The sequence below is a fragment of the Citrobacter sp. 506 genome (genome assembly GCF_050434985.1).
Lineage (GTDB): Bacteria > Pseudomonadota > Gammaproteobacteria > Enterobacterales > Enterobacteriaceae > Citrobacter > Citrobacter braakii.
Map to the genome: position 1 here is coordinate 1 of NZ_JBNDJN010000002.1, position 57,671 is coordinate 57,671.

Consider the following 57,671-nt stretch of genomic DNA (forward strand, 5'->3'; position numbering starts at 1 on the left):
CAGCGGTCAAAATCACCGTCGAAGGCAATCCCCATATCCGCACCGTGTTCAATCACCGCATTGCGCGTGTCGGCCCGGCATTCCGGCAGCAGAGGATTGGGGATACCGTTGGGGAAGTTGCCATCCGGCGTATTGTGAATTTTGATGAACTCGACCGGCACCCCCAGCGCCTTAAAACGGGCTTCAATGACGTCAACCACTGGACCTGCCGCACCGTTGCCGGAGTTGAGCACCAGCTTCATCGGTTTCAGGCTGCCGGGATTGATGTAACCCAGCAGGTGGTCGATGTAGGCATCGCGGGTAGTAATACGCTGATAGTGGCCACGTTTTGTCGCATCAACCGCCGGGAAGTCGTTGGCTTCCGCCAGGCGCTGCACGTCGCGCAGACCGGTATCACCGCTGATGGGCCGCGCCCCTTCCCGCACCAGCTTCATGCCGTTGTAATCCATCGGATTATGGCTGGCGGTCACTTCAATACCGCCGTCAATGCCAAGGTGGAAGGTGGCGAAGTAAATCTCTTCGGTGCCCGACATGCCAATATCCAGCACATTCACCCCCGCATCCTGCAGCCCTTTCGCCAGCGCCAGCTTTAGCGTCTCGCTGGTCAGACGCACATCGCCGCCCAGAACAATAGATTTAGGCTTCAGGAACTCGCCGTAAGCGCGGCCAATTCGCCACGCAATCTCTTCATTCAGCTCTTCGCCCAGCCTGCCGCGAATATCGTAGGCTTTGAAACAGGTTAATTTCGTCATGATTTACCCTTCTTCAGGCAACAGTTAGCCCTCTCCTGACTGGAGATATTTTTCACAAAATGACTAGCCGTTAGTTTTTAGGCCGGATAAGATGTTCACGCCGCCATCCGGCAACGATGATGTTGTGTTACGCGCGCCCGTAGCGATCCGCAAACCGCACCACATCATCCTCATCGAGGTAAGATCCGGAGCGTACTTCAATCAGATCGAGCGGAATTTTCCCAGGGTTCTCCAGACAATGGGTCGCCCCCAGCGGAATATAGACAGACTCGTTTTCAGCAAGCAGCTTGATATCATCATTGATTGTCACCTTCGCGGTACCGGCAACCACAACCCAATGTTCAGCCCGGTGATGATGCATCTGCACAGACAATCCCTCACCAGGCTTGACGGTAATTCGCTTCACCTGGTAACGTTCTCCGGCATCAATTGAGTCGTACTTGCCCCACGGACGATAAACTTCGCGGTGAATATGATGCTCATGACGCCCGTCAGCCTTAATTTGCTCTACCACTTTTTTGACGTCCTGCACCGCGTTGCGATCGGCTATCAGCACCGCGTCTTTGGTCTGCACCACCACCAGATCTTTCACCCCGACGGTCGTCACCAGGCCGGATTCGGCATACACGTAACTGTTTTCCGTTTTATGGCTAATAACGTCACCGTGATGCACATTGCCTTCAGCGGTATGGGCACTGATTTCCCACAGCGATGACCAGGAGCCAACATCGCTCCAGCCTGCATTCATTGGCATCACCACCGCATCGGCGGTACGTTCCATTACCGCATAGTCCACAGACTCTTCCGGGCAGGCGAGAAACGCCTGTTCATCAACGCGGATAAAATCGAGATCGGGGTCGACCGTACTCATGGCGTTCTCACAGGCTTCAAGAATGTCGGGACGATACTTTTTCAGTTCTTCCAGGTAACGTCCGGCCCGGAACAAGAACATGCCGCTGTTCCAGTAGTAGTCGCCGCTCGTCACGTAAGCCTGCGCGGTTTCCAGATTGGGCTTTTCAACAAACTGTGCCACTTCAAAAGCCACAGCGTCGGTATTCGTCGGCGAGACTTCCCCCCGGCGGATATAGCCATAGCCGGTTTCCGGCTGGTCCGGCACGATACCGAACGTCACCAGCTTACCCGCTCCGGCATAGGGCATCGCATTGCGAACCGCCTCGCGGAATGCCTCTTCGTCGGCAATCATGTGATCGGCCGCCAAGACCAGCAGCAGCGGATCCTCACCCGGACTTTGACGTTTTGCCGCCAGCGCGGCCAGCGCTATCGCCGGTGCCGTGTTACGCCCGGCAGGTTCGAGAATGATGTTCTCAGTCAGCTTGTGCAGCTGTCGTAACTGTTCCGCTACGATAAAACGGTGTTGTTCATTACAGATAACCACCGGGCTTTCGCACTCCACGCCGTTCAGACGGCAAATCGTCGTCTGCAGCATGGTGAGATCGCCTTTCAGGCACAGGAACTGCTTTGGGTACAGCACGCGGGACAGTGGCCATAAACGGCTCCCTGAGCCACCGGCCATCACCACCGGAAAGAGTTTGCTTTGACTCATCATGTACCCCGTATATCTGCAAGAAATTGACTCAGCACGTTTTCTTTATCCAGCGTGCGTTCGGCATAATCACGTGCCACCGTGTTTACTTTTGGCATCATCAATGCCCGTTTAATACCGCAAACCAGCGCGTTTACCGACTCCGGCTCCACGCACACCGCAATGCCAGGGTGAGCGTCACAAAGCTGACCCAGCTCGGTTTCAGGTTCGGCAGTAATAACTGCGTTACCACCAACAGCGAGGATATTGGTCAATTTGGAGGGCAGTACGGCATCAGCCGCACCACGCTTTTGCACAACCAGATGACAATCCGCAATCTTGAGCAACGCCGGCAGCGCGTCATATGATTGCAGCGGAAAGAACATCACGTTGTTCAGGCCGCGTTCGCAGGCCATACTCTCCAGCCGCGCTTTACCACCGCCCTGCCCGACAAGCACAAACAGCCAGGGGTGCTCGCTCAACTCGACCGCTGCGTCTATCACGCTCTCCAGCCCCTGCTTTTCACCGATATTGCCTGAGTAAAGAACGATCTTTTGATCGGCAGGCAATCCCAGTTGCTGGGACAACGCCTGGGCATCGGCGTCGCTCACATCACGAAAGCGCGTCACTTCTGACCAGTTCGGAAAGAAAATAACCTTGTGCGGCGCAACGCCTTTTTCCATGGCGCTGTGCATCATGGAACGGGAAATCGTCGAAATATGGTCCATATTCAACAGCCCACTGCGCTCAAAGGCGCTGGCCAGTTTTGCCACCATACCGCGCGTGCCTTTGCCCGCCATTCCTAGCCCCAACATGGCATCGACTTCGTAATCCTGAACGTGCAATAGCGTACGTGCGCCACAAAGCTTTGCCAGCAGGCGCATGCCTGGCGTGCAAAACAGCGTCGGCACCACGCCGATAATGCGATCTGGCTTCCAGCGACGTTGCGCCAGTAGCGGGAAAAAACTGCTCAGGGCGAAACTGCCTAAATGCAGCAGGCGCTTGAGCGTTGAGGGTTGCTCAGGCACATACAGCGGACAACGCCAGACGAGGGCGTCGCCCTCTTCGCGACGGTAGCGCCAGGATGAATAACTGCCGTTTACCTTCCACTGGGGATAATAAGGCGGCGCGGTGATCACCCGAACGTCATGCCCCTGCTGCGCCATCCACTCCACCATTTCACCGGTGTATTTGCCGATACCGGTCAACTCCGGCGAATAGTTGATGCCATACACGAGGATCTTCATAGCCCGGGTACTCCGGCCTGACTTGTTTTACAGAAGTAAGCCCGACTGTTGTCGTGCACGTGGTCACTGACCAGAATCTGTGTAGCCGCCATCCATCGGTACGCATCATGTTGGACATTGGGCAGTTGCAAGTCGTTTTCCGACACCCGCAGACGAAATCCCAGCACGATGTAATGCGTTGAGAAATCATCCCCAGAAAAGTTGTCGTCATAGAAGTGCTGCCAGACACCGTAAAACTCCGCAGCGGACAGCGGTAAACGTAATCCCAGCTCCGCTTCAGTAAGCCGCTCAAAGGCCACGTGCAGCGGTTCATCTTTTTGCACCCGACCGCCGGGCACGAACCAGTAACCCTGCGCCGGACGATTGAGACGCTTACCGAGCAGAAATTCACCGTGGGTGTTTTCCACGATCAAATCGATGGAAATCAGCGGAGTTGAACGTACTACGGTGGCAAAATCCTCATGACGTAAAAACATGCTTACCCCCGGTAGCGCTGCTGGTTTTCAAGGAACCACTGCCAGGTACTGGCAAGCCCCGCTTCCAGTGATATCTCGTGATACCAGCCCAACTGATGTAGACGCGTAACATCGAGCAATTTGCGCGGCGTTCCATCCGGTTTGCTGGCGTCGAACACCACGCGCCCCTTGTAACCCACGACCTGCGCGATGGTTTGCGCCAGTTCGCGGATAGTGCAGTCCACGCCGGTGCCCACGTTGATATGCGACAGCATCGGCTGGGTATATTCCTGCAAGACTTCCTGAGCCAGTTCCATCACGTGGATACTGGCCGCTGCCATATCGTCAACATGCAGAAATTCACGCATTGGCGTCCCGCTTCCCCACACCACCACATCCGGCGTATTGTGCTCGCGAGCGTCATGAAAGCGGCGCAGCAGCGCCGGGATCACATGCGAATTACTCGGGTGGAAGTTGTCATGCGGCCCATACAGATTGGTCGGCATCACCGAGCGATAATCGCGGCCATACTGGCGGTTATACGATTCGCACAGCTTGATCCCGGCAATTTTGGCAATCGCATACGGCTCATTGGTCGGTTCCAGCTGCCCCTGCAACAGCTCGCTTTCAGCTATTGGCTGGGTGGCTTGCTTTGGATAAATACAGGATGATCCGAGGAACAGCAGTTTATTCACGTTATGCAAATGCGCAGCATGAATAATGTTGCTCTCAATCATCATGTTTTCATAAATAAAATCAGCAGGATAAGTAGTATTCGCCACGATCCCGCCGACTTTTGCCGCCGCCAGATAAACCTGGTCAATACGTTCAGTGGCAAAGAACGCCTGCACCGCACTGGCGTCCAGCAGGTTAAGTTGGTCGCGGCTACGCAGCACCAGCTCGACATTATCTCGCTGCGACAATTGTCTGACGATGGCGGACCCCACCATCCCGCGATGGCCCGCCACAAAAATACGTTGTGTCTTCATCCTCAGTACTCCAGCGCGATGGCTACCTCGTAACCGTGCGACTTCAGCAGGGAATGCTTCTTCGCTGCTTCAAGATCGTTGGCAACCATTTCCGAGATCATCTGGCGCAACGTGATTTCCGGCTTCCAGCCCAGTTTTTCATGTGCTTTGGCCGGATCGCCCAGCAGCGTTTCCACCTCTGCCGGACGGAAATAGCGCGGATCGACGGCAATCATGACATCCCCAGGTTTCACACCCGGCGCGTCGTGTCCGGTTACGGAAACCACAATGCCTTTCTCATTCACGCCCTCGCCTTCAAAGCGCAATTTAATCCCCAACTGAGCGGCGGCCATTTCCACAAACTGGCGCACGGAATACTGCACGCCGGTGGCAATCACGAAATCTTCCGGCTTGTCCTGCTGCAGCATCATCCACTGCATCCTGACGTAATCTTTGGCATGCCCCCAGTCACGCAGCGAATCCATATTGCCCAGGTACAGGCAAGACTCCAGCCCCTGCGCGATGTTGGCGATCGCACGCGTAATTTTGCGCGTGACAAAGGTTTCGCCGCGGCGCGGAGATTCGTGGTTAAACAGAATGCCGTTACAGGCATACATACCGTAAGATTCGCGGTAGTTGACGGTTATCCAGTAGGCGTACAGCTTAGCAACGGCATACGGCGAGCGCGGGTAGAACGGCGTGCTCTCTTTCTGCGGGATTTCCTGTACCAGACCGTACAGTTCAGAGGTGGAAGCCTGATAAAAACGGGTCTTCTTTTCCAGGCCGAGGAAGCGGATAGCTTCCAGCAAACGCAAGGTGCCGATAGCATCGACATCCGCGGTGTATTCCGGTGAATCAAACGACACCGCGACATGACTCATGGCGCCGAGGTTATAGACCTCATCCGGTTGCACTTCCTGTAAAATACGGGTCAGGTTGGAGGAGTCCGTCAAATCGCCATAGTGCAGATGGAATTTGGGATTGCCCGAATGCGGATCCTGATAGATGTGGTCCACTCGTTCGGTGTTGAATGATGAAGCGCGGCGCTTAATACCGTGTACTTCATACCCTTTTTCCAGCAGGAACTCTGCCAGGTAAGAACCATCCTGCCCGGTTACGCCAGTGATGAGAGCGACTTTTGACATGTTATTACCTCTTAAATGATCCCCTCAGGGAGTAACTTTCTCGACGCGTTCGCGTGTGACTATTGCGGGATTTCCCCGACAAACGACATTGGCTGGCAGCGATTTAAATACACTGCTGCGTGCTCCGACGACGGTGCCATCGCCAATCGTCACGCCAGGCGCGACAAAGACATCTGTCGCCAGCCAGCATTTATCACCAACTACAATTGGTGTGGCGTTAATATCAAAATGTTGACTGGCATAATCATGACTCCCGGTGCATAAATAACTTTTTTGCGAAATAACCGCGTGCGCACCAATCGTAATATCACCCAGCGTATATAAAACCGCGTCATCACCCACCCAGGAATAATCTCCCAGGGTTAATTTCCACGGATAAGTAATTTTTACTGAAGGTCGAATAACTACGTTTTTTCCTATTTTTGCGCCAAACATTCGCAATAAAAACGCACGCCAGCGATACATTACCTGCGGGGACCAGCGAAATAATGTGGCTTGCACTGCCCACCATAATTGCACTTTAATGGCACCGCCGCCGCGAAAACCTCCCGGCACGTTGAAGCCGCTTAAATCCTGCATAATGTACCCTTACGCTTTTCCATATAAGGTTTTTGTTTTACCAGTTGTGCGCAGACGTAAATATTCTGACAACCCGGTCCAAAAACCTGGCATGTGTAATATCTGGCGCTGTACCTTTTTTGCATCCCGGCACAATTCCAGATTATTCGTCGTTGACACCCCACCCATGGAAAACTCTGACACCAGCCCGCTCAGCTTTTTAAACGCGTAACCTGACTTGTATAATTTGGCTGCCAGTGCGTAATCAGACGATATCTTATATTGCAAATCATAGCGCCAGACATTCAGTCCAGAGAGAGGAAAGAAGATTGCCTGATGGCTGGCGGGAAGGCTGTGATAAATATACCAACCCGGCTTGGCCCGCCGCTTAATTTTGTTACCATTACCGAAATCCAGCAACGCATCGCCAATGACCATCGCTTTATCGCTCTGCGTTTTTAGCTGGCGGATAAAATGAGCAGCATCTGCATGCAGAATATCCCCGGAGTTGAGGAACAGCGCAAACCGCCCGCGCGCCATAGCGATACCTTTGTTCATTGCATCATAGATGCCCTTATCCGGCTCGCTGACAAACCGTAACCGGTGCTCTCCACTGAGCCCTTCAAGAAAGGCCGAGGTACCGTCAGAGGAGCCGCCATCAACAACAATCCACTCAAAACTGATATCACCCGCCTGCGCCAGATGAGCTAACGACGCGTGAGTTTTGACGATCCCTTCCAGATTACGAAAGGCGACGGTAATAATACTGAGCAGCATGCGTTCTACCTCGCTATATTCAGCGCCTTGCGCAAAATAAACGGACACACAATTAAAAATGCGTATTCCGGACTAAATACTGAACCTGTAAAAAACAGCGACAGCGGCGTAAAAAGATAAAGCTGCACCCGATAATTCTGATTATCACCAAACGCATTGATCATCATCTTCATGACTTTCCCCATGTACCACAGGGCTAATATCACCGCGAACCATGAAAAATAAATAATCAGCAGATACAAGCCATTGTCTATCGTTTTACCAACATCTGCACCGTTAAAAATTCCGAATGACGCAACATATTCATAAAGTGAGCCGAATCTCACTACCCCATCAACGTTAAGTAACGAATAACCGACCATTACTAATGGTCCCACGATACGATAATACGATGATGAGCCTTCAGTTCCTAAATCTCCAAGCCGTGTCGCGATGTACGGAAACGCAAATATCACACCAACAACAAACACGCTTAATGAGATTATCGCCAGCGGCAACTTCTTTTTTATCGCATCTTTATTCAGATACTGGAACGCCCACTCCAGGAGGTAAAACAAAATAAATGTCATTACCCCTGAAAACGATCCTGATAATATTATCCCTGCCAGAATCATAGCATCGGACTTAGGCGTTTTGATACCAAACTGTTTGATACTGAGCCAAATTGAGATTAACGCCAGAGCGAAGAATGCCGGTTCGAAATAGAGTGCAGTGGTACGCTTCCCGCCAAACTTAATAAAGTTCAGAACATAGCTATTACTGTAAATAAGATATTTCGAAATAACTTCCATTAAACTGCTGCCACCACTAAGAATTATCTGCGCCATTTCCACCGCAGCTAACCCCACCACCAGGCCCACAACCAGCCAGAAAAAACGCAAGATCTTAATGTAGTTATGCGGCGAAATGGTTTTGAAGCGAATACTCCACACCATACCGATAATCACCACGGTATAGACAAACAGCATTGCGGACGTCACGTACTTGCTGGCATCCAGTGATTGTCCGAACAGATAGTTAAACGCCGTCAGTCCGCCCCCCACACCCAGCGCAATCATTAATTTTTTAATATTGATGCGCTCGACAAACAGCAACAGCAGAACGGGCAAAAACGTGACGATAGTTATCGGGAAGCTCTCGCCAAGCTGGGCGAGTTTGACGTTAACCAGCAGATAAAGCAGCGGTAGCACCAGATAGCTACAGATTCTGATAGAACGAGACATACTCCTCCAGCATCTGTTGCCCACTGTATGCCACCCGGCTGCGCTGGCTGAACGCGGCAAGCGACGTGTCAAATACCGCCTGCGCAATGTCTGATCTTTTCAGTTGCACCAGGTGCAAAACATCCGCTTCGCTGAACGTTTTGCCGCCCGATTTCGCCAGCACTTCCTGCGCGGCATCGCTGTGCGTAGCAATCACCGGTACGCCGATGGAAAGCGCTTCGCACAGAATCAGCGGGTAGTTATCAACGCGCGAGCTGAACACCAGCCCATCCATCTCGTTAAGCGCGCTCATCAACGTGCGCTTATCGCTCTCAAACCCGTGATTGATGACGTTATCCCCGACAAACGGAGAAAATTTGCCGAAGGTATGCAGCTCAATTTTGTCTCCGAGCGCAATCATCGCTCGCACCAGTTGCTGACTGGTTTTACCGTCATAGCGCAGGTCATGGGCCACTACGGCGATTTTCGGTCTGCCGCTTTCCTCATGCTTAGCGGGAAGTTCGGCAAGAATGGCTTCCGTTGCCACATCGATGCCATTGTTAATAATGCGGCAACGACCGGTGCCATACAGACTGTTGAATGCATCGGCCACATGCTGACTGGGCGAGATGAACTGGCAGCCCAGCGCCAGCATGGCGCGAAACATCTGCCGTTTACCAGGCAACTGTTGATGGGCTTTATCGATTTTTACCGGCGGATAGTTACTGAGCGTTGGACATTTCTGACAGCCCGTTTTCCAGCTTTCGCAACCATCGGTAAAGGCACAGCGCCCGGTCACGCTCCAGTGATCGTGCAGCGTCCAGACGAAGGTGATATCCGGTTTATGCGCCTTCACTTTTTGGCAAAAGGCGACCACCTCTTCCAGATTCAACCAGTAGCTGTGCAACACATGAAAATGCAGTACCAGCGGGCCGGAAGTGCGGGTAACCGGACGGTACAACTTGTCGAGATTGCCAAACATGTCGCGGTTCGCGAAACGAAACAGCGCAATATTCGCCGCCGACGTCAGACGTGGCGTATGTTTGATAACCTGTGGGTAATTCGCATGGCTGACGCTTTTCTTACCGCCTTTGCCATAGCCGTAGACAAAATGCGATGACAACCCTTTTTCCAGCGCCCTCAGATGCAAATCTAACGCCACGCCTGCCGCCCCGCCTTCTGCGAGCCGCACATTAAACTGTAATATCTTCATTTTATTACCTTCACCCGTGCCTTCTCGCCCACGACCAGCGTATTGTCCGGGATGCTATCCACTACGACGCTCCCGGCGCCAATCGTCACGTTATCGCCAATGGCAACGCCGCCAAGCAGAGTGACATTGGCCCCCAGCTCAACGCCGTTACCGATGACCGGACAGGACAGATCGTTGCCGCCAAGATTGCCGATGGTGACGCCGTGGCGCAGGGTGAAATCATCCCCCGCCACCACGTGTTTATTGATCACCACCCCATAGCCATGATGGATGGTGAAACGACGACCAATAGATGCAGCGGCCTGGATTTCATAGCCAAACACGCATTCAGTGATAAGGCGATACATCACCAGTACCGGCGCCGCCCACAGGTTGTTCAAGACATTTTTTTTACGCCAGACGGAGCAAAAATGGGCAATCCGATAGGCCACCACCATGCAGCAGGGTCGCAGACTCCAGCCGTTCGCGCGTAAATCTTCCAGCATACTTAGCGTCCTCGCAGTCCGTCGGCCAGGCGCTTACTATTGCGAACAGAAAGCAGCGTCAGCAACGTGCGCCAGTTCATCCGTTTATTGCGGATTTGGTAGAGGGTAAACAGCTGATATTTCTTGCTGGCCCGGTCAAATTTGCCTTTGTGCTTACGGTAGAACTGAAAGTAGCCGGAGAATTTATGCGGGGATGAGGTAATACGCATTTCACCGTGATTCACATGCAGGATCTGCGTTGCCTCTTTTACCTTCCACGGTTTGCCATACGCCACCACCATGCGCAGGAAAATGTCATAATCCTGCGCCGCTTTCAGCGTGGTATCGAACAGGCATGCTTTAAACCGCCAGGCCCAGGTAAACACCTGATTACCAATAATATTGCGCTTATAAAATTTACGGCGTGAATAAACGGCCTTCGGATAGAGCGGCAAACTGGTCGGCTGCGAATATACTTCGCCTTCACAGACATAGTCATTGGCATACAGAAACGCCCGCGTCACCAGATGATGGCGATAATTGAGAAATACGCTCAGGCGGTTCGGCGTCCATTCATCATCATCATCAATACCCGTAATATATTGCCCACTGGCCTGCATGATGGCCTGATTACGCACCGCACAGGCTCCGGAGTTAGTGGGATTACGCGTATACGACACACGCGGATCGTTGAGCTCTTCAACAAATTGCTGCAGTTGCTCATACGAGGAAGAGCAATCATCCACAATGATCATCTCCCAGTGAGGATAGTCCTGGCGCAGTACCGATTTAATCGCCCGGATGGCCAGTTGCTGACGGTTCCAGGTGGGCATATAAATTGAAATTAGCGGGTTGTCTGTCGTCATTTTCGTTTCCCAGATATCCCCGTCATACTTCGAGTTGCATCTGCGTTGGCTTTCCTGCAACTCGAAGTATGACGGGTATAAATATGTTTTTGTGGGCCGCTATCCGGCAATGTTCATAATCTATTTCGAATCCGAGGTGTACTCGTATTCGTAATAACCGTAATCCTGATACCCGCTGGCACGGCGGAAGATCGAGTTCAGGATCACCCCTTTCACCTGAATGCCGTTTTGCTCGAAGCGACTCAGGCTAGTTTCCACCTCTTTCAGCGTGTTGACCGCGTAACGCGCCACCATCAGCGTGGTTCCAACGTGACGCCCCACGATAGCCGCGTCGGTCACCGCCAGTATTGGCGGGGTATCGATCAGCACCAGGTCATAGTGCGAGCTGGCCCATGCAATCAGTTCGCCAAAGCGTTCACTCATCAGCAGTTCGGAGGGGTTGGGGGGAATTTGTCCGCGAGGGATCAGATCGAAATGTGGAATCGATGTCGGTTTCGCGCTGGATGAGATATCCCCCTTGCCGATGAGGATCTCAGACAGACCGTTAACGTTATTGGTCCCCAGCAGCTCGTGGGTATAACCTTTGCGCATGTCGCAGTCGATCAACAGCACGCGTTTGTTGGTCTGACTAACGACCGCCGCCAGGTTGGCGCAGACAAACGTTTTACCAATTGACGGGCTGACGCCGGTCAGCATCAAGACGTTGTTGCGCGCCTGCATCATGGCAAAGTGCAGGCTGGTACGCAGGCTGCGGACCGCTTCTATCGCAAGATCCGTCGGATTCCCCACTGCCAGCAACTGGCTTTGCTTGTAGCGTTTCACGCCTTTAATGGTTTGCACGTTATCGCGAGCTTTTTGCCATTCTGATAGTGGAATGCTGGCATACACGCTGATGCCATGCTCTTCCAGCGCCTGTGGGCTTTCAATGCCGCGATTAAACAGGGAACGCAGCAGTACGCCCACCACTGAAAGCATCAAACCAAGAATGATGCTGCCGAGAATAATCAGCGTCGTTTTCGGCTTCAGCACGCCTGGCTGGGCAATCGCGGGATCGACGATGCGTACATCTCCGACCGTACTGGCCTCGGTAATCTTCAGCTCCTGCTGCTTGTTCAGCAGTTGCATATAGACCTGCTGGCCGGACTCCACGTCACGCGTCAGGCGGACAATTTCCTGCTGCGTTTTCGGCATCGCCGTTACGCGCCCGTTCAGCTTGCTTTTCTCATCTTCCAGCGCCTGGCGTTTTTCCAGCAAGGTGCGGTACGCAGGGTGCGCTTTGGTGAACAGCTTGGAAATCTCCGCTTCTTTGAAGGTCAGCTCATTAAGCTGCGCATCAATATTCACCATGGAATCCAGCACCGCTTTGGCTTCCAGCGGCAAATCCACGGAGTCTTTGTCCTGACGAAAGGCATTCAGCTTGTTTTCGGCAACGTCCAGCCGGTTACGTACCTCGGGCAACTGCTTTGCCAGAAACGCCAGACTTTTGGCGGCCTCTTCAGATTTACGCTCCACGTTTTGTTGCAGGTAGTTGCGGGTAATACTGTCAAGGATCTGGCGGATTTGCTCGCGGTCTTCGCCGGTAAAGGTCAGGCTCAGTACGCCAGTGTCTTTGCCGGTTTCCGTCACCATCAGATTATTTTGCAGGGTGTTGATCATGCCCAGCGTGGAGAATTTGCTGACGGTAAATTGGCTCTCAGGGCTGGCATGGATCGCCTCGACCAGCATCGTCACGCCGTCATGTTTCAGCACCTGCCCAACCTGCCCCTGGGCGCTAAAACCTCCGTCACTCACCAGCTGATAACTTTTGTCATTCAGCACGCTTAGCGTGAAGGTCTGTTCATTCATTGCCTTTGGCAGCGTGAAAGTCGTCACGTTAACCGTTTCGTTCTGGCGCCCCATCAACCGATCCCAACCCGCGCCAAAAATGGGGAACGTATCTTTGGTAACCGCGATATCCAGGTTGAGATCGTCTACCGTTTTCCCCAATACCAGCCGTGACTGGATGAGCTGAATTTCCGCTTCAGAGGCCGGAGGTTTGTTCGACAACGCCGAGCCAATATCCTGCACCAGTGAATTTCCGGTATTTTGCTCAATTTGCACCAGCGCGTCCGCACTGTAGATGGGAGTGGCAAATAGCGTGTAGACCGCTGCGCATAATGCAAATGCCGCAGTAATACCAAGCACCCACCAGCGGGCTTCCACCACCGTTGCCACCAGACGACCAATATCGATTTCATCATTGCCCGTTACCGGCGCAGCAGACTGTTTTACTTTTTCTGTCATTGTTTTCCCTGCTCTGCGTTCAATGCCTGAGCCCATTGGCGTGCAGACCGTTCAAGTAATGCGTACACCGCGTCAAACGCATCGCGGCTTTTACGATACGGATCGGGAATTTCGCGCTCGCTGTCCCAGTGACCAAACAGCATCACTTTGCCGCGCATCTCCGGCACCATTTCACACAGGGCAGAGATATGGCGTTTTTCCATGGTCAGGATCAGGTCATACTCCCGGCACATTCGTCCCGAGATCTGCCGGGCACAATGATTCTCCAGTGACAGGTTGTGCGCCTGCGCCACGCTGATGGCGCACGGGTCCGCGCCTTTGCCTACCAACGCCCCAAGGCCGGCAGAAGAGACCGTCAACGCCGGGTGAAATTGCCTTAACAAGCGCTCTGCCGTCGGAGAGCGGCAAATGTTCCCCACACAGACAACTAAGATTTTGTTAAACATGACGATTACCAGTTGTGAAGGTCGCTGGCCGTGTCCGTCATATAGCGAACACCGCTAATAGTCGGCAGCAACTGATTGATCAAACGGTTCCAGCGAGCAACCGGCGCGGTAGTGACGTACACCACATCGTATGGCTGGAGTCGGAATGACGTCGCCATCACCAGCGATGTCGCATCGGACATATCAAGCTGATAGATATTGGCGATCTTGCCGTTGTTCCCGCCCTCGCCTTTCAATGGACGAATAACGAAAATGCCGCTGGCGTTGGAGGTGGTCAGGTCGATACCTTCCGCGTTGCCGAGTGCTTCGGTGAGCGTCATGCCGCTGAAGTCCATTTTGAGGGTGCTCTGTTTTTTCACTTCCCCCATTACGAAGACTTTCAAATCGTCATTACGCGGAACAAACAGGATGTCGCCAGGATAGAGCAGACGGTTCTGGCTCAGGTCGCCATTTTGCATTAGCGCTTGCAGTGAAATGCGTTGCTCCTGCCCTTTATGAGTCAGTACAACGTTGCGCCAGTCTGCCGCCTCGGTGAGACCGCCTGCGGCGTTAATGGCATCGAGAACGGTAAGCGGCACGTTGGTGATGGCCTGCTGGCCGGATTTGTTCACCTGCCCGGAGACATAGGCCTTCTGCGAACGGAAAGCGGCGATATTAACGTCCACCTGCGGGTCAGCAATGTACTTCGCTAAGCGCCCGGTAATATCACTACGAATTTCGGCCAACGTTTTCCCTGACACGCTAACTTTGCCGATGTAGGGGTAAAACATGGTGCCATCAGGCTGCACCCAGTTGCCGGCATCACTTGAGCTACGATACTGCCCGGCCGGCGTGGTGAGTTCAGGATGATCCCAGACGGTAACATTCAGGACATCGCCCGGGCCGACCCGGTACTGATACCCGGCAATCTCCTGGTCGAGAGACATATTAGGCTGCGCAACATTTGGTCGGGGACGTAATTGTTCGACCAGTCGTGGGGTGAGTGGATAAACATTCACCATGCGATCGATATCAAAATCAGCGTCCTGCTGTTTAATCACATCTTTGCCCATCGTAGACATATTGCTGCCCGGAAGCACGGTACAACCGTTTATCAAGATTACCGATACCAATACAGGCATCAATTTAAGTTTGGATTTCATCATTGATTATTTATCACTTTGGCAGAGTAATTATCACGTGCGATCTAAATAGCGACTTCGCCTGTACGCATTTACCTTGCCGTTAATTGAAAAGGAATTTAACTGGCATCTGTCCTAAAAAAAATGAATTCATCTGCGGTCTCTTGACAGAATAATTTAGGCTCGTCTCAGGCGACCAGACACGCTACCGCCCCTGGCTTATTAGCTACCAATGCACTGATTAATATAAATTTTATCTTCCCCTTTATTTTCATCACATTCACAGCGGGAACGCATCAGGAATAGCGCCGCTGGTTGATAAGGAAATATTTATCTTTTGATTATTACCGGAGGAATTGTTGCAGCTAAGCGAATATCAGGCAAGGTAACAAGTTACCGACAACTTGCTTTTAAGATTAATATTAAGCGTTGAATTTGTATATTTTTAGGATTTTATTGATATTGACAACATTAATATAAAAATATCCCACCTGCGATATTTCTTAAAGAGCTTTGGATAAATAATATTATTTCCTGTAGTTACATTAAGGCTAATATCCCGTACCTGGTTGTAATAGGCTACAGAGAAATCCCTCCTCGCCATTGCATTTTTCGCCAGTTTTACCCATGATCGAATTGTGACAATTGTCATACAACTATGGGTATAGCATTTACTATGGAATGGATTGCCGATCCGTCAATCTGGGCCGGACTCGTCACGCTAATCGTGATCGAACTTGTTCTTGGCATTGATAATCTTGTTTTTATTGCCATCCTCGCGGAGAAACTGCCTCCTGCCCAGCGGGATAAGGCGCGTATTACCGGGCTACTGCTGGCGATGGTCATGCGCTTGCTGCTGTTGGCATCAATATCATGGCTGGTAACGCTGACCACGCCGCTGTTCAGCATTCGCGGCCTGAGCTTCAGCGCGCGCGATCTGATCATGCTGTTCGGCGGTTTCTTCCTGCTGTTTAAAGCCACCATGGAGCTAAACGAACGGCTGGAAGGCAAAGACAGCGAGAACCCGACCCAGCGTAAAGGCGCTAAGTTCTGGGGCGTCGTCGCGCAAATAGTCGTGCTGGACGCTATCTTCTCCCTGGATTCCGTCATTACCGCCGTAGGGATGGTCGATCACCTGGCAGTAATGATGGCTGCGGTGATTATTGCCATCAGCCTGATGGTGCTTGCCAGCAAGTCGCTGACGCGCTTTGTCAACAGCCATCCCACTATCGTCATTCTGTGCCTGAGCTTCTTGCTGATGATTGGTTTCAGTCTGGTCGCCGATGGGTTTGGTTTCCATATTCCGAAAGGTTACCTGTACGCCGCCATCGGCTTCTCGGTCATGATAGAAGCATTGAACCAGTTAGCTATCTTTAACCGCCGTCGCTTCCTGTCAGCCAACCATACCCTGCGCCAGCGCACCGCCGAGGCGGTAATGCGACTGCTGAGCGGGCAAAAAGAAGACGCCGAACTGGATGCCGAAACCGCGGCAATGCTGGCAGACCATCATGAAGGACAAATTTTTGCCCCTCAGGAACGGCGGATGATTGAACGTGTGCTGAACCTTAATCAGCGTACGGTCAGCAGTATCATGACCTCGCGCCATGATATTGAACACATCGACCTCAATGCGCCGGAAACAGAAATCCGCGCTTTGCTGGAAAAAAACCAGCATACGCGTCTGGTGGTCACCGGCGAAGATGAGCAGGAAGACTTGCTGGGCGTGGTGCATGTCATCGACCTGCTGCAGCAATCTCTTCGCGGCGAGCCGCTCGACTTACGCGTCTTGATTCGCCAGCCGTTGGTGTTCCCGGAAACTCTGCCGCTGCTTCCGGCGCTTGAGCAGTTCCGTAACGCCCGGACGCACTTCGCTTTTGTGGCCGATGAATTTGGGTCAGTTGAAGGGATTGTAACGCTCAGTGACGTGATGGAAACCATCGCCGGTAACCTGCCAAATGAGGTAGAGGAGATTGACGCCCGCCATGACATTCAGAAAAACGCGGATGGTTCATGGACCGCAAACGGACACATGCCGCTGGAAGATCTGGTGCAGTACGTGCCTATCCCGTTAGATGATAAGCGTGAATATCACACCATTGCCGGACTGTTAATGGAGTATTTGCAGCGCATCCCGAAAACCGGGGAGGAAGTTCAGGTTGGCGACTATCGACTAAAAACCCTGCAGGTGGAAAATCATCGCGTGCAAAAAGTCCAACTGATACCGCTGCACAGTGAAGAAGAGATGGATTACGAGGTGTAAATCACGAGCCGGAGGCGGCATCGACCGCCATCCGGCAATATGAATCAGAGTTTATCCAGCAACTTTTTAACATCTTTACCGTTGCGGGAGTCTTTATTGCGATCGGCCCAGTCGTTAAGGCGACGTTTCGCTTCATCCTGCAAATGCTTACGCAAAATCTGGTCGACCTGCAGACTGTAGTTTAGCGCCTGCCACTGACCGTAGACTCTAAGAGGAACCGGAGTAGCCTTCAGGAAGTTAATCAGCTTACTTTCGCCATCCCAGCCGCCCAGCACGCGAATGTTAAACAGCGTGTCGCAATTCAGCTTCACCAGATCCAGCGTTCCCTTGCCGGTCAGCGCCAGCATCGCCGACTCACCCGCCATGTTATCCAGCGTAACCTCGCCGTTATCCAGCGTCATATCGGTTACAAAATGATCCAACCGGGTCACGTTATCCAGGTTTTGCTGAGCTTTAACATCCCCACCGTTACGCTCGACGGCCTGTTGTATCATCTGCTGGAAGTTCATTCCTTCCATTCGCGTATCGCTCATTTCGACATGGGCCTGCCCTTGCCAGCTATGACGAAACGCCTGGGCATCAATATCTGAGCCAGAGAAATCCCCTGCCAGTGATAGCTTACCGGTGAGGGCGATGGGGTAGTCGAAGGCTTTCAGGATAGTACCAATTTCCACGCCTTCCAGGCGCGGATGGAAGACCGCTCGCGGCTGTCCTTTTCTGGCATCCAGCATACCAGGAAGCGACACCAGCCCGCCGTCACTTTTCCCCTGCAACTGCGTAACGTTCAATAAGCCGAACTGGTTGTCAATTTTTGCCGAGACATTGTCAAACACCATTTTCCGCCACAGCACTTTGTCAGCTTGCAACGCGATGTCTGCCGAAAATCCCTTCAGTCCCTGATACGAAACGGCATCAACCTGGGAAGCAATGACGGGGCGCGCCAGCGTTGACTGACTCTGACCTTGCTGAACCTCACCGTTCGTCGTCACAGCCTCACGCTGTACGAGCAGATTGTCCAGATTGAGCTGACCAAACTTCAGGTCGACGGCCCATTCTGGTTTATCCAACAATGTCACATGAGCTTGCCCGGCGAGAGAGCTGTCGTTAGCGGTCAAATGAATCTGGCTAAACGCGAGCTGTTTTTTCTCTTCCAGCCACTGCGCCTGAAACTGTCCCTGACCTTTGATCCCCTGCGTCGGTAGATCGGCCCCCTGCAGTTGCCAGCTTAGCTGCTCAATATTCGCGGATAAGTTATGCGGATAGTCGGAGGCATCAACGCTGCCGTTGAAGGATAATGCGAGGTCACGCTGATCGCGGTTAACGCGCCCGGAGAAATCAAACGTGCCGCGGTGCTGATTATCCTGTTCCATGTCCAGACGAATATCGCGAACCGTGATCTGTTCATCGTCTTCATGCTGGAATACCAGAACGCTATCGGCAACACGCAGGCGGGCAATATCAAACGACCATCCTCTGTCTTCAGCCAGGTCGGGCAAGGTATTGTCTTTTGGGGCAACGGGCGCATCTTCGCCGCGCACCGCTTCAGTTTGCGGGGTCAGTTGAATCACTGCGCCTTTGAGCATCACCTGCTTCACGCTGAGCTGGTGACTCAACAGCGGCCACAACGCGACGTCAAGACGCATATTGTCGGCACGAATCAGGGGTTCGCTGGCGCCTTCAGCCGTTAACACCATGCGCCCCGAGAGGATACTCAGCTGTGGCCATACGTGCCAACGCAGAGGACCATCCAACTGCAGCTGATATCCGCTACGCGCCGCAACCTGCTTGACCATATATGCGCGGAAATCATTCGGATTAACCAACAGTACTAACGCAGAAAAACCAGCCACCAGCACGACCAGTAGAATCATCAGCGTCGTCAGAAATCGTCTCATGCTATCCCCAATGGACTGAAAATACTCAGTCTTTATCGATCCGGCTGGCAACGGCGCCCTGCTGATCGCGATACTTTGCATCCTGACGACGGTTGTAAGGTCGCGCCGCCGGACCGGAAAGCGGTTCGAAGCTTAATGCGCCAATCGGCATGCCAGGACGCAGGGCCAGCGGTAGTTTTCCGGAGTTGTAAAACTCCAGTACGATACAGCCAGACCAACCCGGATCAATACGGTGTGCGGTGACGTGTACCATCAGTCCCAGACGCGCCAGCGAAGAGCGACCATCTAACCAACCCACAAGATCGGAAGGCAGCGTCACGGATTCGAACGTCACTGCCAGCGCCAGTTCGCCCGGATGCAGGAAAAATGCCTCGCCGTCTTTGAGGACGATTTCATCACTCATCACGCGATCCAGCGCGGCGCTGACTTCATCTTTCGGTCCGCTCAGATCGATATACGCCGCCGTATGCCCGCGGAACGTACGGAATTTGTTGCCAAGGCGCACATCTACCGTGGCGCCGTTGATTCGCTCGACAGGAGGGCGTGGATTGATCGACAGACGACCTTGATCCAACCAGGCTTCAATATCTCGGTCACATAAACGCATGGCACTTTCTCCTTTCGTGCTTCAACCCCTTAATGCCAGGTGCGTTAAGGGTGAACCAGGTTATCACTGAACGGTACACAATTCGCTGAACTTATTCAAAGAACTGACTGATTTTAGCCTTCAGAATATCTATGGCGATGCGGTTTTTACCCCCGCGCGGCACAATGATGTCGGCGTATTGTTTTGAAGGCTCAATAAATTGCAGGAACATCGGACGGACGGTTTTCTGATATTGCGCCATCACTGAATCCATTGAACGACCACGTTCGTTCACATCGCGCTTGATACGGCGCATCAGGCAAATATCCAGCGGGGTATCAACAAAAATAGAGAAGTTCATCTCATCACGCAAACGCGCATCCGTCAGCAGCAAAATGCCTTCCAGGATGATGACTTTCTTGGGTTCGATATGAATAGTGTCTTGCGTGCGCGTGTGCTCAACGTAGCTGTACACCGGCAGCTCAATGGCACTACCGCGTTTCAGCGTTTGCAGATGTTGGAACAGCAGGCTGTGATCCATCGCGTTCGGATGGTCGTAGTTGGTTTTTACACGCTCTTCCATCGATAGATGGCTTTGATCTTTGTAATAGCTGTCTTCGGGAATAACGCCAATATGTTCGTCACCGACTTGTTCACGCAATTCGCGATAAAGAGTACTGGCAATAAGACTCTTGCCGGAAGCCGATGCGCCGGCAATGCCGATAATGACGCACTGATGGGACTGATCAGTCATAAATTTAGCGACCTGATTAACCTGGATGTTAGGAAGGGCGGCGCCGAAACGCCAAACGCGGCAATTATAGGGATTTCAGCGGCGCGACGCCAGCCCAGGCTGCACCAATGCCTTCCCTGTCGCAAATTAAAACGGTCATATTTAAAGCATGCGCTACATTTATTCGCCAGCCTTAGTAATTAATAGCTTGAGAGTGTTAATTTATGAGCAGCTGGCGTATAAATTGTAAATTATTTGTACTAGCATAAACCCAGATTAAATGTGATGCGTCCGGCATCTCTACTGGGCGACAACGGCTATTTGGGTAGAGTGGTAATGAGTAAACAATCCCAACATGTTTTAGTTACCTTACCTCATCCTCTACTGCGCCTGGCCAGTTTAGGTCTGGTGGCTTTCATCTTTACGCTGTTCTCGCTGGAACTGTCTCGTTTCGGTGCGCAGCTGGCGCCGCTGTGGTTTCCGACCTCAATCATGATGGTGGCTTTTTACCGCCATGCGGGAAAAATGTGGCCGGGGATCGCGCTGGCGTGCTCATTGGGTAACATCGCGGGTTCTTTGCTCTTCTTCCCCGGCGAGTCGCTTAGCTTTACCTACACGGCCATCAACATTATTGAGGCTGTCGTGGGGGCAATGTTATTGCGCAAACTGCTGCCCTGGTACAATCCTTTACAAAATCTCAACGACTGGGCGCGCCTGGCATTCGGCAGCGCAGTGGTCCCTCCGCTGCTGGGCGGCGTATTACTCTGGTTATTATTACCGCAAGAAACGTCGTTAAATACCTTCCTCATTTGGGTGCTGTCAGAATCCATCGGCGCGCTGGCGCTGGTACCATTAGGTTTACTGTTTAAGCCACATTATCTGCTGCGCCACCGCAATCCGCGATTACTGCTTGAAACTCTGATTACGCTTCTGGTGACGTTAACGTTCAGTTGGCTGTCGATGATGTTCATTCCATGGCCGTTTACCTGCGTTATTGTCCTGTTGATGTGGAGCGCTGTCCGTCTGCCTCGTATGGAGGCGTTTTTAATTTTCCTCAGCACCGTGATGATGGTTTCGCTGATGTTGGCCGCTGACCCTTCGCTGCTCTACACCCCCAAACAGAACATGATGACCAGCATACCGTGGCTGCCGTTTTTGATGATCCTGTTGCCAGCCAATATGATGACCATGGTGATGTACGCGTTTCGGGCAGAACGCAAGCACATCTCAGAAAGCGAAGCGCGCTTTCGCAATGCTATGGAATATTCCGCAATTGGCATGGCGCTGGTCGGGACCGAGGGGCAATGGCTACAGGCCAATAAAGCCTTGTGCCAGTTTCTGGGTTATAGCCAGGAGGAGCTACGCTCGCTCACCTTCCAGCAATTAACCTGGCCGGAAGATTTGAACAATGACCTCGAACAGTTAAACATGCTGGCGCGCGGGGAAATTAACAGCTATTCCATGGAGAAACGCTATTACACGCGCGCAGGCGAGGTGGTATGGGCCTTGCTGGCCGTTTCGCTGGTGCGCCATAGCGACACCACCCCACTCTACTTTATTGCGCAGATTGAGGACATTAACGATCTGAAGCACACCGAGTGGATGAACAAACGGCTGATGGAGCGCATTACGCTCGCTAATGAAGCCGGGGGGATCGGCATTTGGGAATGGGAACTGCAGCCTGATGTGATCAGCTGGGATAAGCGTATGTTCGATCTCTACGAAGTCCCGGCACATATCAAGCCCAGCTGGCAAGTCTGGTATGAATGCGTTGTGCCTGAAGATCGCGAACACGCCGAAAATGTGATTCGCGATTCGCTGGCCGCACGAGCCCCGTTTAAGCTTGAGTTTCGTATCGCGGTAAAAGGTGGCATACGGCATATCCGCTCATTGGCCAACCGGGTACTGAATAAAGACGGTGAAGTTGAACGCTTACTTGGCATCAATATGGATATGACCGAGGTGAAGCAGCTCAACGAAGCGCTGTTTCAAGAAAAAGAGCGTTTGCATATTACACTGGACTCCATCGGCGAGGCGGTGATTTGTATTGATGTCGACATGAATGTGACCTTTATGAATCCGGTCGCTGAGAAAATGAGCGGCTGGCAGCAGGAAAACGCAATTGGCATTCCGCTCCTGACGGTACTGCGTATTACTTTCGGCGATAACGGTCCGCTGATGGAAAATATCTACAGCGCCGACATGTCGCGTAAGGCAATGGAACAAGAAGTCGTCCTGCATTGTCGCAACGGCAACAGTTATGACATTCAGTACAGCATCACGCCCCTCAGTACCCTTGATGGCGGCAGCATTGGCTCGGTGCTGGTCATTCAGGATGTCACCGAGTCACGTAAGATGCTGCGCCAGCTTAGCTACAGCGCTTCGCATGACGACCTGACGCAGTTGGCCAATCGGGTCAGCTTTGAAAACCATCTCAAACAGTTGCTGCATACGGTACACGACGCGCACCAGAGTCATGTGCTGGTTTTTATCGATCTTGATCGTTTTAAAGCGGTGAACGATAGCGCAGGGCATGCCGCTGGCGATGCCCTGCTGCGCGAACTCTCTTCACTGATGCTAAGCATGCTGCGGTCCAGCGATATGCTGGCGCGCCTTGGCGGCGACGAGTTTGGTCTGTTGCTGCCAGATTGTAATATCGAAAGCGCCCGCTTCATCTCAGGTCGCATCATCAGTGCTATTAACGATTACCACTTCATGTGGGATGGCCGCTTGCACCGCATTGGCGCCAGTGCGGGAATTACGCTGATTGATGACAAAAACCATATCGCGACTGACGTCATGTCTCAGGCGGATATCGCCTGCTACGCGGCGAAAAACAGCGGACGTGGGCGTGTCTGCGTCTATGAACCCCAGCAAAGCCAGGCGCATGCCGCGCGTAGCCAACTGTCATTGGACGAACAAAAGCATACCATTACGCACAGCCCGATGCTGATGATCGCCAGAGGCGTGGCTTCTCCACGTATACCTGAGACGTTTAGCTTCTGGCTTATATCGCTACGCTTAGGGACCGCTGAAGGCGAAGTGATTGAAGAGCAGACATTCCGTACCGGGCTGGTCGATCCCACATTGAATCAAGCGCTCGACCGTCGGGTATTCAGCGAATTCTTCCAGAATGCTGCCCCGGCAGTCGCCAGCAAGGGCCTCAGTGTTGCGCTCCCCCTTTCCGCCGCCGGGCTGCTCAATTCAGAACTTGTTGATGAGCTGCTGGAACAATTGCAACATAGCCCGTTACCGCCACGCCTGCTGCACCTGACCGTTCCGGCCAGCGTCATCAAAACGAATCCAACGCAGGCGATATCCGCCCTGCATCGGCTACGTCAGTTCGGTTGTCGAATTGTGTTAAGTCAGGTCGGTCGTGATTTAGAGCTTTTTGACAATCTGAAATACCACATTGTCGATTACCTGTTGCTTGACAGCGAGCTAAGCGCCAGCGCTCACGGAGACCTGATTGACGAGATGTGGGTGTCCATTATCCAGGGACATGCCCAGCGTCTGGACATTAAAAGCATCGCCGGTCCGGTGCAGTTGCCGCTTATCATGGATGCGCTTTCCGGCATCGGTATTGATATGATTTATGGCGACATTATTGCCAGCGCCCAACCGTTGGATCTGCTACTGAATACCAGTAATTTCGCCATCAACTGACGGCTGCCAGCCATCCGTGTACCAGATATGCAAGAGTGCATAGGAACGCCAGGGTTTCCAACGCTCTGCATACCGCCGGATCTGGGCTGGCGTCATGCCGGGAAAACGCTGTTTAATCAGATAATCATCCGGCAAAAAAACATCCTTCGCCTGCCAACCACGCAGCGCAAAATAGTTGGCGGTCCAGCGCCCTATTCCGGGAAACGTTTGTAGTTGCTTAACACCTTGCTCAATATCGTCAGGCGCTACTGTCGCAAGCGTTCCTTCAAGCGTTGCACGCGCCAGGTGAATCAACGCTTCAGCGCGTTTGAGCGGCATCCCTAACGCTTTCAGGTGCAGCGGTTCGGCGTCAGCAAGCGCTTCAGGCATGGGAAAACAAACATACCCTGGCGCATCCTCCAGCGTGTCGCCATAAGCATGCGCGACTTTCGCTGTCAGTTTTGCCGCCATAGCCACGCTGACTAACTGCCCTAAAATCGCCCGTACCCCTTGCTCAAAAGCATCGACACATCCCGGCAGGCGCAGTCCCGGACGCGCCGCACCAAGGCTTCCCAGCGCGCTGACAATTTGCTGCGGGCAACAGGTAAGATCAAACAAACGGGTTATTTTCGCCAGGCACTCGGGGGCGGCGGGTTGTAATCCCGAACTTAACGTCACGTGTAGCACATTGACATGCAAATCCGGTACGACGCGCACCAGACCCCGATGCTCCCCTACGGACAGGCTTCTGGTATAACTCAGTTCCTCCACCGTTTCGACACCGTCAACCGCACGGGCGGCAAGAAATCCCAGCATCCAGGGCCAGTCATAAGGCGGTTGCCAGCTCAGCGCGAACATTCAGTTTTCCTTTTTATGCAAACCTACAGCATAAACGGTATTCAATCGATGCGCCTTGCTTTCATATTCCAGTTGTCGGAGCGTCAACATTTCGTTAAAGTCACGCCCCTTCTTCACTGGCATGGGGATTTTTACGGTGTTTATTGGTTTTGACTACGGTACGGCAAACTGTTCAGTGGCCGTTATGCGTGACGGGCAGCCTCACCTGCTCAAAATGGAAAATAACAGCACGCTTCTGCCTTCAATGCTGTGCGCGCCAACGCGCGAAGCGGTCAGCGAGTGGCTGTATCGCCATCACGACATCCCAACCACGGACGACGAAACGCAGGCGCTGCTTCGCCGCGCGATGCGCTATAACCGCGAAGAAGACATCGACGTTAACGCCAACAGCGTGCAGTTCGGTCTGGCATCGCTGGGTCAATATATTGAAGACCCGGAAGAGGTGTACTTCGTTAAATCGCCAAAATCATTTTTGGGTGCCAGCGGTCTGAAGCCGCAGCAGGTTGCGCTGTTTGAAGATCTGGTCTGCGCGATGATGCTGCACATACGCAACCAGGCACAAAATCAGTTGCCGGAAGCCATCACCCAGGCCGTTATTGGTCGTCCCATCAACTTCCAGGGGTTAGGGGGCGATGACGCCAACGCCCAGGCGCAGGGTATTCTTGAACGTGCGGCCAAACGCGCCGGTTTTCAGGATGTCGTCTTCCAGTACGAGCCGGTAGCGGCTGGTCTGGATTACGAAGCCACGCTGCAGGAAGAAAAACGCGTGCTGGTGGTGGATATTGGCGGGGGTACAACCGACTGTTCACTGCTGCTGATGGGGCCGCAATGGCATCAGCGCGCCGATCGCGAAAACAGCCTGCTGGGGCATAGCGGCTGCCGCGTTGGCGGGAACGATCTGGATATTGCGCTGGCGTTTAAACATCTGATGCCGCTGCTCGGTATGGGGGGAGAAACGGAAAAAGGGATCGCCTTACCTATTCTGCCCTGGTGGAACGCGGTCGCGATCAACGATGTTCCCGCGCAAAGTGACTTCTACAGTAGCGCCAACGGTCGCTTGCTCAACGATCTTGTCCGTGACGCGAAAGAAGCCGATAAAGTCGCCCTACTGCTTAAAGTCTGGCGCGAGCGTCTGAGCTATCGCCTGGTGCGCAGCGCAGAAGAGAGCAAAATCGCGCTCTCCGATCAGACCATTGTGACGGCGGCGATACCGTTTATCAGCGACACGCTGGCAACCGATATCAGTCAACACGGGCTGGAAGCTGCGCTCAATCAGCCCCTGGCGCGCATTCTGGAGCAGGTTCAACTGGCGCTGGAAAACGCGCAGGAAAAACCGGACGTGATTTACCTGACCGGCGGTAGCGCGCGTTCGCCGCTGATTAAAAAAGCCCTCGCCCAGCAACTTCCCGGGATTCCGATCGCGGGGGGCGATGATTTCGGTTCCGTTACTGCCGGACTGGCCCGCTGGGCTGACGTTGTTTTCCGCTAAGCGGCTCGCATGCTGAAAAGTACGCGTATTGACATCACCATTGCTGTGGCTTATTTACAGGAGTGAGGGTTAGGGAGGGCTTCTCCTCCCCCTGGGGTCTTAGTAAGCCGGTAAGCTAATCACTAAGAGTATCACCAGGATGATGACCTGCTTCATCATAACCCTTTCCTTATTTTGGCCCCTTCCTCGGGAGGGGCTTTTCCGTTCCAGCGTCCCGCTGAAATCTCTGGCTCTCCTCCTTTTTGCCTTGTCAGCACTCTTACGCACAATCACGTATTCGCTATCTTCACCACCGATTGTTGCGTAACGCTTCGCAAAGCCGCATCGGCATTCAGACGAATCCCGACAGTGTTTCATAATTCCTCCATTTTTCTCCCTTGTTCGCTGGCTAAACTAGTATCATTCCGCGAATCGTTTCAGGATGAGAAACTTATAACAATGAAAGGCAGTAAAAAATCCCGCTGGGTGATAGCAATCGCGATCGTTGTGGCCACCGTCGCCGCCATCTGGTTCTGGCAAAGCCGTAACGACGCCCAGGAAAACGCACCGGGCGCGACCAAACCAGCGCAGCACACGCCAGGTTCGGGACGGCGTGGAATGCGCTCCGGGCCGTTGGCTCCCGTTCAGGCTGCCACCGCCGCCATGGAAGCCGTTCCGCGTTACCTGACAGGGCTGGGTACCATTACTGCCGCAAATACCGCCACGGTACGTAGCCGGGTGGATGGTCAGCTCATTGCCTTACACTTCGAGGAAGGACAGCAGGTAAAAGCCGGCGACCTGCTGGCAGAGATAGATCCCAGCCAGTTCAAAGTTGCTCTGGCTCAGGCGCAGGGCCAACTGGCCAAAGATAAAGCCACGCTGGCAAATGCCCGTCGCGATCTTGCCCGCTATCAACAGCTGGTGAAAACTAATCTGGTCTCCCGCCAGGAGCTGGATGCCCAGCAGGCGCTGGTAAATGAAACATTAGGGACAATCAAAGCCGATGAAGCCAGCGTCGCCAGCGCCCAATTGCAGCTTGACTGGAGCCGGATAACCGCGCCTGTAGAGGGGCGTGTCGGTCTGAAGCAGGTCGACGTCGGTAACCAAATTTCCAGCGGCGATACCACCGGAATCGTCGTCATTACGCAAACCCATCCTATCGACCTGATATTCACCTTGCCTGAAAACGACATTGCCACCGTGTTGCGGGCGCAAAAATCGGGGACTCCGTTAAAGGTCGAAGCCTGGGACCGAACCAATTCGCAAAAACTGAGCGAAGGCGTCCTGCTCAGTCTCGACAATCAGATTGATGCCACGACCGGAACCATCAAAGTTAAAGCCCGTTTTGACAATCAGGATGATGCTTTATTCCCTAACCAGTTCGTTAACGCCCGCATGCTGGTCGACACGGAACAAAACGCCGTGGTGATCCCAACAGCCGCCCTGCAGATGGGCAATGAGGGCCATTTTGTCTGGGTGCTGAACAGCGAGAATAAAGTGAGCAAACATCTGGTTAAACCAGGTATTCAGGATAGCCAAAAAGTAGTGATCGCCGCCGGGTTGTCCGCAGGTGATCGGGTCGTAACCGACGGTATTGACCGCCTGACGGAAGGCGCAAAAGTAGAAGTTGTAGAGGCGCATGACGCCTCAGTTCAGGACGAGAAAACTGCGCCCCGCGGATACGGCAAAAAAGGAGCTAACTCCTGATGCAGGTGTTACCTCCGCACAACACAGGCGGGCCATCACGCCTGTTTATTCTGCGACCTGTCGCCACCACGCTGCTGATGGTCGCGATTTTGCTTGCCGGTATTATCGGTTATCGTTTCCTGCCGATCGCTGCCTTACCGGAAGTCGATTACCCCACGATTCAGGTCGTTACGCTGTACCCTGGCGCCAGCCCGGACGTCATGACCTCGGCGGTAACCGCGCCGCTTGAGCGTCAGTTCGGACAGATGTCCGGCTTAAAACAGATGTCCTCGCAAAGTTCCGGCGGCGCATCGGTCGTCACGTTGCAGTTTCAACTGACACTCCCGCTGGATGTTGCCGAGCAGGAAGTTCAGGCTGCGATTAACGCCGCCACCAATTTATTACCGGGCGATCTGCCCAATCCGCCAGTCTACAGCAAGGTAAACCCGGCAGATCCACCGATCATGACGCTGGCGGTCACGTCCAGCGCCATGCCGATGACGCAGGTGGAAGATATGGTCGAAACCCGCGTCGCGCAGAAAATCTCTCAGGTTTCCGGTGTCGGTCTGGTAACACTTTCCGGCGGGCAACGACCGGCGGTCCGCGTGAAGCTTAACGCACAGGCTATTGCCGCACTCGGTCTGACCAGCGAAACCATCCGTACAGCCATTACCGGGGCTAACGTCAATTCGGCAAAAGGGAGTCTTGATGGCCCAACGCGTGCTGTCACCCTTTCCGCCAACGACCAGATGCAGTCCGCAGACGAATATCGCCAGCTCATCGTGGCCTATAAAAACGGTGCGCCGGTTCGTCTGGGCGATGTCGCCACCGTCGAACAAGGGGCAGAAAATAGTTGGCTGGGCGCATGGGCCAATAAGCAACAAGCCATTGTAATGAATGTTCAGCGCCAGCCTGGGGCGAACATCATCTCCACGGCAGACAGTATCCGTCAAATGCTGCCGCAGCTCACCGAAAGCCTGCCCAAATCAGTTAAGGTCAGCGTGCTTTCGGATCGTACGACCAATATTCGTGCGTCCGTTGCAGACACCCAGTTTGAGCTAATGCTGGCGATTGCGCTGGTGGTGATGATCATCTACCTGTTCCTGCGCAATATTCCGGCAACGATTATTCCTGCGGTCGCCGTTCCATTGTCGCTCATCGGCACCTTCGCGGTGATGGTATTTCTTGATTTCTCCATCAATAACCTGACCCTAATGGCGCTAACCATCGCGACAGGATTCGTAGTGGATGACGCTATCGTGGTTATCGAGAATATTTCACGCTATATCGAAAAAGGCGAAAAACCGCTGACTGCCGCCCTGAAGGGGGCTGGTGAGATTGGTTTTACCATCATCTCTCTGACATTTTCGCTAATCGCCGTGCTGATCCCGCTGTTGTTTATGGGTGATATCGTTGGCCGATTATTCCGCGAGTTTGCCGTTACGCTGGCCGTGGCAATTCTGATTTCCGCCGTCGTCTCGCTCACCCTCACGCCGATGATGTGCGCGCGCATGCTTAATCAGGCCTCGTTGCGTAAGCAGAACCGCTTCTCCCGCGCCTCGGAGCGTATGTTCGATCGCGTCATTGCCGGGTACGGTCACTGGCTGGCAAAAGTGCTGAACCATCCGTGGCTCACGCTGGGCGTGGCGCTCGGCACGCTGGCACTGAGCGTTATGTTATGGGTCTTTATCCCCAAAGGATTCTTCCCGATCCAGGACAACGGCATCATCCAGGGTACGCTGCAGGCGCCGCAGTCCAGTTCATTTGCCAGCATGGCCCAGCGCCAGCGCCAGGTTTCCGATGTCATCCTTCGAGATCCGGCGGTAGAGAGCCTGACCGCTTTTGTCGGCGTGGATGGTACTAATCCGGCATTAAACAGCGCGCGTCTGCAAATCAACCTTAAGCCGCTGGACGATCGCGACGATCGCGTGCAGAAAGTGATCGCACGCCTACAGGACGCGGTTGACAGAGTACCCGGCGTTGATCTCTATCTTCAGCCCACCCAGGACCTGACGATTGATACCCAGGTCAGCCGGACGCAATATCAGTTTACGCTGCAAGCAACGTCCCTTGATGCCCTCAGCACCTGGGTTCCACAGCTGTTAGAAAAACTACACCAGCTACCGCAACTGTCCGATGTCAGTAGCGACTGGCAGGACAAAGGGCTGGTGGCGTATGTGAACGTCAATCGCGATAGCGCCAGCCGTTTAGGCATCAGCATGGCGGATGTCGATAACGCCCTGTACAACGCCTTCGGCCAGCGACTGATTTCAACCATCTACACCCAGGCCAACCAGTATCGCGTCGTATTGGAACATGACACCAACAGTACGCCGGGGCTTGCTGCACTGGACACTATCCGTCTGACCAGCAGCGACGGCGGCGTGGTTCCGCTTAGCGCAATCGCCAGCATTGAACAGCGTTTCGCTCCGCTGTCGATTAACCACCTCGATCAGTTCCCGGTCACCACCATCTCGTTCAACGTACCGGACGATCATTCGCTGGGCGATGCGGTGCAGGCAATTCTGGATGCCGAAAAAACGCTCAATCTGCCAGCAAATATTACCACCCAGTTCCAGGGCAGTACGCTCGCTTTCCAGGCCGCACTGGGTAATACCATCTGGTTGATTGTGGCTGCGGTTGTCGCGATGTATATCGTCCTCGGCGTGCTGTATGAGAGCTTTATTCACCCGATTACCATTCTCTCCACGCTACCCACGGCGGGCGTCGGCGCCCTCCTGGCGTTAATGATTGCCGGCAGTGAACTGGACGTCATCGCGATTATCGGCATTATTTTGCTCATCGGTATCGTCAAGAAAAACGCCATCATGATGATCGACTTCGCCCTTGCCGCGGAGCACGAACAGGGCATGACCCCACGCGACGCTATTTTCCAGGCCTGTCTGCTGCGTTTTCGCCCGATTCTGATGACTACGCTGGCGGCACTGCTCGGCGCGTTGCCGCTGATGTTAAGTACCGGCGTGGGGGCCGAATTACGTCGTCCATTAGGAATTGGTATGGTCGGTGGTCTGCTGGTAAGCCAGGTATTAACCCTGTTTACCACCCCGGTGATTTATCTGCTGTTTGACCGTCTGTCGCTGTACGTGAAAAGCCGCTTCCCGCGTCAGGAAGAGGAAGCGTAAATGAAATTTTTCGCGCTTTTCATTCATCGTCCGGTGGCGACCATTCTCATTTCGGTGGCCATCACCCTGTGCGGGATACTGGGCTTTCGTCTGCTGCCGGTAGCTCCGCTGCCGCAGGTGGATTTCCCGGTGATCATGGTCAGCGCATCATTACCGGGCGCTTCCCCTGAAACGATGGCGTCTTCGGTAGCCACCCCGCTGGAGCGCTCACTGGGGCGCATCGCGGGCGTGAACGAAATGACCTCGAGCAGTTCCCTTGGCAGTACGCGCATTATTCTTGAATTCAAATTCGACCGTGACATCAATGGCGCGGCGCGGGATGTTCAGGCCGCGATTAACGCAGCGCAAAGCCTGCTACCCAGCGGCATGCCAAGCCGCCCCACGTACCGCAAAGCCAACCCTTCCGATGCGCCAATCATGATCCTGACGCTCACGTCGGACACTTACTCGCAGGGTGAACTGTACGATTTCGCATCAACCCAATTAGCACAGACCATCGCGCAAATCGACGGCGTGGGTGACGTCGACGTTGGGGGCAGCTCTCTGCCTGCCGTGCGCGTAGGGCTTAATCCGCAAGCGCTGTTTAATCAGGGCGTATCGCTGGACGACGTGCGTGGCGCGATTGCTAACGCCAATGTGCGTAAGCCGCAGGGAGCTATCGAGAATGATACCCACCGCTGGCAGGTACAAACCAACGATGAGCTGAAAACCGCCGCCGAGTACCAGCCGATTATTATCCACTACAATAACGGCGCTGCGGTGCGGCTGGGCGATGTTGCGTCTGTGAGCGACTCGGTGCAGGACGTACGTAACGCGGGGATGACCAACGCAAAACCGGCTATCCTGCTGATGATCCGCAAGCTGCCAGAAGCCAATATTATTCAAACGGTAGACAGCATTCGGGCCAAATTACCGGAGTTACAAACGCTGGTCCCGGCCGCCATCGATCTGCAAATTGCCCAGGATCGTTCACCGACCATTCGCGCCTCGCTGGAGGAAGTCGAACAGACGCTGATTATCTCCGTTGCGCTGGTTATTCTGGTGGTCTTTGTTTTCCTGCGCTCCGGGCGCGCGACCCTGATCCCTGCGGTAGCGGTTCCGGTCTCGCTGATCGGTACCTTTGCCGCCATGTATCTGTGCGGGTTCAGCCTGAACAACCTGTCATTAATGGCGTTGACCATTGCCACGGGATTTGTCGTTGATGACGCGATCGTGGTGCTGGAAAATATTGCCCGCCACCTGGAAGCGGGAATGAAGCCACTGCAGGCGGCGCTACAAGGTACGCGCGAAGTGGGATTCACGGTGCTCTCAATGAGCCTGTCGCTGGTAGCGGTGTTCCTCCCGCTGCTGTTAATGGGCGGATTGCCTGGGCGCTTGCTGCGCGAATTTGCCGTCACGCTGTCAGTTGCTATCGGTATCTCGCTACTGGTGTCGCTGACATTAACGCCAATGATGTGTGGCTGGATGCTCAAATCCAGCGCCCCGCGTGAACAGTCTCGTAAACGAGGTTTTGGTCGTGTGCTGGTGGCACTGCAACAGAGTTACGGCACTTCGCTTAAGTGGGTGCTGCGCCATACGCGACTGGTGGGCGTGGTGTTACTTGGCACCATTGCGCTGAATATCTGGCTTTATATTTCCATCCCCAAAACCTTCTTCCCGGAGCAGGATACGGGCGTGTTGATGGGGGGGATTCAGGCCGACCAGAGCATCTCTTTCCAGGCGATGCGCGGCAAACTGCAGGACTTTATGAAGATCATCCGCGACGACCCGGCGGTGAATAACGTCACCGGATTTACCGGCGGTTCCCGGGTTAACAGCGGGATGATGTTTATCACCCTCAAGCCACGCGATGAGCGCGGTGAAACAGCTCAGCAGGTGATCGACCGCCTGCGCGTCGCGCTTGCAAAAGAGCCTGGCGCGAATCTGTTTCTGATGGCGGTGCAGGATATTCGCGTCGGCGGCCGCCAGGCCAATGCCAGCTATCAATACACATTGCTTTCCGACGATCTGGCGGCGCTGCGCGAGTGGGAACCGAAGATCCGTAAAGCGCTTGCCGCCCTGCCCCAACTGGCGGATGTCAACTCAGATCAGCAGGACAATGGCGCGGAAATGAACCTGGTCTACGATCGCGACACCATGTCTCGTCTGGGGATCGACGTTGCAGCCGCTAACAGCCTGTTGAACAACGCTTTTGGACAACGGCAAATTTCAACTATTTATCAGCCGATGAACCAGTACAAAGTGGTGATGGAGGTCGATCGACGTTACACCCAGGACATCAGCGCGCTGGATAAAATGTTCGTCATCAACAATGACGGTAAGGCAATCCCATTATCGTACTTTGCCAAATGGCAGCCGGCGAATGCCCCGCTGTCGGTAAACCATCAGGGCTTATCCGCTGCCTCAACCGTGTCGTTTAACCTGCCAACAGGTTCTTCACTGTCTGAGGCGACAGAGGCTATCAACAGAACCATGACCCAGCTCGGCGTCCCCTCCACGGTTCGCGGTAGCTTTGCCGGCACGGCCCAGGTATTTCAGGACACCATGAACTCACAGGTGATCCTGATTATCGCCGCCATCGCCACGGTCTACATCGTTCTGGGTATGCTGTATGAAAGCTATGTTCACCCCCTGACCATTCTCTCCACGCTACCTTCAGCTGGCGTCGGGGCTTTGCTGGCGCTGGAGCTGTTCAATGCCCCGTTCAGCCTAATCGCCCTGATAGGGATAATGCTATTAATTGGCATTGTGAAGAAAAATGCCATCATGATGGTCGATTTTGCGCTGGAAGCGCAGAGAAACGGCAAGCTGCAGCCGGAAGAAGCCATTTTCCAGGCCTGCCTGCTGCGCTTTCGCCCAATCATGATGACCACGCTGGCGGCGTTGTTTGGCGCGCTGCCGCTGGTGTTATCCGCCGGGGATGGCTCCGAACTACGTCAACCTTTGGGGATAACCATTGTCGGCGGGCTGGTCGTGAGTCAACTCCTGACGCTGTACACCACGCCCGTGGTCTATCTCTTTTTCGACCGTCTGCGTCTGCGTTTTTCGCGTAAAAACAGCAAACCGGTAGCAGAGTTATGACAGAACTACCCGACAGCACCCGCTGGCAACTTTGGATTGTGGCATTCGGCTTTTTTATGCAGTCGCTGGATACCACCATCGTGAATACTGCGCTTCCCTCGATGGCGGCAAGCCTCGGGGAAAGCCCGTTACACATGCATATGGTCATTGTGTCATATGTTTTAACCGTTGCCGTGATGCTGCCCGCCAGCGGATGGCTGGCGGACAAAGTTGGCGTGCGTAATATCTTCTTCACCGCCATCATCCTGTTTACGCTTGGCTCGCTGTTTTGCGCCGGGTCCAGCACACTCAACGAGCTGGTGATGGCGCGTATCTTACAAGGCGTTGGCGGTGCGATGATGGTACCGGTCGGCAGGCTAACGGTGATGAAAATCGTCCCGCGTGAGCAATATATGGCGGCGATGACGTTTGTCACATTGCCCGGTCAGATTGGCCCGCTACTCGGACCGGCATTAGGCGGTATTCTGGTTGAGTACGCCTCCTGGCACTGGATATTTTTGATTAACATTCCGGTTGGCATTGTCGGCGCGATAGCGACGTTAATGCTGATGCCCAACTACACCATGCAAACCCGACGCTTCGATCTCTTCGGATTTGCGATGCTGGCAGTCGGCATGGCGGTACTGACGCTGGCGCTTGATGGCAGTAAAGGAACCGGCATCTCCAGTATCTCGCTGGCAGCGTTGGTTATCTGCGGAGTGCTGGCTATTGCGCTGTATCTGAAACACGCCCATCGTAATCCACGCGCACTGTTCAGCCTGAATCTGTTTCGCACACCGACCTTCTCGCTGGGTCTTTTCGGCAGTTTTGCCGGACGCATCGGTAGCGGTATGCTGCCGTTTATGACGCCGGTATTTTTACAAATAGGCCTCGGTTTCTCCCCCTTTCATGCCGGGCTGATGATGATCCCGATGGTGCTCGGCAGTATGGGCATGAAGCGCATTGTGGTGCAGGTCGTTAACCGCTTTGGCTACCGTCGCGTACTGGTCGCTACAACGCTTGGCCTGTCGCTGGTCAGTCTGCTGCTGATGACCACCGCGCTGCTCGGCTGGTATTACGCCCTGCCCTTCGTACTGTTCTTACAGGGAATGGTCAACTCAACGCGTTTTTCATCCATGAACACCCTGACGTTAAAAGACCTGCCTGACGATCTCGCCAGCAGTGGTAACAGCCTGCTGTCAATGATCATGCAGCTGTCGATGAGTATCGGGGTGACCATCGCGGGACTGCTGCTAGGTATGTTCGGTCAGCAGCATAGCGTCATCGACAGCGGAAGTACGCATACCGTCTTTATGTATACCTGGCTGTGCATCGCATTCATTATCGCGCTGCCCGCCATTATTTTTGCCCGCGTGCCGAACGACACGCAAACCAACGCGGTGATTTCACGGCGCAAAAGGAGCACCTGATGAAGTTCTGGCGGCCCGGTATCACCGGCAAACTGTTTCTGGCGATTTTCGCCACCTGCATCGTATTGCTGATCAGCATGCACTGGGCCGTACGCATAAGCTTCGAACGCGGTTTTATTGACTATATCAAGCACGGTAACGAACAGCGGCTGCAAATGCTCAGCGACGCATTAAGCGAGCAGTATCAGCAGCACGGCAACTGGCGATTCTTACGCAATAACGATCGGTTTGTTTTTCAGATCCTGCGCTCTTTTGAACACGACAACGACGATGATAAACCCGGCCCCGGCATGCCGCCGCACGGCTGGCGTACGCAGTTTTGGGTTGTCGACCAAAATGCCCGCGTGCTGGTCGGTCCGCGTGCTCCGGTTCCCCGTGACGGTATGCGCCATCCGATCCGCGTCAACGGTAGCGAAGTCGGTGCCGTGATTGCCTCTCCCGTGGAACGCTTAACGCGCAATACGGATATCAATTTCGACATGCAGCAAAGGCGTTCCAGTTGGCTCATCGTCGCGCTCTCCACGATCCTGGCGGCGCTGGCAACGTTTACGCTGGCGCGCAGCCTGCTGGCCCCGGTCAAGCGGTTGGTAGAAGGCACGCACAAACTGGCGGCTGGCGATTTCACCACTCGCGTTGCGCCGACCAGTACGGATGAACTGGGCAAGCTGGCGCAGGACTTCAACCAGCTTGCCAGTACGCTGGAAAAAAACCAGCAGATGCGTCGTGACTTTATGGCCGATATTTCTCACGAACTGCGTACGCCGTTAGCGGTGTTGCGCGGTGAACTGGAGGCCATTCAGGATGGCGTACGCCAGTTCACCCCTGACTCCGTTGCCTCTTTGCAGGCTGAAGTGGGTACGCTCACCAAGCTGGTGGACGATCTGCATCAGCTCTCCATGTCCGATGAAGGCGCGCTGGCCTACCAGAAAACATTGCTGGATCTCATCCCGCTGTTGGAAGTGGCAAGTGGCGCATTTCGTGAACGCTTTGCCAGCCGTGGACTGACGATACAACTTTCACTCCCGGACAGCATGACGGTATTTGGCGACAGGGATCGTCTGATGCAGTTGTTCAACAATCTGCTGGAAAACAGTCTGCGCTACACCGACAGCGGCGGCGGGCTGCACATCAGCGCCGAACAACGCGAGCGTATGGTTTTATTAACCTTCGCTGATTCCGCTCCCGGCGTAAGTGACGACCAGTTACAGAAGCTGTTTGAACGCTTTTATCGCACCGAAGGCTCGCGTAACCGTGCCAGCGGTGGTTCCGGGCTGGGGCTGGCAATTTGCGTCAATATCGTACAGGCGCATAATGGTCTGATTCGCGCCGCCCATTCGCCTTTTGGCGGGGTTAGCATTACAGTAACATTACCGCTGGAACGCGATTTACAGAGAGATGTATGACTGAGTTACCCATTGATGAAAACACGCCGCGTATTCTGATCGTGGAAGACGAGCCCAAGCTGGGGCAACTGCTTATCGACTATCTGCGCGCGGCAAGCTACGCTCCTACGCTCATCAGCCACGGCGATCTGGTTCTTCCTTACGTGCGTCAGACGCCGCCCGATCTGATCTTGTTGGATCTGATGCTGCCTGGAACTGACGGCCTGACTCTGTGCCGGGAAATCCGCCGATTCTCTGAAATCCCCATCATGATGGTAACCGCCAAGATAGAAGAAATTGATCGCCTGCTGGGGCTGGAGATCGGTGCGGATGATTATATTTGCAAACCCTACAGCCCGCGTGAAGTTGTTGCTCGCGTGAAGACGATTCTGCGCCGTTGCAAGCCGCAGCGCGAACTGCAACAGATGGATGCTGACAGCCCGTTGATCGTCGATGAAGGTCGTTTTCAGGCGTCCTGGCGTGGGAAAATGCTCGACTTAACGCCTGCTGAATTTCGCTTACTCAAAACGCTGTCGCATGAACCGGGAAAAGTGTTCTCCCGTGAACAGTTGCTCAATCATCTCTATGACGATTACCGTGTCGTTACCGACCGAACCATCGACAGCCATATTAAGAACCTGCGACGCAAGCTGGAATCGCTGGATGCGGAGCAGTCGTTTATCCGCGCGGTCTATGGCGTAGGGTATCGCTGGGAAGCCGACGCCTGTCGGATTGTGTAAACACTCCCGTCCTGCAGGACTCCGCGGCTTCGTGGAGTCCCGTTGACTAGCAACTCTCCAAATATCGCTCATACTCTTTGTGGCAACACTGTCGTCAATAACTGTTTGATATAAAACTTTAATCAAGGAGTTCATATGGCTGGTTGGTTTGAATTAAGCAAGAGTAGCGATGATCAGTACCGCTTTGTTCTTAAGGCTGGAAACGGGGAAACTATCCTTACCAGTGAGCTTTACACGACAAAAGGCGCGGCAGAAAAAGGGATCGCATCTGTCCAGGCTAACAGCCCTCTGGCCGAGCGTTATGAGAAAAAAACGGCAGCTAATGGCAAATTGCATTTCAATCTGAAAGCAGCAAACCACCAGATTATTGGTAGCAGTCAACTGTATGCGAATGAACAGTCGCGCGAGACCGGTATTGCTTCAGTTAAGGCCAATGGTGTAAGTCAGACGATAAAAGATAAAACCTGATAATGACTCGCTCAGCCGGGTAACGCCACGCTGTCGCCCGGCGTTTTTCTTTACCTGTCTTCCCCACAGCGCTACAATGCCCGCCCTTAATATGGGGGCACTCCCCTAACCGCCTCATTGAGTGAGGCGAGTCTGACCTGTCATCAGAACGAGAAAATTATGTTTAAACCGGAACTCCTTTCCCCGGCGGGAACGCTGAAAAACATGCGTTACGCTTTCGCCTATGGCGCAGACGCTGTATATGCGGGCCAACCGCGTTACTCACTGCGCGTACGCAACAACGAATTCAATCACGAAAACCTGCAGCTAGGCATTAATGAAGCCCATGAACTGGGTAAAAAATTCTATGTGGTGGTTAATATTGCCCCGCATAACGCCAAGCTGAAGACCTTCATTCGTGACCTGAAACCGGTGGTGGAAATGGGACCGGATGCACTGATCATGTCCGACCCCGGTCTGATTATGCTGGTGCGCGAAAACTTCCCTGACATGGACATTCACCTTTCAGTACAGGCTAACGCCGTAAACTGGGCGACGGTGAAATTCTGGAAGCAGATGGGATTGACCCGTGTGATCCTGTCCCGCGAACTGTCGTTGGAAGAAATTGAAGAGATCCGCACCCAGGTGCCGGATATGGAAATTGAGATCTTTGTTCACGGCGCGCTGTGCATGGCTTACTCCGGCCGCTGCCTGCTCTCTGGCTACATCAACAAGCGTGACCCAAATCAGGGTACCTGTACCAATGCCTGCCGCTGGGAATACAACGTGCAGGAAGGCAAAGAAGACGTGGTGGGCAATATCGTGCATAAGTACGAGCCTATCCCGGTACAAAATGTTGAGCCGACGCTGGGTATTGGCGCGCCGACTGACAAAGTCTTTATGATCGAAGAAGCCCAGCGTCCGGGTGAGTACATGACCGCGTTTGAAGACGAACACGGCACTTACATCATGAACTCGAAGGATTTGCGTGCCATTGCCCACGTTGAGCGCCTGACTCAGATGGGCGTGCATTCGCTGAAAATTGAAGGCCGTACTAAATCATACTATTACTGTGCACGTACCGCGCAGGTTTATCGCAAGGCCATTGATGATGCCGTTGCCGGGAAACCATTCGACCCGCAACTGCTGGAAACGCTGGAAGGTCTGGCGCATCGCGGTTACACCGAGGGGTTCCTGCGCCGCCATACACATGACGACTATCAGAACTACGAATACGGCTTCTCTGTTTCCGAGCGTCAGCAGTTTGTCGGCGAATTCACTGGCGAACGTAAAGGTGAACTGGCGGCTGTGCTGGTGAAAAATAAATTCACCGTCGGCGACAGCCTGGAGCTGATGACCCCACAGGGCAACATCAACTTTACCCTCGAACAGATGGAAAACGCGAAAGGCGAAGCGATGCCGGTTGCGCCGGGCGATGGTTACACCGTGTGGATGCCTGTCCCGGAGGATATCGATCTGAATTATGCATTGTTGATGCGTAATTTTGCCGGTGAGTCCACGCGCAACCCACATGCTAAGTAGTTAATTACGGTTATTTTTCAGCGTTCGGAAGATTCTTAGAAATCGATCACATACCGCTTCGTTCATTAAGGGTATTATCCCATCCGCTGAAAAACATAACCCATAAATGCTAGCTGTACCAGGAACCACCTCCTTAGCCTGCGTAATCTCCCTTACGCAGGCTTATTTTTTGCCTGCCGTTTACCCCCCCCTATTCAAATCACGACTTTCAGGCGAAAAAAAACCGGGCATTACGCCCGGTTCATTAGGTGGTTAGATATTAATGCGCTGCTTCTGGCTTGTGCTTTTGCGCACTCTGGAAACCATAGGTCAGCTCATTTTTCTCTTTATCCAGCGCAACGGTCACCTGACCGCCATCCACAAGCGAGCCGAACAGCAGTTCGTTAGCCAATGGTTTTTTCAGGTTATCCTGGACAACGCGCGTCATCGGGCGTGCACCCATTGCGCGGTCATAGCCCTTCTCAGCCAGCCAGTCGCGGGCTTCCTGACTCACTTCCAGAGAGACACCTTTCTGATCCAACTGAACCTGAAGTTCGACGATAAACTTATCAACAACCTGATGAATCACCTCAGTAGAGAGATGATCGAACCAGATAATGTTGTCGAGACGGTTACGGAATTCCGGCGTAAACACTTTTTTGATTTCGCCCATCGCATCAGTACTGTTGTCCTGATGAATCAGCCCAATCGATTTACGCTCGGTTTCACGCACGCCGGCGTTAGTAGTCATGACCAGCACCACGTTGCGGAAATCCGCTTTACGCCCGTTATTGTCGGTCAGCGTACCGTTATCCATCACCTGCAGCAGCAGGTTAAAGACATCCGGATGCGCTTTTTCGATTTCATCCAGCAGCAGTACCGCATGCGGATGTTTAATGACAGCATCCGTCAGCAAACCACCCTGGTCGAAACCGACATATCCCGGAGGCGCACCAATCAGGCGGCTGACGGTGTGACGTTCCATATACTCGGACATATCAAACCGCAGCAGCTCAATACCCAGCGCTTTGGACAACTGCACCGTGACTTCGGTCTTACCAACGCCAGTCGGTCCGGCAAACAGGAACGAACCGACAGGTTTATGCTCGTGTCCCAGACCAGCACGGCTCATTTTGATCGCTTCAGTCAGCGCCTCAATGGCTTTATCCTGTCCGAATACCAGCATTTTCAGACGGTTGCCCAAGTTTTTCAGCGTATCGCGATCGCTCTGCGAAACGCTCTTCTCCGGGATCCGCGCAATGCGGGCCACGACGGACTCGATATCCGCCACGTTGACGGTTTTCTTGCGCTTGCTGACCGGCATCAGACGCGCCCGCGCGCCCGCCTCATCGATCACGTCAATCGCTTTGTCCGGCAGATGACGATCGTTAATGTATTTCACCGCCAGTTCGACCGCTGCACGCACCGCTTTGGCGGTGTAGCGAACGTCATGGTGCGCTTCGTATTTCGGCTTCAGACCGTTGATGATCTGCACGGTCTCTTCAACCGACGGCTCAGTGATATCGATTTTCTGGAAACGGCGTGCTAGCGCGCGGTCCTTTTCAAAGATATTGCTGAATTCCTGATAGGTTGTGGAGCCTATCACACGGATTTTACCGCTGGAGAGCAACGGTTTGATCAGGTTAGCTGCATCCACCTGGCCGCCCGATGCCGCACCCGCGCCGATAATGGTGTGGATCTCATCGATAAACAGAATGCTATTAGTATCCTGTTCCAGTTGTTTCAGCAGCGCCTTAAAGCGTTTTTCAAAATCGCCACGGTATTTGGTACCCGCCAGCAGCGAGCCGATATCCAGAGAGTAAAGGGTACAATCAGCCATCACTTCCGGCACGTCGCCCTGGACGATACGCCAGGCGAGGCCTTCCGCAATAGCGGTTTTACCGACGCCAGACTCACCCACCAGCAGCGGGTTGTTTTTTCGACGACGGCACAGTACCTGAATGGCGCGCTCCAGCTCTTTGTCCCGGCCAATGAGCGGATCAATTCCGCCCACACGGGCAAGCTGGTTAAGGTTAGTCGTGAAGTTCTCCATACGGTCCTCCCCGCCAGCTTGCTCTTCGTTATTCGGCTGATTACCAGAGTCAGAGGACTGACTTGGTTCGTCTTTGCGCGTGCCATGAGAAATAAAATTCACCACATCAAGGCGACTCACTTCATGCTTACGCAGCAGATAAGCCGCCTGAGATTCCTGCTCGCTGAAGATGGCGACCAGCACATTAGCACCGGTAACTTCATTGCGCCCGGAGGACTGAACATGAAAGACCGCGCGTTGCAACACACGCTGAAAACTCAACGTTGGCTGCGTGTCGCGCTCTTCTTCACTGGCAGGCAATACGGGTGTGGTTTGTTCAATGAAGGCTTCGAGTTCCTGACGCAGCGCCACCAGATCCACAGAACACGCTTCCAGCGCTTCGCGGGCCGATGGGTTACTGAGCAATGCCAGTAGCAAGTGCTCGACGGTCATAAACTCATGTCGGTGCTCGCGCGCTCTGGCGAAAGCCATGTTTAAACTGAGCTCCAGTTCTTGATTGAGCATAGGCACCTCCCCCAATATTTATGCCTGCATTTAGGCTTTTTCTAGCGTACACAGCAACGGATGCTCGTTCTCCCTCGCATACTTGTTCACCATCGCAACTTTGGTTTCAGCCACTTCGGCAGTGAATACGCCGCAAATCGCTTTACCTTGATAGTGAACGGCAAGCATCAGTTGCGTTGCACGTTCTACATCATAAGAAAAGAATTTTTGTAACACGTCAATAACAAACTCCATCGGAGTGTAATCATCATTGACTAATATCACTTTATACATAGATGGCGGTTTTAGCGCGTCGCGCAATTTATCTTCCGCCAGCAGATCGAAATCCAGCCAGTCGTTAGTCTTACCCATTGTCAGTCGTCATCTTCAGTTACGGTTTCCGGCAGAAAATCTTGCCGCTGACAAGCAGCCTATGCGCACAATCAATCTACCTCAAGTATTAGATAACTATCATCTATTAGTGCCATCCGCGACATCTGTCACATAACCGACAATAGCGTTAACTGCTTCAAATTTTGATGCATTTTTACCCTATTCCGTCAGCCTGGCGCTTGACGCCTCGCCTGATTTCTCTAAATTGTAGTTTCGAGAGTTGGCGAGGTTTTGAACAGCCCCCACTCCGCCACCGGTTCATTCCATCTTACTTATATAAGATTTACGAAGGATGTCGAAGCATGGAAACGGGTACTGTTAAGTGGTTCAACAACGCCAAAGGGTTTGGTTTCATCTGCCCCGAAGGCGGCGGCGAAGATATTTTCGCCCATTACTCCACCATTCAGATGGATGGTTACAGAACGCTAAAAGCCGGGCAGTCTGTCCAGTTTGATGTCCACCAGGGGCCAAAAGGCAATCATGCCAGTGTCATCGTGCCTGTCATTGAAGCAGAAGCTGTCGCATAGCTCTTCTGTTTCATTGTGTACATCCCGCAGTCAAAATGCCAGCCTTTGCGGCTGGCATTTTTATCTCGATGGTATTATTCCCGCGCCAGAGCATCTACCGGATCCAGCCGCGCCGCATTTCGCGCCGGTAGCCAGCCAAACAAAATCCCGGTCGCTGTCGAACACAGAAACGCCGTCAATAAGGCTACGGGTGAGAAACCTATTTCCCAGCCAGGCAGGAATAGCTGAAGCGTAAAGGCGATCAGCATCGACAAGCTAATGCCCAACGCGCCGCCAACCAGACACACCAGCACCGCTTCAATTAAGAACTGCTGCAGTACGTCACTGGCGCGGGCGCCAACCGCCATACGAATACCAATCTCGCGCGTTCGTTCGGTTACCGAAACCAGCATAATATTCATCACACCAATTCCACCGACCACCAGCGAAATCACGGCCACCAGCGTCAGGAAGAGTTGTAATGTACGTGTGGTCTTTTCGGCGGTTTTCAAGACACCGTCCATATTCCAGGTGAAGAAATCCTTCTTACCGTGGCGTAACGTCAGTAGTCGGGTGAGCTGCTGCTCGGCCTGGGCACTATCAAAACCGTCTTTCACCCGCACGGTGATCGAGTTCAACCACGACTGCCCCATAATTCGCCCGGACATGGTGCTGTAAGGCAGCCAGACCCGCAGGATCTTGCTACTGCCAAACATCGACTGTTTCTCTTCTGCAACACCAATCACCGTGGCAGGCATATTCCCCACCAGCACGACTTCGCCGACAACTTTCGCTTTGTTGGGGAACAATTGACGACGGGTATTGCTGTCGAGCACCACCACCTGAGCGCGCCCCGCCAGTTGTTCAGCGTTAAAAGTGGTCCCTTCGCTAAACGTCATGCCATAGACGTTGAAATAGTCGCCGCTAACGCCATTAGCACTGGCGGCCACGTCGATATTGCCATAGCGTAGCCGCAGGTTTTTCGACACCGCAGGCGTCACCGAACTGACCCAGGGCTGCTTCTGTAACGCCGTTAAATCGTCATACTTCAGCGCCTGTTGATATTGTGGGTCGTCGTCGCCGAAATCTTTGCCAGGATAGATATCGATGGTATTGGTGCCGATAGCGCGAATATCTGCCAGCACCAGCTGTTTAGCCGCATCGCCTACCACCACAATCGACACCACTGAAGCAATACCGATGATGATCCCAAGCATGGTCAGTAGCGTTCGCATTTTATTCGCAGCCATTGCCAGCCAGGCCATAGTGAGCGCTTCGCGAAAACCGCTGGCAAACTGCCCCCAACCGGACGCCGTTTTCACCGTCGGCTCCGCGATATCGCGCCCGGTAGAGGGTTTGTGCGACGGCGGATTGCGCACAATCTCGCCGTCACGAATTTCAATGACGCGTTCGGCCTGTGCGGCGACCTGGCTGTCGTGAGTGACGATAATCACCGTATGCCCGCGATCGCGCAGCTGATGCAAAATCGCCATCACCTCTTCGCCTGAATGGCTGTCCAGCGCGCCGGTGGGTTCGTCGGCGAGGATGACCTGTCCCCCGTTCATCAGCGCACGCGCAATACTGACCCGCTGCTGCTGACCACCGGAAAGCTGGGAAGGCTGATAGTCAACTCTGTCGCCCAGGCCCAGTCGCTGCAGGAGTTCTTGCGCACGGGCCAGGCGCTGCTTACGTTCGGTACCAGCGTAGACTGCAGGCACCTCAACGTTTTGCGCGGCGGTTAAATGCGACAACAAATGATAACGCTGGAAGATAAAACCGAAATGTTCGCGACGCAGCTGGGCTAACGCATCGCTATCCAGCGTGGAGACATCGCGCCCGGCAACCCGATACGTACCGCTGGTGGGTTTGTCCAGACAGCCGAGAATATTCATCAGCGTCGATTTCCCCGAGCCAGACGCCCCGACAATCGCCACCATTTCCCCGGCCTGAATGCTCAAGGATACGTCCTTCAATACCTCGACCTGGCCTTCGCCTGATGGATAGCTGCGGCGGATATTGCTCAGTTCAAGCAATACCGTCATTTTGGCGCTCCAGCGTTGCCCTCACCGGTGATGACTTCATCCCCCTCTTCCAGCCCTTTCACGATCTCCACATCAGTGTCATTACGCGCGCCGATAACCACTTCGCGTTCACGGGTTTCGCCGTTACGCAGCAGCCTGACGTTATAACGATTGTTGCCAATAGGATCGCCCAGCGCCGACAGCGGGATCGTCAGGACATTTTTCACATCGGTGAGCTGGATATGGACCTGCGCGGTCATATCCAGACGCAGGATCCCTTTCGGGTTGGGAACTTCGAAGCGAGCATAGTAGAAAATTGCATCATTCACTTTCTCTGGCGTCGGAAGAACATCTTTGAGCTTACCTTCGTAGCGCGTCTGAGGATCGCCCAGTACGGTAAACCAGGCCTTTTGCCCGGGATGCAGGTGAATCACATCCGCCTCGGAAACCTGCGCTTTCACCAGCATGGTGCTCATATCTGCCAATGTCAGAATGTTAGGCGCCTGCTGGGCAGCAATAACGGTTTGCCCCTGAAGGGTAGTAATTTGCGTGACTTCGCCTGCCATTGGCGCGACGATGCGGGTGTAATCAAGGTTGGTTTTTGCCGTATCGAGAGAGGCCTGATTACGCTTAATTTGCGCATCAATTGTGCCGATTTGCGCCTGTTTGACCGCCATCTGAGTAGCCGCCGTGTCGAGATCCTGCTGCGAGACAGCCTGGGTTTTCGCCAGCTGTTGCTGACGGGAAAGCGTTACCCGCGCCAGTTTCCACTCGGCTTCAGCCTGTAAACGCTGAGCGCGTAATTCCATCAGCGTCGCTTCAACCTCTTTAATCTGGTTTTGCGCCTGTTCAGGATCGATAACGCCAAGCAGTTGATCTTTTTTTACTTTGTCGCCAATCGCGACCGACAGCGTTTTTAACTGCCCGCTTACCTGCGCCCCGACGTCAACTTTACGCAACGCATCCAGTTTGCCGGTTGCCAGTACGCTTTGCTGCAGATCGCCCGGACGAACAATTAACGTTTGATACTGAGGTAAAGGCGCATTAAGCGTTCGCCAAAGTGCAATTATCGCCACAATAATGATGATGGCGAAGAGAAAATAGCGCTTTTTGATTTTTCCCTTGAGCTTCATAAATGTCCCAATTTCCCCCAATACGTCCACCAGAGTGGAGTGGTAAACATCAACGTTAAATAAATAGCCGTTGAAAAACGCAAGAATAACAGAGTTATTGATGAATGGTTAAGATCCGCTGTGTTGAAATTAGTACCAGAGTATCAATCGGATTGTTATTATGAGCCAGCTAACTGACAGCACTTTTCATTCTTCAAAACCCGCCACAAGTTTTAGCCTCTTTTGTAGCCTGATGACCGGACATTGGCGCCCTGGAAAATTTTGGCATCAGCGTAGCTTCCGTCGTAAGTTTTTGTTGCGCTCAGCGCTTATGCCACGATTAATGCATGAATGGATGACTGAACTGGCGCAATGGCCTGATCTCGATAGCGTACTGGCACGCCAGCCTCGTCTGCCGGTTCGCCTACATCGCGCCTATCTCGCACAAAACCTTGATCGGAAAATGAAACTGGATGCTGTGCGTTTTCATTACAATGCTATCCGCAACTCTTTTTCAGCCACTGAATATAAAGCTTATTTAAGTGCGGATGGATTACAACTGGCACAAATTGAAGGCAAAAATAGCGAAATATTTAGCGTAATAATGGGCTCATTTATCTCACTGGATAAAGAAGGTGAAAGTACCATTCTGGTACGCAATAGCGCTGGCGAGACTTTAGCGGAAATGACGTTTACGCTGTGCAATTATCAAGGAAGCAGCACACTGTTTATTGGCGGGTTACAGGGAGGCAGTCGATTACTGCCACATGAAGAAATTCAAAAAGCGACCAAATCATGCTACGGGATTTTCCCTAAACGTATTGTGATGGAAGCCATTTGCTGCTTTGCAGAACAATTGAATATTAAACAAATTCTGGCTGTCAGCAATGAACAGCATATCTTTCGCAGCCCGCGTTACCACGATAAAAACAAGGTGATACTTTCCGACTACAACGCATTTTGGGAGTCGGTTGGCGGTGAGTGCGACAGTCACGGCTATTACCATATCCCACGCACAATGGCGCGAAAAAGCGAAGCGGACATTGCCAGCAAAAAACGCGCGGAATACCGCCGTCGCTACCAGCTACTGGACAGCATCCACTCGCAGCTGTCGTCGATGTTTCGCCGCTAATCCGCTCTGCCGCGTGCCAACCACAGCACGCGGGAAAACATTTTTCGCAGCAGCGTTGGCACCGCGTCAACGCCGCGCCGCCCGGCTTCCATCGCCACCTCAATGGCTAAATCTGGTTTTGACGACCGGTGAATCGCCTTCGAGATAATTTTGCGCATATTCATGGGCACGTTTTCGGGGATTTGCGCCACCCTGTGGAATACGTCAGCGAACCCCTGGCGATACATAAAATGTTCCATGTCCAGCGCGGGAAGCATGGTTAAATGATCGCGCTCTTCTTCTCTGTCGTTATTCAACAAACTCCGCACCGTAGCGGCATACTTTTTCCCGGCTTCATCACCATCAACCAGCACATGCCACTCGATACCCATCCGGCGGGCGAACTTAACCAGCGGCTTAAGGCCGGACTGGGCAAATTCAATGACTTTGATACCTTCCGCATCAAAGTGGTGCCCACACTGGCGGGCCAGTTCGTTAATGACCCAGGTTTCCGTTTCGCCTTCCACCAGCAGCCAACAGCGGGCAAACAACGACGATGCACGGTTAAAACGAATATGAAAGGCAATACGCCGACCATCTTCTGCGCTGATCCCACCTGGCCCAAGCCGCCAGGCGGCGACGCGGGAGGACTCACGCACCAGGCGGACAACGTGTTCCACGGGGGTGAGGGACAGTAACTCACCTGAGTTGGTGGTCGCCACCCGTTGCAGCGGAAGCAAATTCAGCAGGTGCCAGGCAACCGACAGCATAATCGGATGTAAACGCGTTTCAGGATCTTCTACCAACAGTAACGGCCGGGCGTCTTTATCCAGCCTCAGCGTGCCTTTGGCCTGTAACAGCGTCGAAAACAGTCCCAACAGGATCACGCGGTGCGTGCGTCCGCCCGGTCTATCAATCATACGGTTGATAATATCCAGATAGCGCCAGCTACGTTGTTCGTTATTGGAACGTCGACGCATCAGACGATAGCGGGACTGACTGGAACCCTGCTCAGAAAAATAGTGTTCCAACAGCTGTACCATGGCCGATAACCCCTGACGTATCTGCCCATCTGTCAGGTTTTGCGGTCGGGTAGCCAGTTCACGTGCCAGAAAATCCAGTTGCCGCGCGGTCACTTCGACATCCGCCGAATCCGGCACCGTACCGTTACGGATCCGTCGCATAAAACGCGCGTCACGCAGGCGCAGTACTGGCATCAAACGCACGAGGTGCCGCGCCTGATCGTTAATGTCGTCGAGGGGAAGCTGATGGCCCTCGCCATCCAGAAAACTGCGTAACGTCAGAACGCTACCGTCGTCCGCACATTCACCTTCCAGCCGATAGAAAATGCGGTGATAGCCATCCTGACACAGCGTCCAGCTGGCTTCCAGAGGACGATACCTGCGCACGCGGTGGCGACCCGGTTGAGACTCACGAAACGTCAGGATGATATGCAGATGATGTTCCCGGCCTTGTATATCACCCGGCGGGAACCAGAAATCTTCGCGGTCAAAGTGGTACAAATCAGTTTCCGGCGACAGCAACAGGGTTAAAGCATCCAGCAGACTGGACTTACCCCACGCGTTCTCCCCAATCAGCACGTTGCTCTGCTCCAGCATCAACGACAGACGGTTAATACCACGAAATCCAACAATCTCAACGCGTTCGAGAATCATATAGCCTCCGGAAATGCTAACTTTTTCCTTCAAGTTATCAGGAGTATAACGGCAAGCGGGCGCTCAGGACACCCGATATGATCAGGAGGTTAGTCGCAGAAATCAAAAAATATAAGAATATTCTTCTTATGTTTTCCCCGGAATATTATTTCAGAACTCAATTATCGGCGTTTTGCTAATTGAACTATGCTTCATTCATCCAATATTCAAAAAGGAATCACAACATATTGCCTTAAATCAAATTTTTTCATCAATTTAACTGGCGAAGGGATGATGTTTTTTTCTAAAATACCGGCTCTTTCATCATCGTCCCTTTTAGCGATGAATTACCGGGTAAGGAACACGAACCCGGAACTTTTAATTGAGGTGGTTATGTTCAGGAAATTAGCAGCCGAATTCTTCGGTACGTTTTGGCTCGTCTTTGGTGGGTGCGGTAGCGCAGTTCTGGCCGCAGCATTCCCGGAGTTGGGTATTGGATTTGCCGGTGTCGCGCTGGCGTTTGGTTTGACCGTATTAACCATGGCATTCGCCGTAGGTCATATTTCCGGCGGACACTTTAACCCGGCGGTGACCTTCGGTTTATGGGCGGGCGGTCGCTTCCCGGCAAAAGACGTTATTGGTTATGTTATCGCTCAGGTTGTGGGCGGTATTGTTGCAGCAGCGGCACTGTATCTTATTGCCAGCGGTAAAGCTGGTTTTGACGCAACTGCCAGTGGTTTTGCCTCGAACGGCTTTGGTGAACATTCACCTGGCGGCTATTCAATGCTTTCTGCCGTCGTAATTGAAATTATTTTGACCGCTGGTTTCTTATTAGTGATCCACGGTGCGACCGATAAACATGCTCCGGCAGGTTTTGCACCTATTGCGATTGGTCTGGCGTTAACCCTGATCCACTTGATCAGTATTCCGGTTACCAACACCTCCGTTAACCCGGCACGTAGTACCGCTGTAGCCATCTTCCAGGGCGGCTGGGCATTACAGCAATTGTGGTTCTTCTGGGTTATGCCGATTATCGGTGGGGTCCTCGGCGGTCTTATTTACCGCACTTTGCTGGAAAAACGCGATTAATCGATAACAAAAAAGGCCTGGCGCAAGTCAGGTCTTTTTTTCCCCGCTATATTTCCTTTTATTTGCAACTTTACTCCCTTCTTTGCATTGAGTAGTGTGTGCTGGCGCATTTCGTCTTACTCTCAGCAAGGATCTGGTTTTCATGTTTTCAGGGCTGTTAATCATTCTGGTTCCCCTTATTGTGGGCTACCTTATTCCGCTTCGGCACAGGGCTGCATTAAAACTCATCAATCGCCTGTTGAGCTGGATCGTCTACCTTATTCTCTTTTTTATGGGTATCAGCCTGGCGTTTCTGGATAATCTCGCCAGCAACCTGTTAGCCATTCTTCATTATTCTGCGGTCAGCGTGACGGTCATTTTGCTGTGTAATATCGCGGCGCTGTTCTGGCTGGAGCGTTCGCTGCCCTGGCGACATAACCACAAGCAAGAAAAGCTACCCTCGCGAATTGCGATGGCGCTTGAGTCGCTCCAGCTTTGTGGCGTCGTCGTCGTGGGTTTTCTGCTCGGCCTCACCGGTCTTCCTATTCTGCAGCACGCCACCGAAGCCAGCGAATATACGTTAATCTTTTTACTGTTCCTGGTCGGGATTCAACTGCGCAACAGCGGTATGACCTTAAAGCAAATTGTGCTGAATCGCCGGGGGATGATTGTTGCGGTGGTCGTCGTCGCCAGTTCGATGCTGGCGGGGGTTATCAATGCGTTGATCCTCGGCCTGCCGCTGAAAACCGCGCTGGCGATGGCATCAGGTTTTGGCTGGTATTCCCTGTCCGGTATTCTGTTAACCGAATCGTTCGGGCCGGTGATTGGTAGCGCCGCCTTCTTTAATGACCTGGCCCGCGAACTGATTGCCATTATGTTGATTCCTGGAATGGTGGGCCGCAGCCGCTCAACCGCGCTGGGGCTATGTGGCGCGACATCCATGGATTTCACCTTACCGGTGCTCCAACGCAGCGGCGGTCTGGAGATGGTTCCGGCAGCCATCGTCCACGGCTTTATTCTGAGTCTGTTAGTGCCTTTGCTGATGGCTTTTTTCTCCGCCTGAAGTCAGGACAAATACCTCTCTGGCGGTAGTCATCTACCGCCAAAATTGCGCTAAATCAATCTCCCTGCAAGTTGTAGCAGAAATCCCTTTTATCCCTTCGCGCACAGGCATAACCTTAAACATGTATATTAAATATAACTTTAAAAGGTGTGACCATGTTTTGTGTGCAATGTGAACAAACCATCCGTACTCCGGCAGGAAACGGCTGCTCTTACGCGCAGGGTATGTGCGGTAAAACGGCTGAAACCTCCGATTTGCAGGATCTGCTGATTGCTTCCCTACAAGGTCTGTCTGCATGGGCTGTTAAGGCACGTGAATACGGCATCATCGACCATGAGGTTGATAACTTTGCGCCGCGTGCATTCTTCTCCACGCTGACCAACGTTAACTTCGATTCTCCGCGTATTGTTGGCTATGCCCGTGAAGCTATCGCCATGCGCGACGCCCTGAAAGCGCAATGCCTGAACATCGACGCGAACGCAGCGGTCGCTAACCCGATGGCCGATCTGCAACTGGTCAGCGACGATCTGGGCGACCTGCAACGTCAGGCCGCTGAATTTACCCCGAACAAAGACAAAGCAGCCATTGGCGAGAACATTCTCGGCCTGCGTCTGCTGTGCCTGTACGGCCTGAAAGGTGCGGCAGCTTACATGGAGCACGCGCACGTTCTCGGTCAGTACGACAACGACATCTACGCTCAGTACCACAAAATCATGGCATGGCTGGGAACCTGGCCTTCCGATATGAACGCTCTGCTGGAGTGCTCAATGGAAATCGGCCAGATGAACTTCAAAGTGATGAGCATTCTGGATGCTGGCGAAACCACTAAATACGGCCACCCGACGCCAACTCAGGTCAACGTCAAAGCAACCGAAGGTAAGTGCATCCTGATCTCCGGTCACGACCTGAAAGATCTGTACAACCTGCTGGAGCAGACCGAAGGTACCGGCGTTAACGTCTATACCCACGGTGAAATGCTGCCAGCGCACGGCTACCCGGAACTGCGTAAGTTCAAACACCTGATCGGTAACTACGGCAGCGGCTGGCAGAATCAGCAGGTTGAATTTGCCCGCTTCCCGGGCCCAATCGTAATGACCTCTAACTGCATCATCGACCCAACCGTTGGCGCCTACGATGACCGTATCTGGACTCGTAGCATCGTCGGTTGGCCAGGTGTAAGCCACCTCGAAGGCGACAACTTCGCTCCGGTAATCGCTCAGGCTCAGCAGATGGCGGGCTTCCCGTACAGCGAAATTCCGCACCTGATCACCGTTGGTTTCGGCCGTCAGACTCTGCTGGGCGCGGCTGATACCCTGATCGACCTGGTAAGCCGCGAAAAACTGCGTCACATCTTCCTGGTTGGCGGTTGTGATGGCGCGCGTGGCGAACGTAACTACTTCACCGACTTCGCCACCAGCGTGCCGGACGACTGCCTGATCCTGACTCTGGCGTGCGGTAAATACCGTTTCAACAAACTGGAGTTCGGCGATATCGAAGGCCTGCCGCGTCTGGTCGATGCAGGTCAGTGTAACGATGCATACTCTGCCATCATCCTGGCAGTAACCCTGGCTGAGAAACTGGGCTGTGGCGTGAACGATCTGCCGCTGTCTCTGGTGCTCTCCTGGTTCGAACAGAAAGCGATTGTCATTCTGCTGACCCTGCTGTCTCTGGGTGTGAAAAACATCGTCACTGGCCCGACTGCGCCTGGCTTCTTCACGCCGGACCTGCTGGCAGTTCTCAACGAGAAGTTCGGTCTGCGTTCCGTGACCACCGTTGAAGAAGACATGAAGCAACTGCTGAGCGCGTAAGGAGTAAAGAATGACAATGCCAACTCATCAGTGCCCATGGCGGATGCAGGTTCATCACATCCATCAGGAAACGCCGGATGTATGGACAATTTCGTTGCTGTGCCACGACTATTATCCGTACCGCGCCGGGCAGTATGCACTGGTCAGCGTACGTAATTCAGCGGACACGCTGCGTGCTTACACCCTCTCTTCAACGCCGGGCGTTAGCGAATACATCACGCTGACCATCCGCCGAATTGACGATGGCGCAGGCTCACAGTGGTTAACCCGCGACGTGAAGCGCGGCGACTATATCTGGCTGTCCGATGCAATGGGTGAATTCACCTGTGAAGATAAAGCGGAAGACAGGTTCCTGATGCTGGCCGCTGGCTGTGGCGTCACGCCAATCATGTCAATGCGTCGCTGGTTGGCAAAATACCGCCCACAGGCAGATGTGCAGGTGATCTTTAACGTCCGTTCACCACAAGATGTCATTTTTGCCGACGAATGGCGCGAGTATCCGGTGACCTTAGTTGCTGAAAACAATGCCACTGACGGTTTTGTTTCCGGCCGACTGACCACCGAACTGCTGCAAAGCGTACCGGACCTGGCTTCGCGCACCGTGATGACCTGCGGCCCGGCGCCGTATATGGATCTGGTCGAGAAAGAAGTCAACGCGCTGGGCGTGACACGCTTCTTTAAAGAGCAGTTCTTCACCCCGGTAGCTGAAGCCGCCACCAGCGGTCTGAAGTTCACCAAACTGCAGCCGGCAAAAGAGTTTTATGCGCCGGTAGGCAGTACGCTGCTGGAAGCGCTGGAAAGCAATAAAGTGCCGGTTGTCGCCGCATGCCGTGCGGGCGTTTGCGGCTGCTGCAAAACCAAAGTGGTTGACGGTAACTACACGGTCAGTAGCACCATGACGCTGACCGACGCAGAAATTGCTGAAGGTTATGTGCTGGCTTGCTCCTGTCATCCGCAGGGTGATTTAGTGCTGGCGTAATTGGCCGATATCTGATGTACAAAAGGCTACCCGGTTATATCGGGTGGCCTTTTTTTATGTTGTCAGACGCTGCAAAATTCCGATTTTTTCACCCTCCCAGGCAAAATACCGTCCTCCTCCTGCGAATTATCGACCACACTTACCTGGCACAGGTTAAGCAAAACCCCGACTACCACGTCGAACTTTCTACAAAGGATCCCCATGAAAAAAGTGGCCATCGTCGGCGTAGGTCCCACCGGAATTTATACGTTTCATGCCCTCGTTGAGCGCGGTGAACCGCTGGAGATACAGCTTTATGAGCAAGCTGAGGAAGCTGGCGTAGGCATGCCTTATAACAGCGACAACAACGCAGACCACATGCTGGCCAATATAGCCAGCATTGAGATCCCGCCGATTTATATCAGTTATCTGACGTGGCTACAGAATCAAAGCGATGAATACCTGGCGCAGTTTCGGCTTGAACGTACATCGTTGCATGAGCGGCAATTTTTGCCCCGCGTGATCCTCGGCGACTATTATCGCGATCGTTTTTTAGCCATTGTCGATAAAGCGCAAAGATCCGGGTTCACAATTCGCGTATATGAATCAAGTAAAGTCACCGACCTGCAAGCAAACCCGACTGGGGTCTCCCTGTGGATCAATCACGCGTCACAGCCCGTCGAAGTGGATTTCGCCGCTATCGCCAGCGGCCATCTGTGGCCAGAAACTGATGCTCAGGCACGCAAGTTTTTCCCCAGTCCGTGGACCGGCCTGATGGAGGCGCAGATTAGCGCTTGCAGGGTGGGTATTCTGGGCACCTCGCTAAGCGCTATCGACGCGGCGATGGCCGTGGTCAGTCAGCATGGTACCTTCACCACCAATACCGACCGTTCACTGCAGTTCACGCGTAAACCCGACAGCCAAAACCTGAAGCTGACCCTGATGTCGCGCAGCGGTGTGCTGCCTGAAGCGGATTTTTACTGCCCTCTTCCCTATGAACCGCTGAATATCGCGACGCAAGAAGCGATTGAAGACGCCATTGCCGAGGGCCAAAACGGATTACTGGACCGCATCTTCCGGCTTATTGTGCAACAACTGCAAGACGCGGCCCCAGGGTGGTGCCAACAGGTAGCACTTGCAACGCTTAACGCCGACACATTCCCCGAGGTCTATTTTGCCGACAGGCTCAAGCATGACCCTTTTGACTGGGCGAGGCGTAACCTGGTGGAGGTTGAACGCAACAAGCAGGAACAACATACCGTCGCCTGGCGCTATACCTTATTGCGCCTCCATGAGGTTATTGAAGAGATCGTTCCTCATCTTGATGCTCGCGACGAAAAACGTTTCAGGCACGGACTGGCGCGCGTCTTTATTGATAACTATGCGGCAATCCCGTCTGAATCTATCCGCCGATTGCTGGCTCTGCACGATGCCGGGCTGATTGAGATCCTCGCACTCGGCAAAGATTATGAGCGTACAAATGAGCAGGAAATGACGGTCATTTACCACCACGGTCAGCGCAGTGAATTTGATGTATTTATTGACGCCCGAGGACAACGGGCATTGCAGAGCAAAGATATTCCGTTCCCAACGCTACGCGATCAACTGCTGGCCTGTGGCGATGAGATCCCGGATATCGGCGAAGATTACACGCTGCAAGCACCGGAAAATGCCCGCAACCGCATCGCCTTTGGCGGACTGCCGTGGTTGATGCACGACCGTCCCTTTATTCAGGGGCTGGTGGTTAGCGCTGAAATAGGCGCCGCGATGGCAAAGGCATTGACGCAACGTGCACTGAGACGTCGGCACAAACTGTGGAACAGTGACGAGATGGATTAACGGCCAGATTTAATGGTGAGGCGGAGATAGGTTAACGCATTCCCGCCTCTGTATTGATTCTCGGATAGCAAACTATCGCCAGGCCGAGTTTCCGGCAACGGAGAAACGCCCCGCGCCCAAAAATGCCACGGCCAGAGCGCCGATGAAGAAATACACCAGACTTTCAATTGCCCATGCGCCGGTTTTATCCAGTGACCAGGTTTCACCCATCCCGACCATCAGCCATGCCACCACCATCGTAAACGCCAGCCCCAACGCCGCCGGACGCGTCAGGATCCCAAGAATAATCAGGCACGGTGCCACAACCTCTCCCAGCAGAACGCCATACGCAATAAAGCCAGGGAAACCTTTCGCTATCAGCATGCCACTGATGCCATCAATACCCGCGAACAGTTTATGCAGCCCATGAAACAGCATTAATCCCCCCACGGCAATACGTAACAAAAACTTGCCAAAATCTTCATGAGTCAGTACCCGGTTAACTGTATTTAGTAGTTTTATAACCATTTGAATTTATTCCTTGTTTCACCATGTCCAATAACAAACTACGCTTAATACAGGCTTAATGAAACCTGCCGGAAATAAGAGGTAATGATAAGCATAACTATTATCTTCATCTAAACTTGTAACCGGTATCACATTAAAGGAGAAGGAAAACCATGAAACAAACGGTTGCCGCTTTTATTGCTAAAACACTTGAACAAGCTGGCGTTAAACGCATTTGGGGTGTGACGGGTGACTCGCTAAATGGCCTTAGTGACAGTCTGAATCGTATGGGAACGATTGACTGGATGCCAACCCGTCATGAAGAGGTTGCGGCCTTCGCCGCGGGCGCTGAAGCGCAGTTGACGGGAGAACTGGCCGTCTGCGCTGGCTCGTGTGGACCAGGCAACCTGCACCTGATTAACGGCCTGTTTGATTGCCACCGCAACCACGTCCCGGTACTGGCAATTGCCGCACACATTCCATCCAGTGAGATAGGCAGCGGTTATTTTCAGGAGACCCACCCGCAAGAGTTGTTTCGCGAATGTAGCCACTATTGCGAGCTGGTTTCCAGCCCTGAACAGATCCCACAGGTGCTGGCAATTGCCATGCGTAAAGCGGTGCTCAACCGCGGCGTCTCCGTGGTGGTATTACCCGGCGACGTCGCGCTGAAGCCAGCACCTGAAAGCGCCAGCACTCACTGGTATCATGCGCCGCTCCCGGTGGTCACTCCGGAAGAAGAAGAGCTCAGAAAACTAGCGCAACTGCTACGCTACTCCAGTAATATCGCCCTGATGTGTGGCAGTGGCTGCGCCGGTGCGCATAAAGAACTGGTTGAGTTTGCAGCTAAAATAAAAGCGCCGATTGTGCACGCCCTGCGTGGTAAAGAGCATGTTGAGTACGACAACCCTTACGACGTTGGCATGACCGGGCTGATCGGCTTTTCATCCGGCTTCCATACCATGATGAATGCCGACACGCTGATCCTGCTAGGTACCCAATTCCCCTATCGCCCGTTCTACCCCACCGACGCCAAGATTATTCAGATCGATATCAATCCGGCGAGCATTGGCGCGCACAGTAAAGTTGATATGGCGCTGGTAGGCGATATTAAATCCACACTCCGCACCCTGCTGCCGCTGGTGGAAGAAAAAACCGATCGGCAGTTCCTGGATAAAGCGCTGGAACACTATCGTGAGGCGCGTAAAGGGCTGGATGATTTAG

General features: G+C 53.3%; 44 protein-coding genes and 1 pseudogene (1 of these 45 running past the window's edge). 19 read left to right on the forward strand and 26 right to left on the reverse strand.

All coding sequences use genetic code 11. The features are described from left to right. The 15 genes and pseudogenes from ABIE10_RS10115 to ABIE10_RS10185 form a co-directional block, all read right to left on the reverse strand. Positions 1-752, reverse strand: a pseudogene (locus ABIE10_RS10115) (phosphomannomutase CpsG); the annotation flags it as partial. Between the two features lie 127 nt (positions 753-879). Beyond that, on the reverse strand, positions 880-2,316 hold the full coding sequence (gene cpsB / locus ABIE10_RS10120) for a mannose-1-phosphate guanyltransferase (RefSeq protein ID WP_019077131.1): 1,437 nt from the start codon (positions 2,314-2,316) through the stop codon (positions 880-882). Beyond that, positions 2,316-3,542: a colanic acid biosynthesis fucosyltransferase WcaI gene (gene wcaI / locus ABIE10_RS10125; protein WP_429155514.1), complete on the reverse strand. Its 1,227-nt coding sequence runs from the start codon at positions 3,540-3,542 to the stop codon at positions 2,316-2,318. Before wcaI ends, cpsB begins: the two co-directional genes overlap by 1 nt. Further along, positions 3,539-4,018, reverse strand: coding sequence for a GDP-mannose mannosyl hydrolase (locus ABIE10_RS10130; protein ID WP_115190464.1), 480 nt, complete (start codon positions 4,016-4,018; stop codon positions 3,539-3,541). Before ABIE10_RS10130 ends, wcaI begins: the two co-directional genes overlap by 4 nt. A 2-nt stretch (positions 4,019-4,020) precedes the next feature. Continuing rightward, positions 4,021-4,986, reverse strand: a complete 966-nt coding sequence (gene fcl / locus ABIE10_RS10135) for a GDP-L-fucose synthase (RefSeq protein WP_259687035.1) — start codon at positions 4,984-4,986, stop codon at positions 4,021-4,023. A gap of 2 nt (positions 4,987-4,988) precedes the next feature. Next, positions 4,989-6,110, reverse strand: coding sequence for a GDP-mannose 4,6-dehydratase (gene gmd, locus ABIE10_RS10140; RefSeq protein WP_016156920.1), 1,122 nt, complete (start codon positions 6,108-6,110; stop codon positions 4,989-4,991). A gap of 24 nt (positions 6,111-6,134) precedes the next feature. Then, entirely contained in the window at positions 6,135-6,689 is a 555-nt protein-coding gene (gene wcaF, locus ABIE10_RS10145) for a colanic acid biosynthesis acetyltransferase WcaF (protein WP_016153587.1), read from the reverse strand. Between the two features lie 9 nt (positions 6,690-6,698). Then, on the reverse strand, positions 6,699-7,445 hold the full coding sequence (gene wcaE, locus ABIE10_RS10150) for a colanic acid biosynthesis glycosyltransferase WcaE (RefSeq protein ID WP_019077134.1): 747 nt from the start codon (positions 7,443-7,445) through the stop codon (positions 6,699-6,701). Between the two features lie 5 nt (positions 7,446-7,450). After that, positions 7,451-8,668: a colanic acid polymerase WcaD gene (gene wcaD, locus ABIE10_RS10155; RefSeq protein WP_016153589.1), complete on the reverse strand. Its 1,218-nt coding sequence runs from the start codon at positions 8,666-8,668 to the stop codon at positions 7,451-7,453. Then, positions 8,643-9,860, reverse strand: a complete 1,218-nt coding sequence (gene wcaC / locus ABIE10_RS10160; protein ID WP_286455122.1) for a colanic acid biosynthesis glycosyltransferase WcaC — start codon at positions 9,858-9,860, stop codon at positions 8,643-8,645. Before wcaC ends, wcaD begins: the two co-directional genes overlap by 26 nt. Continuing rightward, positions 9,857-10,345, reverse strand: coding sequence for a colanic acid biosynthesis acetyltransferase WcaB (gene wcaB / locus ABIE10_RS10165; RefSeq protein ID WP_016156923.1), 489 nt, complete (start codon positions 10,343-10,345; stop codon positions 9,857-9,859). The genes wcaC and wcaB overlap by 4 nt, the downstream gene beginning before the upstream one ends. 2 nt (positions 10,346-10,347) lie before the next feature. Next, on the reverse strand, positions 10,348-11,190 hold the full coding sequence (gene wcaA / locus ABIE10_RS10170; RefSeq protein WP_016153592.1) for a colanic acid biosynthesis glycosyltransferase WcaA: 843 nt from the start codon (positions 11,188-11,190) through the stop codon (positions 10,348-10,350). 120 nt (positions 11,191-11,310) lie between these two features. Next, entirely contained in the window at positions 11,311-13,473 is a 2,163-nt protein-coding gene (gene wzc, locus ABIE10_RS10175) for a tyrosine-protein kinase Wzc (RefSeq protein ID WP_046275965.1), read from the reverse strand. Next, the gene (wzb, locus tag ABIE10_RS10180; protein WP_016156925.1) at positions 13,470-13,919 is read right to left on the reverse strand and encodes a low molecular weight protein-tyrosine-phosphatase Wzb; all 450 of its coding nucleotides are present in this window, start codon (positions 13,917-13,919) and stop codon (positions 13,470-13,472) included. Before wzb ends, wzc begins: the two co-directional genes overlap by 4 nt. Positions 13,920-13,924: 5 nt before the next feature. Then, complete coding sequence (locus ABIE10_RS10185; protein ID WP_029139591.1) at positions 13,925-15,064, reverse strand: polysaccharide export protein; 1,140 nt, start codon at positions 15,062-15,064, stop codon at positions 13,925-13,927. Positions 15,065-15,716: 652 nt separating this feature from the next. Here ABIE10_RS10185 and ABIE10_RS10190 point away from each other — a divergent pair. After that, positions 15,717-17,300, forward strand: a complete 1,584-nt coding sequence (locus tag ABIE10_RS10190; RefSeq protein WP_019077138.1) for a TerC family protein — start codon at positions 15,717-15,719, stop codon at positions 17,298-17,300. A gap of 44 nt (positions 17,301-17,344) precedes the next feature. On the opposite strand, the gene asmA is transcribed toward ABIE10_RS10190, so the two are convergent. The 3 genes from asmA to udk all read right to left on the reverse strand — a co-directional run bounded on the left by asmA (position 17,345) and on the right by udk (position 20,535). Then, entirely contained in the window at positions 17,345-19,195 is a 1,851-nt protein-coding gene (gene asmA / locus ABIE10_RS10195) for an outer membrane assembly protein AsmA (protein WP_429155520.1), read from the reverse strand. Positions 19,196-19,220: 25 nt separating this feature from the next. Continuing rightward, the gene (gene dcd / locus ABIE10_RS10200; RefSeq protein WP_016153598.1) at positions 19,221-19,802 is read right to left on the reverse strand and encodes a dCTP deaminase; all 582 of its coding nucleotides are present in this window, start codon (positions 19,800-19,802) and stop codon (positions 19,221-19,223) included. A gap of 91 nt (positions 19,803-19,893) precedes the next feature. After that, the gene (gene udk, locus ABIE10_RS10205) at positions 19,894-20,535 is read right to left on the reverse strand and encodes a uridine kinase (protein ID WP_003036776.1); all 642 of its coding nucleotides are present in this window, start codon (positions 20,533-20,535) and stop codon (positions 19,894-19,896) included. Positions 20,536-20,850: 315 nt separating this feature from the next. On the opposite strand from udk, the gene ABIE10_RS10210 reads away from it, so the two are divergent. Continuing rightward, positions 20,851-24,180 (forward strand): diguanylate cyclase, encoded by a 3,330-nt coding sequence (locus ABIE10_RS10210; protein ID WP_429155523.1) that lies wholly within the window; start codon positions 20,851-20,853, stop codon positions 24,178-24,180. Here ABIE10_RS10210 and alkA read toward each other — a convergent pair. After that, positions 24,148-25,017, reverse strand: a complete 870-nt coding sequence (alkA, locus tag ABIE10_RS10215) for a DNA-3-methyladenine glycosylase 2 (RefSeq protein WP_279265666.1) — start codon at positions 25,015-25,017, stop codon at positions 24,148-24,150. The genes ABIE10_RS10210 and alkA overlap by 33 nt on opposite strands. Positions 25,018-25,153: 136 nt before the next feature. On the opposite strand from alkA, the gene yegD reads away from it, so the two are divergent. Then, positions 25,154-26,506, forward strand: a complete 1,353-nt coding sequence (yegD, locus tag ABIE10_RS10220; RefSeq protein ID WP_046275425.1) for a molecular chaperone — start codon at positions 25,154-25,156, stop codon at positions 26,504-26,506. 99 nt (positions 26,507-26,605) lie between these two features. Here the strand turns inward: yegD and ABIE10_RS10225 are convergent, their stop codons facing one another. Then, positions 26,606-26,665: a type I toxin-antitoxin system Ibs family toxin gene (locus ABIE10_RS10225; protein ID WP_109017525.1), complete on the reverse strand. Its 60-nt coding sequence runs from the start codon at positions 26,663-26,665 to the stop codon at positions 26,606-26,608. Between the two features lie 279 nt (positions 26,666-26,944). Between ABIE10_RS10225 and ABIE10_RS10230 the strand changes: the two genes are divergently transcribed. The 8 genes from ABIE10_RS10230 (at position 26,945) to yegQ (ending at position 39,915) form a co-directional block, all read left to right on the forward strand. Further along, entirely contained in the window at positions 26,945-28,192 is a 1,248-nt protein-coding gene (locus tag ABIE10_RS10230) for an MdtA/MuxA family multidrug efflux RND transporter periplasmic adaptor subunit (protein ID WP_235116872.1), read from the forward strand. Then, positions 28,192-31,314, forward strand: a complete 3,123-nt coding sequence (locus ABIE10_RS10235; RefSeq protein WP_429155526.1) for an MdtB/MuxB family multidrug efflux RND transporter permease subunit — start codon at positions 28,192-28,194, stop codon at positions 31,312-31,314. Before ABIE10_RS10230 ends, ABIE10_RS10235 begins: the two co-directional genes overlap by 1 nt. Next, the gene (gene mdtC / locus ABIE10_RS10240) at positions 31,315-34,395 is read left to right on the forward strand and encodes a multidrug efflux RND transporter permease subunit MdtC (RefSeq protein WP_429155528.1); all 3,081 of its coding nucleotides are present in this window, start codon (positions 31,315-31,317) and stop codon (positions 34,393-34,395) included. Next, entirely contained in the window at positions 34,392-35,804 is a 1,413-nt protein-coding gene (locus ABIE10_RS10245) for an MFS transporter (RefSeq protein ID WP_429155530.1), read from the forward strand. Before mdtC ends, ABIE10_RS10245 begins: the two co-directional genes overlap by 4 nt. Further along, positions 35,804-37,207: a two-component system sensor histidine kinase BaeS gene (baeS, locus tag ABIE10_RS10250; RefSeq protein WP_429155531.1), complete on the forward strand. Its 1,404-nt coding sequence runs from the start codon at positions 35,804-35,806 to the stop codon at positions 37,205-37,207. The genes ABIE10_RS10245 and baeS overlap by 1 nt, the downstream gene beginning before the upstream one ends. Beyond that, positions 37,204-37,926, forward strand: a complete 723-nt coding sequence (gene baeR, locus ABIE10_RS10255) for a two-component system response regulator BaeR (protein WP_429155533.1) — start codon at positions 37,204-37,206, stop codon at positions 37,924-37,926. The genes baeS and baeR overlap by 4 nt, the downstream gene beginning before the upstream one ends. Before the next feature lie 135 nt (positions 37,927-38,061). Further along, a complete protein-coding gene (locus ABIE10_RS10260) occupies positions 38,062-38,394 on the forward strand; it encodes a YegP family protein (protein WP_047501032.1) in 333 nt (110 codons plus the stop codon). A 159-nt stretch (positions 38,395-38,553) separates the two neighbouring features. After that, positions 38,554-39,915 (forward strand): tRNA 5-hydroxyuridine modification protein YegQ, encoded by a 1,362-nt coding sequence (yegQ, locus tag ABIE10_RS10265; RefSeq protein ID WP_429155536.1) that lies wholly within the window; start codon positions 38,554-38,556, stop codon positions 39,913-39,915. A gap of 259 nt (positions 39,916-40,174) precedes the next feature. Here yegQ and clpA read toward each other — a convergent pair whose 3' ends face one another. Next, entirely contained in the window at positions 40,175-42,451 is a 2,277-nt protein-coding gene (gene clpA / locus ABIE10_RS10270) for an ATP-dependent Clp protease ATP-binding subunit ClpA (RefSeq protein WP_016153651.1), read from the reverse strand. A gap of 30 nt (positions 42,452-42,481) precedes the next feature. Beyond that, positions 42,482-42,802, reverse strand: coding sequence for an ATP-dependent Clp protease adapter ClpS (clpS, locus tag ABIE10_RS10275; RefSeq protein WP_003036810.1), 321 nt, complete (start codon positions 42,800-42,802; stop codon positions 42,482-42,484). Between the two features lie 323 nt (positions 42,803-43,125). Between clpS and cspD the strand changes: the two genes are divergently transcribed. Continuing rightward, positions 43,126-43,350: a cold shock-like protein CspD gene (gene cspD, locus ABIE10_RS10280; RefSeq protein ID WP_003036813.1), complete on the forward strand. Its 225-nt coding sequence runs from the start codon at positions 43,126-43,128 to the stop codon at positions 43,348-43,350. Between the two features lie 74 nt (positions 43,351-43,424). On the opposite strand, the gene macB is transcribed toward cspD, so the two are convergent. Then, a complete protein-coding gene (gene macB, locus ABIE10_RS10285) occupies positions 43,425-45,371 on the reverse strand; it encodes a macrolide ABC transporter ATP-binding protein/permease MacB (protein WP_181221536.1) in 1,947 nt (648 codons plus the stop codon). Beyond that, positions 45,368-46,483: a macrolide transporter subunit MacA gene (gene macA / locus ABIE10_RS10290; protein ID WP_016156938.1), complete on the reverse strand. Its 1,116-nt coding sequence runs from the start codon at positions 46,481-46,483 to the stop codon at positions 45,368-45,370. The genes macB and macA overlap by 4 nt, the downstream gene beginning before the upstream one ends. Positions 46,484-46,643: 160 nt before the next feature. Here macA and ABIE10_RS10295 point away from each other — a divergent pair, with 160 nt between their 5' ends. Beyond that, positions 46,644-47,594, forward strand: a complete 951-nt coding sequence (locus ABIE10_RS10295; protein ID WP_429155542.1) for a VirK/YbjX family protein — start codon at positions 46,644-46,646, stop codon at positions 47,592-47,594. On the opposite strand, the gene ABIE10_RS10300 is transcribed toward ABIE10_RS10295, so the two are convergent. After that, positions 47,591-49,249, reverse strand: a complete 1,659-nt coding sequence (locus ABIE10_RS10300; RefSeq protein WP_016153655.1) for an ATP-dependent endonuclease — start codon at positions 49,247-49,249, stop codon at positions 47,591-47,593. The genes ABIE10_RS10295 and ABIE10_RS10300 overlap by 4 nt on opposite strands. Before the next feature lie 372 nt (positions 49,250-49,621). Between ABIE10_RS10300 and aqpZ the strand changes: the two genes are divergently transcribed. The 5 genes from aqpZ to ABIE10_RS10325 all read left to right on the forward strand — a co-directional run bounded on the left by aqpZ (position 49,622) and on the right by ABIE10_RS10325 (position 55,964). Then, complete coding sequence (aqpZ, locus tag ABIE10_RS10305; RefSeq protein WP_003840208.1) at positions 49,622-50,317, forward strand: aquaporin Z; 696 nt, start codon at positions 49,622-49,624, stop codon at positions 50,315-50,317. 142 nt (positions 50,318-50,459) lie between these two features. Beyond that, positions 50,460-51,359, forward strand: a complete 900-nt coding sequence (locus tag ABIE10_RS10310) for a lysine exporter LysO family protein (RefSeq protein WP_016153656.1) — start codon at positions 50,460-50,462, stop codon at positions 51,357-51,359. Between the two features lie 155 nt (positions 51,360-51,514). Then, entirely contained in the window at positions 51,515-53,167 is a 1,653-nt protein-coding gene (gene hcp / locus ABIE10_RS10315; RefSeq protein ID WP_016153657.1) for a hydroxylamine reductase, read from the forward strand. A 10-nt stretch (positions 53,168-53,177) separates the two neighbouring features. Further along, positions 53,178-54,146: an NADH oxidoreductase gene (gene hcr, locus ABIE10_RS10320; RefSeq protein ID WP_016153658.1), complete on the forward strand. Its 969-nt coding sequence runs from the start codon at positions 53,178-53,180 to the stop codon at positions 54,144-54,146. A 201-nt stretch (positions 54,147-54,347) separates the two neighbouring features. Continuing rightward, complete coding sequence (locus ABIE10_RS10325) at positions 54,348-55,964, forward strand: FAD-NAD(P)-binding protein (RefSeq protein WP_429155546.1); 1,617 nt, start codon at positions 54,348-54,350, stop codon at positions 55,962-55,964. A 72-nt stretch (positions 55,965-56,036) separates the two neighbouring features. On the opposite strand, the gene ABIE10_RS10330 is transcribed toward ABIE10_RS10325, so the two are convergent. Then, complete coding sequence (locus ABIE10_RS10330) at positions 56,037-56,471, reverse strand: DoxX family protein (RefSeq protein WP_016156945.1); 435 nt, start codon at positions 56,469-56,471, stop codon at positions 56,037-56,039. Between the two features lie 152 nt (positions 56,472-56,623). On the opposite strand from ABIE10_RS10330, the gene poxB reads away from it, so the two are divergent. Further along, positions 56,624-57,671, forward strand: the 5' portion of a protein-coding gene (gene poxB / locus ABIE10_RS10335) for a ubiquinone-dependent pyruvate dehydrogenase (RefSeq protein WP_016156946.1). The gene runs 671 nt beyond the window's last position; 1,048 of the gene's 1,719 nt are visible here — the first part of the coding sequence; the start codon lies at positions 56,624-56,626; its stop codon lies off the right edge, out of view.

Excerpts from the sequence above, each read along its gene's own strand:
- cpsB (WP_019077131.1), bottom strand. The coding sequence starts at position 2,316 with ATGAGTCAAAGCAAACTCTTTCCGGTGGTGATGGCCGGTGGCTCAGGG.
- wcaI (WP_429155514.1), bottom strand. The coding sequence starts at position 3,542 with ATGAAGATCCTCGTGTATGGCATCAACTATTCGCCGGAGTTGACCGGT.
- ABIE10_RS10130 (WP_115190464.1), bottom strand. The coding sequence starts at position 4,018 with ATGTTTTTACGTCATGAGGATTTTGCCACCGTAGTACGTTCAACTCCG.
- fcl (WP_259687035.1), bottom strand. The coding sequence starts at position 4,986 with ATGAAGACACAACGTATTTTTGTGGCGGGCCATCGCGGGATGGTGGGG.
- gmd (WP_016156920.1), bottom strand. The coding sequence starts at position 6,110 with ATGTCAAAAGTCGCTCTCATCACTGGCGTAACCGGGCAGGATGGTTCT.
- wcaF (WP_016153587.1), bottom strand. The coding sequence starts at position 6,689 with ATGCAGGATTTAAGCGGCTTCAACGTGCCGGGAGGTTTTCGCGGCGGC.
- wcaE (WP_019077134.1), bottom strand. The coding sequence starts at position 7,445 with ATGCTGCTCAGTATTATTACCGTCGCCTTTCGTAATCTGGAAGGGATC.
- wcaD (WP_016153589.1), bottom strand. The coding sequence starts at position 8,668 with ATGTCTCGTTCTATCAGAATCTGTAGCTATCTGGTGCTACCGCTGCTT.
- wcaC (WP_286455122.1), bottom strand. The coding sequence starts at position 9,860 with ATGAAGATATTACAGTTTAATGTGCGGCTCGCAGAAGGCGGGGCGGCA.
- wcaB (WP_016156923.1), bottom strand. The coding sequence starts at position 10,345 with ATGCTGGAAGATTTACGCGCGAACGGCTGGAGTCTGCGACCCTGCTGC.
- wcaA (WP_016153592.1), bottom strand. The coding sequence starts at position 11,190 with ATGACGACAGACAACCCGCTAATTTCAATTTATATGCCCACCTGGAAC.
- wzc (WP_046275965.1), bottom strand. The coding sequence starts at position 13,473 with ATGACAGAAAAAGTAAAACAGTCTGCTGCGCCGGTAACGGGCAATGAT.
- wzb (WP_016156925.1), bottom strand. The coding sequence starts at position 13,919 with ATGTTTAACAAAATCTTAGTTGTCTGTGTGGGGAACATTTGCCGCTCT.
- ABIE10_RS10185 (WP_029139591.1), bottom strand. The coding sequence starts at position 15,064 with ATGATGAAATCCAAACTTAAATTGATGCCTGTATTGGTATCGGTAATC.
- ABIE10_RS10190 (WP_019077138.1), top strand. The coding sequence starts at position 15,717 with ATGGAATGGATTGCCGATCCGTCAATCTGGGCCGGACTCGTCACGCTA.
- asmA (WP_429155520.1), bottom strand. The coding sequence starts at position 19,195 with ATGAGACGATTTCTGACGACGCTGATGATTCTACTGGTCGTGCTGGTG.
- dcd (WP_016153598.1), bottom strand. The coding sequence starts at position 19,802 with ATGCGTTTATGTGACCGAGATATTGAAGCCTGGTTGGATCAAGGTCGT.
- udk (WP_003036776.1), bottom strand. The coding sequence starts at position 20,535 with ATGACTGATCAGTCCCATCAGTGCGTCATTATCGGCATTGCCGGCGCA.
- ABIE10_RS10210 (WP_429155523.1), top strand. The coding sequence starts at position 20,851 with ATGAGTAAACAATCCCAACATGTTTTAGTTACCTTACCTCATCCTCTA.
- alkA (WP_279265666.1), bottom strand. The coding sequence starts at position 25,017 with ATGTTCGCGCTGAGCTGGCAACCGCCTTATGACTGGCCCTGGATGCTG.
- ABIE10_RS10230 (WP_235116872.1), top strand. The coding sequence starts at position 26,945 with ATGAAAGGCAGTAAAAAATCCCGCTGGGTGATAGCAATCGCGATCGTT.
- ABIE10_RS10235 (WP_429155526.1), top strand. The coding sequence starts at position 28,192 with ATGCAGGTGTTACCTCCGCACAACACAGGCGGGCCATCACGCCTGTTT.
- mdtC (WP_429155528.1), top strand. The coding sequence starts at position 31,315 with ATGAAATTTTTCGCGCTTTTCATTCATCGTCCGGTGGCGACCATTCTC.
- ABIE10_RS10245 (WP_429155530.1), top strand. The coding sequence starts at position 34,392 with ATGACAGAACTACCCGACAGCACCCGCTGGCAACTTTGGATTGTGGCA.
- baeS (WP_429155531.1), top strand. The coding sequence starts at position 35,804 with ATGAAGTTCTGGCGGCCCGGTATCACCGGCAAACTGTTTCTGGCGATT.
- baeR (WP_429155533.1), top strand. The coding sequence starts at position 37,204 with ATGACTGAGTTACCCATTGATGAAAACACGCCGCGTATTCTGATCGTG.
- ABIE10_RS10260 (WP_047501032.1), top strand. The coding sequence starts at position 38,062 with ATGGCTGGTTGGTTTGAATTAAGCAAGAGTAGCGATGATCAGTACCGC.
- yegQ (WP_429155536.1), top strand. The coding sequence starts at position 38,554 with ATGTTTAAACCGGAACTCCTTTCCCCGGCGGGAACGCTGAAAAACATG.
- clpA (WP_016153651.1), bottom strand. The coding sequence starts at position 42,451 with ATGCTCAATCAAGAACTGGAGCTCAGTTTAAACATGGCTTTCGCCAGA.
- clpS (WP_003036810.1), bottom strand. The coding sequence starts at position 42,802 with ATGGGTAAGACTAACGACTGGCTGGATTTCGATCTGCTGGCGGAAGAT.
- cspD (WP_003036813.1), top strand. The coding sequence starts at position 43,126 with ATGGAAACGGGTACTGTTAAGTGGTTCAACAACGCCAAAGGGTTTGGT.
- macB (WP_181221536.1), bottom strand. The coding sequence starts at position 45,371 with ATGACGGTATTGCTTGAACTGAGCAATATCCGCCGCAGCTATCCATCA.
- macA (WP_016156938.1), bottom strand. The coding sequence starts at position 46,483 with ATGAAGCTCAAGGGAAAAATCAAAAAGCGCTATTTTCTCTTCGCCATC.
- ABIE10_RS10295 (WP_429155542.1), top strand. The coding sequence starts at position 46,644 with ATGAGCCAGCTAACTGACAGCACTTTTCATTCTTCAAAACCCGCCACA.
- ABIE10_RS10300 (WP_016153655.1), bottom strand. The coding sequence starts at position 49,249 with ATGATTCTCGAACGCGTTGAGATTGTTGGATTTCGTGGTATTAACCGT.
- aqpZ (WP_003840208.1), top strand. The coding sequence starts at position 49,622 with ATGTTCAGGAAATTAGCAGCCGAATTCTTCGGTACGTTTTGGCTCGTC.
- ABIE10_RS10310 (WP_016153656.1), top strand. The coding sequence starts at position 50,460 with ATGTTTTCAGGGCTGTTAATCATTCTGGTTCCCCTTATTGTGGGCTAC.
- hcp (WP_016153657.1), top strand. The coding sequence starts at position 51,515 with ATGTTTTGTGTGCAATGTGAACAAACCATCCGTACTCCGGCAGGAAAC.
- hcr (WP_016153658.1), top strand. The coding sequence starts at position 53,178 with ATGACAATGCCAACTCATCAGTGCCCATGGCGGATGCAGGTTCATCAC.
- ABIE10_RS10325 (WP_429155546.1), top strand. The coding sequence starts at position 54,348 with ATGAAAAAAGTGGCCATCGTCGGCGTAGGTCCCACCGGAATTTATACG.
- ABIE10_RS10330 (WP_016156945.1), bottom strand. The coding sequence starts at position 56,471 with ATGGTTATAAAACTACTAAATACAGTTAACCGGGTACTGACTCATGAA.